A 57,671-nucleotide genomic window follows, 5' to 3' on the forward strand; every position below is an offset into this window, starting at 1 on the left:
ATTGAAGTCTATAAATCAAGACATTAAAAACACTGTTTTTTCTTATATTCCCAATACTGCTGAAACATCATTTTTTGGAATGATGGAAGCTGCTGAGGATGTTTTAAACAAACAAAAAACAGATGCTATTTTAGCTGGAGCAGGAAAACTTTCAAAAGAAAAAGTAACCGAGATTTTATCAGCAAGGCCTCGTTTTGAAAAAATAGCCATTAAAGACGCCAAGTTAAGAACCTTTATTACAGATGATAGTAGTAGAGATGATCTAGTTGCTCATGTTTATGATGTTACTTATGGCGTAGTTAAACCTTCAGACAACTTAGTAATTATAGATGATAGTATCGTTAGAGGAACTACTTTAAAAAAGAGTATTATTAAGATACTGGATAGACTAGCACCGAAGAAGATCGTTATTGTATCCTCTGCTCCACAAATACGGTACCCTGATTGTTATGGTATTGACATGGCTAAAATTGGTGATTTTATTGCCTTTAAAGCAGCTTTAGAGCTTCTTAAAGAAACGAATCAATATCATATAGTTTATGATGTTTATCAGAAATGTATTGATCAAAAAAACAATGATGATAATGCTATTATAAATTACGTGAAAGAAATTTATGCTCCCTTCACAGATGAACAAATATCAGGTAAAATTGCCGAAATGTTAAAAACTCCAGAAATCAAATCAGAAGTAGAGGTTATATATCAATCAGTCAATGGATTGCATAAAGCCTGTCCAGATAATTTAGGAGACTGGTACTTTACAGGAGATTATCCAACAAACGGTGGCCATAGAGTCGTGAACCAGGCATTTATTAATTTTTACGAAGGAAATGACAAAAGAGCTTATTAGTTCGTGCTCCTTTATAAACTGTAATCCTTAAATTTTGGATTACTAAAAAATATTAAAGCAACATCTTTAAAAAAGATGTTGCTTTTTAATTAGCAATTTTTGTTATTTAATAATACTGAATCGCAAAAAATACTAACTCTTGTTTTATACAAACTATTCATTACTAGGTTATACTTTTTTAAGTTTTTACTATTAACTTATTTTAAGTTAATGAAAAAAATAACGCTTAATTGGTTTTAGACACTCTAAAACTACCATACCATTTCAAATGGAATTGACTCAGGCTACTTGTCAAAAAGCACAATAAAAACAAGAGTAATGACTTATATTATTTAAATAAATTGCAAAAAAATAGTGAACCTTTCGCCATTGATAGTATTAATTACAATATTATCAGAATAACTAAATATTCTTTTAAAAAAATAGCATAATATTTTTCCAGTAAATTAAGTAATTTCGCCCGTTCAAACCGAAAAAACTAATAAATGAAAAAAGTTTCTCCTGAATATTTTGAGCTTGTTACTGATATACTCACTAATTCCTTTCAGAAAAATAAATCCATAATAAACGTTACAAGAAATGGAAAAAACAAATTAAAAAGAATCAGAAACCTAATGAAATTCTTTTTAATCAATGCTTATTATAACGGCGATGTTTTTTTATCAGATAATAATAAAGCTTGTTTATTAATGCTAACCAACAAAAAGGAGAAAAAAAAGACTTTAAAAATCAATCTACTTTTTCTTTTTTGGAAATTAAACTTATTTTTTAATATACTCGGAATAAAGAATGTAAGAAATGTATTACAACGCGAAAAAGCTATAAACAAAAATCATCCCAATGAGGATTTTTTACATCTGTATTACGTAGGAGTTTACAACGATTATCAAGGGAATGGAATTGGTTCAAAAATTATTAAAGAAGCAATAAATTATTATCATAACTACAATATTGTTTACTTAGAAACTTCCGATGAAAGAAACTTAAACTTATACAAAAAATTAGGGTTTGATATCGTTAATGTTCACAAAGAACTTGAAATAACTCTTTATATATTGAAAAAGAAAATATAATGTTTGGAACCAACTTACATCCTTTGACATTTAGTCTTATTATCGCACAAATAATTGCACTTTTATTATCCCTCTTTTTTATTATTTCAAAAAAAAGTAAACTCGGATTCAAATACACCATATTATCAATTTTGTGTCTATTTTATAATATTTCCAATGGACTTATACCTAATAGAAGTTTTATTACAGATATTCGATCACAATATTATATAACTTTTGCAATCGGAATTTTGGCTTCCTGCTACTCTTTCTATTACATACATTATGCACATAATATTAAAATATTTAGTAAGGGTATGGTAAGAGGAATTATAACAGGATTCTGTGGTTGGTATATCGTTAGCTTTGTATGTTTATACTCCATCACAAATGATCTATCAATCTGCAGAATTATATTCTTTGTATATCCCATTGGAATATCATTCTACTGGTTCTATAAGTTTAGAATCTGGATGGTTAATTCAAGTTATAAAACTTGGAGTACTTATTTAAAAATGAAATCATATTCGGGGTTGATTGCTATTATAAGTTTGTTTACATTTCCCATTGTATTGATTGTTTTTGAAAACAACCAACCTCTGGAAAGAGGTATCTATAATATTGGGTATATTTCTTTAAGTTCATTCTTTTTTTATCAGACCTTATGGATAAAACGATACGGAAATAGAAAAGTAGATTTTAAGTTTTTGGATGAGCTAAATTTTAATCTTACCAAGAGGCAAAAAGAGATTATAATTGAGATCTATAAAAATCCTGAAAAATCATACACTGATCTCTCTGAAAAATTAAATATCTCTCGTAGTACATTTACAACTCATACTACTGCAATATATAAATCTTTAGGTGTTTCAAATAAATCGAAGAAAGGGTTAATAACTTTTTTAGATCTAAAAAGAGCTAATTTTTAAATACTCGGGATACCTAAACATATCTATCGGCATACCGATTTATTATTTTAACAAACTAATTTTCAGTAAGTTTTATTTTCGGCGTGCTTATTCAGTTAAGTAGGCATTCTATTAAATGAGTCAGTATGTAGATTATTACATACATTTGATACCGAAAACCAAAAGCTTTATGAAATGTAATATCAATATTTTAAAAACGCATTATCAAGTTCAATGGGGTTTTATAAGAACGATTAACAACTAAAAACGTATAAATCATTTGGTATGACTCATCACAGTCATTGATTATCGTAGGGGAAAATTGCTAGAAAAAATACGCCTCTTTATCTTAAAAACAATAAGTACATATTGCATGATTTACTATATTGTTTATACGCTGCTCTAATTAAAATATAAAGCTTTTTGGTAAAGAGGTGTTTTTTAAAAACATTCTTAATTAAAAATTAAAAAACGTATAATGTAATTTCCCTATTAATTTAGTGTCAACAATCGAAGACGTCCAATTATTATCTTTTAATCCATTCGATTACATTTGTATACATATAGTAATGTCTTTTAAAAGAATTTTATGTCTGTTAAAAAGATTATCATTTGCAATCTAATACCTTATATTATTCGGTGTTGATTGTAAGAAAACATAAATAATAAGATGAATTCTAAAATAGTAATCGCCCACAGAGGTGCCTCTGGCTATTTACCAGAACATACAATGGAAGCCAAAGCAATGGCTTACGCCATGCTTCCTGACTATATTGAACAAGATTTGGTTTTAAGTAAAGATGATGTTCCTATTGTTATTCACGATATTTATCTTGATGATGTAACTAATGTAGCCCGAATATTCCCAAATAGAAAAAGAGAAGACGGTCGTTATTATGTGATTGATTTTACTTTTAATGAATTGTTACAGCTACAAGTAAGCGAACGATTCAATCCTACCACAGGAGCACAACTTTACCCAAATCGTTTTCCTAAAAATAAAGCCTCTTTTAAACTACATTCATTGCAACAGGAAATTGAATTAATTCAAGGCCTGAATTATAGTACAGGCAATTTTGTTGGAATTTATCCTGAAATTAAAAATCCTAATTTTCATTATAAAAACGGGAAAGATATCACTAAAATTACGCTTGATATTCTTTCTTCGTATGATTACAAAACAGAAGAAGACAAATGCATTCTACAATGCTTTGATGCCAAAGAATTAGAACGAACTCGGATGGTATTAAAATCCAAACTTTTACTTGTTCAATTGATCGAATCTACTGAAAAAATAAAGCGGTTAGACTATTTTTCTTCTTATGCAAACGGTATTGGTCCATGGTACAAACAAATTCTAGACAAAAAAGAAAATGGAAAATGGATATTCACAGACCTAATCAACAAAGCCCACAATCTTAATTTATTCGTTCACCCATATACCTTTAGACACGATCAACTTGAAGACTTCACATCTTTTGAAGAGATGATGCATGTATTATTTTTTGAGGCCAATATTGATGGAGGATTTACTGATTTTCCTGACAAAATGATTACCTTCTTGAGAAAAGAAAAATCGTAATAACTATCTTTGACTTTTATCTTTAATGAAAAGAAAGTATTTTAAAACGTGAAATATGCGTTGAAAATTTCGATTAGATTTCAACGCAATTTTTTATCAATTTATGATCATGAAAATCCAACTACTAGCATTTGGTGCAGCAAGCGAGATCGTTAATCCCATTTCTGAATTAGTATTTGACAAAGAAATTTCAGTAGCTCAATTCAGGAAATACTTAGTTTCTGAATTTCCAGAAATGAATAAACTCAGTTCATTTGCTATTGCTATAAATGAAGCATATGCAGATGACAAAAAGCAGCTACAAAACAATGATATTGTTGCTATAATACCTCCTGTAAGCGGTGGATAATCGACTTCTTTGTGAAGGGAAATTTCTTTTAAGAATTATCTTTTAAATATTTACCAACAAAAAAAGTTCCAAAAGGTAAAATTGATAAAAAGCAGACCATTAAAAAGTCCTTACCCTTCCAATTTAATTCATATTTCAACATAATAGCCAAGAGGATATAAACAACAAACAATAACCCGTGAGGCATTCCTAGGATTTTAACATATTCAGGATTGTTTTGCAAATACTTAATTGGAACCGCTATAAAAAGTAACAGAATATAAGAAAGTCCTTCCAAAAGACTTATGATTTTAAAAAAATTGATCATTTGAATTATAAATTTACTTGCAAAGCTATTGAAAAGTTCCTTCCTGGCGCAGAAATTCCTGAAGCAAATTCTTTATAATGCTCATCGAAAAGGTTCATAATATTTCCTTGCAGTGTAAAACTATCTGAGACTATATACCTACCAAATACTCCTACTGTCATCCAACTCGGGCTTCCATAATACTTAGCAACCTCATCTTTAGCATCTGGGTTTATTACTGGGGTTTCTTCATGATTATCTATTCCTTCACTGATATTATAATCTTTAATATGCTTTTTAGCATTGAATATAAGGTTTGCCCCTGCTTCGAAACTATTATCAGTATAATTTAACTCAAAGTTACCAAATAATGGAGGAATCGATGACATTGGCTCTTTCAAATCATAACTCTCTCCTTTTGTATAAGTTACAGAACCAGATGTTTTTAAATTTTTATATAATTTACCCTCGTAACTAATAGTAAAACCCGTTATATATGCACTTCCTTTATTCACATTGGCAACAGCGTTTCCTATTTCCCCGTCAAATTCAATTTCTGAACCTGTCTTGGCTTCGCTATTTATAGTTAAATCAAATGGAGTTCTATAAATATAATTATTCAACAAAGTATAATATACATTTGCTCCTACTCTAAATTTACGATCGTTAAAATACTTCTGAATACCAATTTCAGCATTATAAGCGTACTCTGGTTTTAAATCAATATTTGGAACAGTAACATTCCCATTCTTTTCCCTTACCTTTCCTACATCATCAATATTTGGAGACCTGAAACCTGAAGATAAAAGAGCATTTAATTGCCATGTTCTATTAGGTTTATATACATAACCAATCGTTGCTGTTAAGGCCTTGTTATTCAGGACTATATCATTATTAGGTAATTGAATAAATTGCTCATCAAGCCACTTTGCCGTTAAGTTTGTGTTGGTTAAACGCACCCCTGTATTTAGTGTTGATTTACTATTTAAATCTTGTCTATAACCTAAATACAAAGCTGAACTAAAATACGAACTTCCTCCATCGGCATATCTTGATTGAACGGCAAAATCGCCATTGAACCCTTGAATCACTCCATCAACTATATTCAACACTTTTCCGTAAGAATTAGAATAAACATCATTATACACCATCTCAAAACCGTACTCCAAATTACGTTTCTTTGCTAATAGCGCTTTAAAGTCACCATTTACACTAAATACCCTTACATTTTCTTCTCGAAAAGACTTATCTAGACTTCCGAATTTTCTTTGAATTCTGCTTTCTTCAATATTTTGATAAGCCAAGGTGACTACTCCTTTTTCTAGCCATTTTTTCTTAGGATTAATTTCTAACTGCGGAGAAATTAATAATCTTTTTTGAGGACCATAATACCATTCTGCAAATTTTAAACTCTCTCCTTTCAAAACAGTTAATCTATCAAAACGTGGAATATTTGAAGATGTCGAATATTGAATATTTACCTTTAAATCTGTTCGCTTAGATAATGGTACAAAGAACTTTTGAAGAACATCCGTTTGATTAAATCCCGTATTTCTTTGTACATTTTGATTGTCGTTTACCGTTGGAGCCTCTTCATAGTTCCCATTCAAGTTGTCAGAATACGATGGAACTTTACCCCAATCATCAAAACCATGTGATCTAGTTGTTCCCATTCTTAAATCATCAAAATTACTATGAGAAACACTTGTAAATGATGCCCATTTTTTGAATCTTAATTCCGCTGATATTGTATTTGTTGTTTCAGTATTTACCGAACTATATCTTGAAAACAATCCTCCTTTTACTACAGCATTATTTTTTGATAGTTTTGGTGTTTTTGTAACATAATGAATAACTCCTCCTAAAGCATCTGAGCCATAAATGACTGAAGAAGGACCAAAAACCACTTCTGTTCTATCAAGTATATTTGGAGATACAGTTATAGAATTTTGTAGATGTCCTTTTCTGTAAATAGCATTATTCAAGCGAACACCATCTACCACTAATAATACTCTATTACTTTCCATACCTCTTAGTACAGGACTTCCACCACCAGACTGAGACTTTTGCACTTTAATTCCAGGTATACTTGCCAATAAATCTGCCGAAGTTTGAGGAGAAACTTTCGCTATGTCTTTACTAGTAATTAATGCTATTTGTTCTGCAATTCTATTTCTTTTCTCTTTGCTTCTAAATACAGAAAGTACAACTTCATCTAATTGTTCCGAGTGCTTAGATAAATAGACATTATTATAATTTGCTAGAATTATCTCCTTTCTAACTTGATGTTCGGCATAAGTTACGTGCGAAAAAAGTAATAACTCTCTTTTAGAAAATTCTGTAATATCAATAATACCATTTTCATCACTTATTCCCGATTTTGATTTTTCTTTATTGAATACCACAACTGATTCTATTGGCTTTCCTGTTTCTGCATCAAAAACTGTTATTTTTTGAGAAAAAACTAAACAAGCAAAGAATAAAAATATGATAAATACTAATTCTTTCATTATCTAATTAGTTAAACACTGTTTCTAAAATACTTAGCGACTTTGGTTTTCTAAAACCATCCAAATGTAATTCAAAATATCTTATCATTGTCCTGAGTACAATTTGTCTTTCATTTTTATTTAACGAGAGCTCATTTAATTTATCAAAATTTATGCCTAAAACTCTTTTGAAAAGAACTAATTCAAGATCATATATCCCTGAGCGCTGATATTTTTTATCGGTAAAACTTCCTTCTAATAAATCAAAACCTATTTTATCAATGTTACTCATATCTGGATAAAAACCTAAATACTTTGATATATTAATCAAAAAAACGATATGAAAATTGGCTACCTTATCATTAGTATCCAACCAACGCATTGCTGTTTCTATATAAATATATAGCGGCATATTTTTTTCTTCTTCTTTTATAATATTTGAGAGAATATCCGATAAAAATAGAATTATAGTTTGTTTAATAACGGAGACATGCAAGCTGTTATATGGATATATAACTTGCGCCTCTTTTATAGTATTCAAGACATTTTTATGATTGTGGCTTGCTTCGATTTGTAATTGAGTTAAGGGTTGAAAATAGGCTATTTTAAGCCTTCCTTTTTTCGATTTTAAAACGCCTTTTACAATGTATGTTTTCATCCCTTCCTCCAGAGTAAAACATTTTACAATTAGACTTGTATCTCTATACTTAATGGCCCCGAATACAATTGCTTTAGTTTTTACGATTGGCATTAGTTTATAATAGCTATTTTAGTGGTTGTTGATTCTGTATTATCTTTATTAGAAAGCAATATGATATATACTCCTGAGGCTACCTTCTGACCAGCCAAGTTACGCTTATTCCATCTAACTCTTCCTCCTCCAAATTCTTGTCCTTCTAAAACATTTGTTTCAAAAACTAGATTTCCAGATGCGTCTACTATTTTTATATTAGTACCTCTTGGCAGATTTTTTCCTTTTCTACCCGTAATAGTCACAGTAGCATCCTTCATTAATGACGGGTTAGGGTATGCATAAGCCTCTTCCAAATGCGTTCCATAAGGAACAACTTCACTTTTATAAACTACCATTCCTTTATCTGTTGAAAAATATACTTTACCCGTTACATCGTCCACCTTTATTTTTATAATTCTATTGGAAGGCAACGGAGAGTTATCTTTATTAAAAGAAGCTAATGTATTTTCACCGCTTGGATCTGTATATAAAACTCCACCTGTTTCTGTACCAAACCATTTATTATCTCCTCCATCTATCTCGATTGTATTAATCGTTTGGTCACCTAATAATTTTTTAGGAATACCATCGTCTAAAATAACAACTGGTTCAGAATTATAAATACTTTCATCAAAAATACCAGATGCATTATTAAATACTGTAAGTCCAATAGAGGTACCAATCCATATTCGGTCACTTCTATCTATTCGAAATGTTCTAACATTATTGCTAGGTAAATTACCTTTATTAACTTCAGCTATTAACGCTTTTTTTGAAAGATTATTTTCATTAAAAACGAGAAGTCCATTTGCCCTTGTACCAATCCATATATTATTAAATTGATCAACATCAATTTCATTTAGTCCTATTTTATTTGCATCCACCTCCAAATCAATATCATAACCAAGCCATTCTCCATTAAATGACAACTTTTTTAGTCTATTTGATACTCCTACATTAGTCATCCATAGATTCCCTTGACTATCAAAAACTGATCCACTTACGCGAATTGTTACTCTGTTCAATTCATTCTTTACTATATCCTCAAGAGAACTATTTAACTGATTATAAAAAGTATTAACTCGCCCCTCTTTGACATTCAATAACCCACCTGTCAACGGGGAGTTAATTTCACTTCCGCTAATATCACCAAAAGAAGAAATAAAAATAGAACTTTCTTCATTTTTGTTAATATTGACCGACACTAAGTCTGGAAAAGCGATGTTAGAATTATTAGGGTAATTTGTCCAGGTCTGCCCATTAAAATGAGAAAAACCTTTTCTGCTTCCAGAAGGTGTATACGTTAAATCGTAGCCTCCATAAACAAGCCATAAATTATTATTATGAACATCCATTGAAAAAATATCATTATACATCGGTCCTTGCGGATGGATTTCTTGAAAAGTATTTCCTTTTAACGTTTTTAAAACACCATGATTTTTAGTTCCCAAAAAAACATTCCCTCCCCATTCAAAAGCTTCATTTATTTGAAAATTAAACTGATCACTAGCTTTTATTTGTTTTGACACCTCCATCAGATTGTTGTAAACGACCGCAGTATTGTCAAATGAAACTGTCATACTTTTATCAAAACTTCTTACAGCTAAAATTTCCTCTGTGAAAGTTTCCAAAAGGTTAATGGCTAAGTCTTGAACTCTAAATAGCTCCTTTTCTCTTGAAAAATAAACAAAATTATTAAAAACTGTTATGCTGCTACAGTTGCCACTAAATACCCTAGACCAATTATTAAAATCTATTAAATTAGAATTATTTATGTTCGCCAAATAGATACCATCCTCTGTAGCCGCATAGATTTTATTATGATTAATAACAATCTGGTGTATATTCAAATCAGATGAACCTGCTCTGATAAAATATGTATCTCCAAATTCTAACTTTACTAAGTCATATTCTATAATAGCAAATGATGTTGCTAAGTAAAGTTTGCTTTTATATTCAAAAATATCATTAATTCTTTTCTCTCCAATCTGATTAAAATTAACAATCTGTGGCAATACTGTTATACTTCCATCTTTATCAACAACTTCAAGTAATCCATTCTCATAGCCAATTACCAACTGATTCTGAGAACGACTATAATGCAATGCTGAAGTAATAACTCCAGACAATCCATGAATTGAAGATATTTTATTAATTTCTTTAGAAGCTTCGTCGTATACAAATATTGCGTTATCAGTCAAAGCATATATACTTGTATCCGCTTTGACAATTTTCTTTACATTAGAATAAGAAAATAAGTCTTCCCAGCTATCGGAAAAGTCTGTTTGAGAAAAGAACATGTTACTATAAAAAAATAGAAAAAACAATAGTATGCTCCTCACTTGATAATTTAATTTTAGTATTTACTTCAATATAAAAATTTATATTAAAAATTCTTTAATTTATGTGATTCAATTATTATGATTTATTTGTTATAATTTAAAAATACTATTGTTGGTACTAAAAGTATTAAATTTGCAAAAATTAAACTTTAATGACCTTTGAAATTGAACGTAAATTTTTAGTCTCTTCAAAAGATTTTGAAAATCAATCATTTAAAAAAACACATATAAAACAAGGTTTTTTGAATTCTAACAAAGAGCGCGTTGTTCGAGTTAGATTAAAAAATAATATTGGATTATTAACTATAAAAGGCCCCTCAAATATAGAAGGTACAACTCGTTTTGAATGGGAAAAAAAAATAAATTATTCCGATGCTGAAAATTTGTTAGATTTATGTGAAGAAGGTATAATTGAAAAAATAAGATATCTTGTACAAGTTGAATCACACATATACGAAGTAGACGTCTTTTTAGGAAATAATAAAGGGTTGATTGTTGCTGAAATTGAACTTAATTCAGAAAACGAGCCCTTCATAAAACCTAACTGGTTAGCAGAAGAAGTAACAGGTGATGAAAAATATTATAACTCAAATTTAAGTAAGTTGCCATTTAACAAATGGTAATTTTGGTTTTGAAGTAACCTCCTAATACATATTTTACAAATTAACCATAACAAAAGAAAAGATCAAATTCTCTTTTGATCTTTCCCCAAATAAAACTGTGAATTCCCCCTAAAAATCACAATCCCTTAATTTTGATGCCCCTAAATTACAAAAGATCATAGCTTGTTTTTTAGTATTTTTATGTTTGGAAGAAGAATTTAAACAAACAACTCAAATCGAACAATATCTGGTAATTAATAACTTAACAACTGTTTTTTTAAATAAGACTAAGACTTTCTTTCTAATTGTAGTATTTCCAGAAGCTGGTTTTTCTTTCGCCTACTAACACTCACAACGGTACCATCGCTTAAAGTTAATTCACTTAAACCTCGATTGTATTCTACAATATGATTGAGGTTGATAACATAAGAATTATGAACTCTATAAAATTCTGGAAATATAAATTTTTTTTGAATTTCTTTCAACGTTTTTGAAGCTACAATTTTTCGTTTTCTTGAAAGAAAAATTGTCGTATAACTTTTATCAGATTTCAAATAAATAACATCGCTTCTATTCAGAAAATAAACCTTCCCATCTGCTGATATATTTATTTTATCTACTGACTGATAAGTTAAGTTAGTATTCTCAGTTCTTCCTGTTAAAGGTAAATCAGTTAACCTAACAGGATTCCAATCACCATAACCAACTACTAATGAAATAATTAAATGAAATTCTTTTTTTGGCAAGCTATCTATAAAATTAAGTTCTTTTTGAGCAATTTTTCGACTTTTTAAAAAAACCACATCAGGATTAACTTTTTTTATCTCATTTAATGCATTTGAAAAATTAGTACATTTTATAATATCAAAATTTTCATTTGGGTTCCATCTCCTTAAACTTTCCTTAAATGTCTCTACGGCATCATTAGTATCATCAATCAAAACAATCTTTATCATACATTCACTCATCTATATTATACTTAGTTAAGACTACTTTAATGCAGGGGGGAGCAAATAAGATTCGTTTACAATACAGCACAAACAGTATTGTACCGAACAATACATTATTCGAGGTTGGCTTTTACTTTATTTTAAAAAACGTTTTCATAAGTAGAATCGATAAATATACTATTTTTATTTAATATTTAAAAATGAGACACTTAAATAAAGAAAAAGAAGTAAATATTATTTTGATTTTAATAAAAAACACTAAATGACTTTTAATGTATCACTCATATATTTTTCATCAGTATTTAGTTCATGAAAAATAAGATCATATACTTGGTCTCTGAGAATTTTTCTATCCTTAATTTCTTTATCTTCTGTTTCTATAAAATAAGCTTGCTTAATTCTTATAACGCCAGGTCCTCCCTTAAAAATATTCCAAGAAAAATATCTTTTGCAATCAAAATAAATTTGCGGAACAATAGGAGTTTTAAACTCAATTGCCAAACTAAAAGCTCCATTTTTAAAAGGGGACAATACTATTTTTTCTTCAGGTACAAGTCCTTCAGGAAATATACCAATACTCATTCCATCCGTTAGTTTTTGCTTTGCTCTTTGGTATACTTGTTTCCTACTTTTATCAGACTCTCGATCAACCATAATAACAACTTTGCGATAGAAAAACCCAAAAACGGGAATTTTTACAAGCTCTTTTTTTCCTACAAAAACTATTGGGTTTTTACTCAAAATAATCATAATCCAAGGATCTATTAAAGAAGTATGGTTTGCAATAAATAAATAACTCTTATTTCTTTTAATGTACTCTTCTCGCTCTATATGCAAACGAAACCCCATGCCGTATACTAATACAAAAGACCATCCTCTGATGACCTTCCAAAAAGCGGGATAATATTTTTCTCTAGTTGTTAATACCAGAAGTACAGGTGTCATTAGTAATATCGTACTGAACATTAGAATATAAAACCATGCTCTCCAAATTAACAAAAATGGTACTTTTAAATAGTGTATCATAATTGCGAATGTAGTAATTTCTTTTGTTTGATAAATTTAAAGCTTACTTTTGCTCATCTTCTTTTAATGCAAAAGAATAGAGAACCTCAGAAATATAGTAGCAAAGAATTTTGTTAGTTTTTTAATCTAAAATTTGTTTGCTTATTTTCTTAGATTAATAAGATTGAATAATTTTACATAAAAATCCATGGCGAGAATTTTAACAGGAGTTCAAAGTACAGGAACACCACACTTAGGAAATTTATTGGGAGCTATTTTACCAGCAATTCAAATGGCAAACGACTCTAACAATGAATCTTTTATTTTTATTGCAGATATGCACTCTTTAACACAAATTAAAGAAGGAGAGCAACTGCGTGAGAATACCTATAGCGTTGCTGCAACTTGGCTTGCCTGTGGTATTGACATTAATAAAACGGTATTTTATCGTCAAAGTGACATTCCTGAGGTTACTGAATTATCTTGGTACTTGAGCTGTTATTTCCCATACCAACGATTAACCTTAGCGCACAGTTTTAAGGATAAAGCGGATCGTTTAGCCGATGTAAATACTGGTTTATTTACCTACCCTATGTTAATGGCTGCTGATATTTTAATATACGATGCAGAGGTTGTTCCCGTAGGTAAAGATCAATTACAGCATCTGGAAATCTCTCGTGATGTAGCCAACAGAATTAACAATATTATTGGAGAAACTTTGGTTCCACCTGAAGCTAAAATCAACGAAGAAACAAAGTTAATTCCTGGTATTGATGGTGAAAAAATGAGTAAGTCTAGAAACAACGTTATCAACATTTTCTTACCGGATAAAAAATTAAGAAAACAAATCATGGGAATTCAAACGGATAGTACTCCTTTAGAAGAACCTAAAAATCCAGATACAGATAATGTTTTTGCCTTGTATAAGTTATTAGCGAATGAAAAACAGATCGCAGAAATGAGAGCCAATTACGAAGGTGGCAATTATGGTTACGGACATGCAAAACAGGCTCTTTACGAATTAATAATTGATGATTTTGCTGATATTAGAGCGAAGTATAATTATTACATGGAAAATCGTCATGAAATTGATAAAGCCTTAAGTATCGGGGCAGACAAAGCCAGGGAAGTTGCTCAAGAAGTTTTACAAAGAATTCGTAAAAAAATTGGATACTAATTAAAAAGGCAAGAATTTAGTTCTTGCCTTTTTAATTTTATATTTTTAGTATATCATGGAGCAGGATTAGGCATCAAGCGATGTACTGATTCAATTTCGTTTAAAATATCTTTTGATAATTCAATATGTATTGAATTAATATTTTCTTTTAATTGACTCATTTTCGTTGCGCCAATTATATTACTTGTTACAAACGGTAATTGATTAACATAAGACAAGGATAATTCTACTAATGTTAAATCGTTTTTTTGAGCGATTTCTTGATATTTTTCAACAGCCCTTAATGATTGAGAAGAAGAGTATCTATTATAATTTGGAAACAATGTTACCCTAGCATTCTGAGGTTTATTACCTCCTAAATATTTACCAGATAAAACTCCAAAAGCAAGAGGAGAATAGGCCAATAATCCTATATTCTCTCGCAATGACACCTCTGACATTCCATACTCATAAGCACGGTGTATCAATGAGTATGAGTTTTGTATCGTTACTGGTCTTGGTAAATTGTGCTGTTCTGAAGCTTGTAAATACTTCATAGTTCCCCATGGAGTTTCATTAGACAAGCCAATATGCTTTATAATTCCTTGTTTTACATAATCATTTAATGTTTCTAATATCTCTAAATGATTTTCTGCCTCTTTTGCAGATGTCTTATAGGGATAATCACGTACTCCAAAGCAATTCACTCCTCTTTCTGGCCAATGTAATTGATACAAATCGATATAGTCTGTCTGTAAACGTTTTAAACTACCTTCAACCGCTTCTTTAATTGCTTTTTTACTAAAACCATCCTTACGTATGTGAGCTGTATAATCTCCTGATCCAGCTATCTTTGTAGCTAAAACTACTTTATCCCGATTATTTGTTTTATTAAACCAAGTCCCAATAATCCTCTCCGTATCACCATATGTTTTAGCATTAGCTGGTACGGGATATAGTTCAGCTACATCAAAAAAATTAACACCTTGATCCAAAGCGTAACTCATTTGTTCATGCCCCTCGGTTTCGGTATTCTGATTTCCCCAGGTCATTGTTCCAAGACAAATTTTAGAGACTTTTATATCTGTATTCGGTAAGGTTATGTACTTCATTTCTATTTTTATTTTAAGATTGCATTGATTCCTGGAAGCACTTTTCCTTCTAAACTTTCCAACATTGCTCCCCCTCCTGTTGACACATAACTTACTTTATCTGCAAAACCAAATTGCTTTACTGCAGCTACAGAATCGCCTCCGCCTACTAGTGAAAAAGCGCCATTTTGAGTAGATTCAGCAATCGCATTGCCTAACTCAGTAGTTCCTTTAGAAAAATTATCCATTTCAAATACACCTAACGGCCCATTCCATAAAATAGTTTTTGAATTAGTTAAAACTTTCGCAAAATTTTCCGATGTTTTTGGCCCAACATCTAGCCCCATCCACCCTTCTGGAATCTCATTTGTATTCACTGTTTGTGTATTTGCATCATTTGAAAAAGCATCTGCAATTACTGCATCAACTGGTAAATGAATTTGAGTATTGTTTTTCTTCGCTTTTTCTAAAATATCAAGTGCCAAATCTAACTTATCATCTTCAACTAATGAGTTTCCAATTTTTCCTCCTAAAGCTTTCACAAAAGTAAAGGTCATTCCTCCACCAATAATAATATGATCTACCTTTTCAATAATATTTTCAACAATTCCAATTTTAGACGATACTTTTGCTCCACCTAAAATAGCAGTTACTGGTTTTTCTGAGTTATTTAAAACCTTATCAATACTCTCAATCTCTTGCGCTAATAAATTTCCAAAACATTTGTTCCCTTCGAAGTATTGTGCGATAACTGCCGTTGAGGCATGCGCTCTATGAGCTGTACCAAAAGCATCGTTTACATATATATCACCCCATCCAGAAAGTTGCTCAGCAAAACCTGTGTCTCCTGCTTTTTCCTCTTCATAAAAACGTAAATTTTCAAGAAGTAACACTTCACCAGCCACTATATTACTAACAGCTTCATTAACTTGACTACCAATACAATCATTTACAAAACGAGTCTTAACACCTAAAACTTCACTTACTTTATGAACAATATGTCTCAGAGAAAACTGATCCTCAACTCCATTTGGACGTCCCAAATGTGACATCAAAACACAACTTCCTCCGTCTTCTAAAATTTTAGTAATCGTTGGCTTTGCTGCTTGAATTCTTGTTATATCTGTTACCTCAAAAGCATCATTTAATGGAACATTAAAATCAACACGAATAAGTGCTTTTTTATTTTTAAAATTAAAATTGTCAAGTGTTTTCATATTGTAGTGATTATATTTATTTGAAAGCTTCCTAATTAAGATCAGAATTAGCGTAAAAAACACCTATTTGGCTTTCATTCTTTTCATTTTCCAACAAATGTAATTATTTATAATCATATAAAAATCTAATTAATATGAACTATCAAATTATTTTAAAACAAACCATATTTTGCATTTAACCCACTCTAAATTTAACATTTGTACTTAAATCACTAAACAACTTTCTTTTTTCTATTTTAGATAATAATAAACAAAATAATCATTTATTTTTATGAACTAATTATGAATAAAACATACATCAAAATATCCTCACATTCTTTGAATTTTCAAGACTGTTATGATTTTGTTACTGATCCTAAATGCGGTGGTATTGCTATTTTTATTGGAACCGTTAGAAATACGACCAATAATAAAAAGGTAAAAAAGCTTGATTTTTCAACCTATGAGCCTATGGCTTTAAAAGAAATGCAGAAAATTGCTAATAGTACTATTGAGAAATTTGGCGTTACTAAAATTGCTATCCATCATGCTAAAGGTATATTAAAAATAAGTGAGATACCTGTAATTATTACCGTTTCATCTCCTCACAGAAAGGCTGCCTTTGAGGCCTGCCAGTATGCTATTGACAATCTGAAAGAAACGGTTCCTATTTGGAAAAAAGAACACTTCTCTGATGGAGAGGTTTGGGTAAATGCACACCCTTAAAAGCAAATTGAAATGGTTAATTATAAAGTTACTGAAAGCACCAAAGAATTGTCTGAAATTTTAATGCTTCAGTCTACAAACCTAAAGGATAACTTAACTGACGAAACTAAAAAAGAACAAGGTTTTGTGACTGCTCATCATGATATGGATATTTTAAAAACTATGCATGATGTTCATCCGCATATCATTACCGTATCAGATAGAATTGTTGCTGGATATGCCTTATCAATGTCAAGAAAATTCTGAGACAATATTCCTGTACTTGTCCCAATGTTTTCGAAAATTGATGCTTCAGAAATAGGAAAATCTAATTACCTGATCATGGGTATGTTTGTATTTCCAAAAATTTTCGTGGTCAAGGAATTTTTAGGGGCTTATATACTCATATGGCTAAAGTGTTTTATGAAACTTTCAATTATATTATAGCGGAGATTAATACTAAAAATACTCGTTCAATCAATGCACATATGATTATTGGTTTTTCCGAATTAACTCGTTACAATTTTGAAAATGAAACATGGATTATAGTTTTTAAAAAAATTTAGAAAAACACCTTTATATCAACTCAAAACTATTCAACAAAGAAACTATAAATTAATACTTTAAATCAATCGGTTCAATAAAATCTATTTCAGAATTAAATATTTCTTTAATATACTCTTTTATTTCCACCATAAACTCTTCTAATCGTTCTTCGGTTACAGTACTATCTGGTTTTCTTGAATTCGTAGAAAAATTCATTTTCAAAAAGCCTTTTTTAAGATTCTTAAATGAATAAATACCTGCTTCTAAAACCTTAGAAAAATCATATTGATTATTTTGTGTGTATAAATATGCATATAACATTACTTGAATTGCTTTATGAAACCTCAACTCTCTAATACCATCAAAATCAGACACTTTTAGATTCGTGCTTTCTACCCTTCCTGTCTTATAATCAATAATTCTTGTAACTCCGTTAAGCTCATCAATTCGATCAACTTGACCATGAATTTTTACAGGAAAATCAAGTCCATTAATATTGATCTCAGTTGCCAATGTTTGTTCTGTTGCTATAATCTTTAGTTTATTTTCTTTGTTCTTCAATAATTCCTTTTCTTGCTTCAAGAAATTAATTACAAATCGATTTGCAACTTCAAAAATTAAACGATTTTTACCTGTACTGATATCTCCACTTTTAAAATGCTTAGAAAAATAAAAGATGATTCGTTGTTTGGTTTTTTGCTGCATTACTGTTATGTCACTAAAGGAAAGATACCTCCCTTCAAATGGTTTATATAACTCTTCTAATGTATCATGAACTACTGTTCCCATCGTATTAGCTGCTACAGTTTCTTCTACATCATCAAACTCTTTTATTTTAAGTATCTTTTGTTTGTAAAAAGCAAAAGGGTTGTATAAATAGTTTGTTAATGCTGAAGGAGATATTCCCTTTTTTGCTAACTCTTTTAATTCTTCTAAAACATCTTGTGTTTTAGAAATGTTTTTTTGCCCAGAAACTACCGTAACGATCTTTGGACTGATAATTTCTTCCTTAATATCATTTCGTATCATTTCTAATTGTTTGACAAACCTGCTTTTTTCCCCACTTCCAAAAACATCATGTTCTGTATTATATAAAATATAAATATTTTTTGCACGTTGCAACAACCTAAAAAAGTGATATGAAAATAACGCGTCTTTTTCTTTGTAAGTTGGAAGACCAAATTGTTTTTTTACATCAAAAGGTATAAATGATGTTTGTTGGTGATTTCCGGGTAATACTCCCTCATTAACTGAAGTCACAATAACATTCTCAAAATCAAGCACTCTTGTTTCTAACACCCCCATCAATTGTAGTCCCTGAAGAGGCTCTCCTTGAAATGATAAACTCTCCGATTGAATTAATTGTTTAAAAAACTGCTGTAACGTTTTTAAATCTTGAATATAGTTAAATGTTTCATGTAAATTTTGCAACTGCGTAAATGCTGTATAAAAACGAAATAGATATTCTTTTTCTAAGTCCGTAGCTTTATCCTTTAATGCAAGTAATAACATAATTATTCTCGACAGAAAACCATCGATTGTTTTATATGGTTTAAAGAGTGTCAAAATTATTTCTTTAACTGTGGCGGGTAATACCTTAAAAAATAGAGTGATTTTTTCGAAACTTATAAATGTACTATTACTAATCACAATCTCTTCTAAAAAAACGTCCGAAATATTTCTATCATTTTGATAAAGTAATTGGTAAAGTGATGGATGTTTTAATACGGCTATTACATCTTTATAATAGAACGATTTACTTTCTTTCTTTTGGAATTTCTCTTGATTTAAAAAAAGCCGAAATACCCCTTCCAATAAACTAGTAGTAGGAATATCTTTTAAAGGGTATCCCATCGTTATATTTACAGCATCTACATTTGAGGGCAATGAATTCAAAGTAATAGGTAACAAAGATTCATCAGCCATTACAAAAGCTGTATCATTATAATTTGAAAACTTTGATAATATTTCACCTGCATATTTTACTTGAGTGATATTTTTTGATGCTCCTATTATATTTATATTTTTAGTTCTTGAGAAATAATTTGTAATCGTTCCAATAGAACTGGTTTGATAAAACTTCCAATTTGCTTTGTATTTCCTAATGAAGCTCCCTGCTTGATGATTATTTTCAAAAAAAGCCTTATCAATATCCCAAAATACTTCCGTGTTTTTTGCTGCTAACATTTTTTGAATTAATAGTTCTTCCGCTGCATTCAGAGCATTGAATCCAATAAAAAAATATTTCTTATTTTTTATATTCTGGATATAAGCATCTATTTTGGCTACCGCTTCTCTATATATGACACCCTGATAACCAAAACCACTGGATACTAAAAACTTATAAAACAATTCGTACAAATAATACAATTTTTCCATGAAAGAAAAATGATCTTTCATAAGACTTGTTTCATCAATTGAATCTGAAATAGACCATTTATTTAAACGATGAATATCACGTAAATACAAGAAGATTTCACGAGGATTAATTAGATGTTGGTCAATTTCATTAAAATCTTGTAAAACAGTATATGCCCATGAAGAAAATGTATCAAAAGAATCTGCTTCCTTCTCTTCTTTTTTGTAAATCGTATAAAAGTGAAATAGTAGTTGAACAGAGTCTGCCTTTTTTAATCCTGAAATTTCTTCAATAAAATCTCCAATATTGATAATACTGGGTAAAAAACCTGTAGTTATTTTATTTTTTAAAGCTCTTTTCACAAAGATACCCGCTCTTTGTGAAGGCAAAATAAATACCACATTTTCAAATGTTTTCGTTGTTTTTAATATTTCATCTAAGGTATCGTTGATAAAAGATTGCATAGTTCTATATTCTCAAACCAAAGTACAATTTTCATTTTGGATGACTCTAAATTTATACCTCTTAAAATTATAAAAAAACACTTGATATAGGTTAAAGGGTATTGGCTAGGTAAAAAAGGATTACTACCTTTGTTTTACACGAGAGCTTACACTGTTTTTTTTAGCAATTATATTATTTTATGACAACAACACTAAAAGTAGCATTGATGCAGATTGATCTATTTTGGGAAGATGCACAATCAAATCTTAAAGCTATTGAAGAAAAAATACATGCTTTGCCCCTTGATGTAGATTTAGTTATTTTACCTGAGATGTTTACTACTGGTTTTACTATGAATCCTTCAGATAATGCTGAAAGTATGAGTGGAAAAACAATTACTTGGATGCGTGAAATAGCAAAAGAAAAAAATTTAGCAATTACCGGAAGTATTATCATCAAGGAAATAACAAATAATCTTAAAACAACTGAATATTTTAATAGATTGTTATTTTGTTATCCCAATGGTGATATCGAATATTACAATAAGAAACACACATTCACCTTAGCTGGTGAAAATGAAGTATATAGTGCTGGAAAAAAACGACTCATAATCAATTTTAAAGGCTGGAAACTGTGCCCTTTAATTTGTTATGATTTACGTTTTCCTGTATGGTCAAGAAATACCAGTAACTACGATTTGTTATTTTATGTGGCAAACTGGCCTGATTCAAGAATAAGTGCTTGGAATTCACTACTGAAATCAAGGGCTATTGAGAATATGAGCTATACAATTGGTGTAAATCGGGTTGGAAAAGATCTAAACAATCAAAATTACACAGGTTATTCAGCATGTTTCGATACTCTTGGCAATTGTATGACAAAGGATTTCAGTAATAAAGAGGCTGTTTTAATAACTACATTAAACAAAGAAACTCAAGATATACAAAGAGAACGATATAATTTTCTAGCTGATAGAGACGGGTTTGATCTACCAGGAATAAATAATATTCTATAAGTTCGCAAATAATTAAGAAAACAACTAACTAGCTATTTTGTTTAATCTACTTTATTTAACAGAGTGCTCGTTTGTCTTTAAATTCTTCGTTGTTATCTGCAGTGTAAAAACCAAATATACATCTTCTTAAATGTGTTTTGATGAACTATCTAATTTAACAAGCTTTTTTTTGATTCGTTTATCCAACCTGCTTCATTTTGATTCGAAACGAAATGAATTTTTAAGTCCGCTTGATTTTCCTCCTTAACAAAACAAACCTTTTTTTCTGCTTGATCTATGTTTTTAGTAAAAAACCAAATACCGTCATTATTTTTTGCTTTATCAGCACTTCTAACCTCATGTACGTTTAAATCGGCTTGATTAGGATCGTCTACAACAAACAGTTTAACATCTGGTTGATTTTGTTCACTTACATTAAATAAACGTTGTGCATTGACGCTTGCAAAAACAAAAAAAGTTAAAAAGAAGAATAATTTTTTCATGGGGGTTATTTTAAATACTTATTTCTAAGTTAATAAAAAAAAATTATTTACATCTTTATTTCTAAAGATATTAATTTAAATTTTAGACTGTTTTTTCTCCCCTACCAACCAATTGTTTGGTTTTTATAATAAATGTAAAAAGCATTAGTTTCTTTAAAACTTTCAAACCACTTTACTAACTAAACTCTAAAAATTCATTGTAATACCAGCTGCTTCAGTACCCGTTTGGATATTCTTGCCTCTTGACTTAACGAGATTATTTTTACTAAAGTCTGCAAGTTCTGATCTCATGTTCTTTAACTTAATATTAAGTGTTCTATTTTCTGCCTTTAATTTGTTGTTTTTACCCGTCATAATGATGCTAAATAAAAAACCAACAACAATACTAAAACAAGCTATAATAATTTCTATTTCTGATGTAAAAAAATCCATATTATTTCATTTTTTGTTCTTATTAAAACATTGTTTCCCTATTACACTTCGAACATAAAGATTAAACCATGATTTTTAATACGGTTTTCCGTAATAAAAGACTTTATTTTAAGATAATTGCCCTGATATTCAAACTAAATTAGCTTTTTAGGGTTGAAAAGTAGCTCTATAGAACTTTCTTTCAAACATATTTAAAAGCTTTCTTTATTGAAATATTATATTTTTAATACGCAAAAATTCTATTCTTTACTTTATCAGACATCAGACATCAGACATTACGTTTATAAGATAATTTTAACCGAAGAAGCCTTTCTTTAAATAAATAAGTGAATTAAAGTGATTATTATTTTAATTTCCTGTGTTCAGAAATCATTTTCCTAAACATTCCATAATGAATTTAAATGTCTGAAATCCAAAATTTAATGTGTTATAATTTATCTTTTATTAGGCAACCACCAACAAACTTAAACAACTAAAAAACAAAACTTTAACTAAAAATCAAAATGATTTAGGCTATCTTGAAATAAAAAAATATATTTGTGTGTACCCGATTTTTTCATTGAAAATATAGCGATATACTTAAGCATGAATTCAAAAAACTCTCATTATCTGTTTTTTACACTATTAGGACTACCTTTTCTTGTTTATCCTTTTCTTTTTATTGAAGACATAGTGGCAATAGAACCACAACAGTGTGGACATCAGAGTCACTTTCATAATGTTATTTCTGGAGTCTGCTTATTTAGTAGTGTACTGTATCCTATTTCATATTTGATATCTATCGCACTCTATATTTTTAAAAAAATAAAAAATACATTTTATATTCCTTTTGCACATCTTTTATTTATTTTAATATCTTTTTTTTATTGGGTTTGTTAAAAGTCATTATACAAAAGAAGTTTTTTTTAATATAAAAATCAATTATTACGGAAGTCCGTAAAAATTAACTCGCATCTCTTATTACGTTTGCCATGCATCCTTTGGGGCGGGCTAATGAAAAACCATTTAATTAATCATAATTAGTGTAGATTATAAATTATTTGAATTAATTGACAGTTAAATATACACTAGAATTACAAACAACTAAGTAATTAAAAAAGGCAACCTATATAGGTTGCCTTTTTATATTGATAACATCCATTTAAATTCAAATTTTGTATCAGGAACTATAATTCTCTCTGTTATCTTGTACATACGATTTGGTAGCTTCATTAAAAACTCCCGGGCCTTCTCTGCATCTGGTGTTAAATTGGTTATCTTATCGATCTCCCAAAAACTATTTAATTTATTTAGTATATCTACATAATCAAAACCTGTATAAACTCCTATTCTTTGAGCTACAGTTGAAAAATCATCAAACAAACTCCCTTTTTGTCCAAAAGATTCTCGCAGATGCATTGCAGGCATAACAATTTTATGTTTCATCATAAACTGAAAAGCTAACATCATTTCGCTTGGATCAAACTTAAATATCTCCTTAACAAACTCACAATATGCCAAATGGTGACGCATCTCATCTCCTGCAATTATTCTAGACATTCTTGCCAAAGCTTTATGCCCTTTTTTCTTTGCTATTTTAGCAACATTTAAATGTGAAATATAAGTAGCTAACTCTTGAAAAGAAGTGTAAACAAAATTCTTGTAGGGATCCCTAGCGGTACCGATATCAAAACCATCTGATATTAAATGTTGTGTTGTGATTTCTACCTCGCGCATGTTAACCCTTCCTGAAAGATATAAATATTTATTAAGTACGTCTCCATGACGATTTTCTTCCGCTGTCCAAGCTCGTACCCATTTTGCCCATCCGTTATCTGGATGCTGGGTAACCCCGTCTAAGTCTAGCAACCAAGATTCATAGGTTGGCAGTGCTTCTTCTGTAATTGTATCACCAACTAACACCACCCAAAAATCATCTTCTAAATCTTTTGATATCTCTTGAATTTCTTTCACCTCCTCTATAAAATCTTCTTTTTGAGGGTTTGGCAAAAAATCTGTAGGTTGCCATATTTCCTCTACCGGAACCAAAAATTTTTCAACAAACCTGTCTATTTTCTTTTCCAGAGTTTGCATTACTTCTTTTCTTATGTTTTGTATTGACATAAATTTATAGGATTTTTATCTTCTAATTGTTTGTTTATCAAAGATAAAACAAAACAAGATATTCTTCCCATTTAAAAAGAACTACTTTTTCCTATATAATAAACAAACTCTATCAATACTGAATTACTCGACAGAAGATTTTATTTTTGATTCTATAGTTTCAAACAACTCATTAAAAGGAAGACTGTTAATCTTTATAGCTTCATGAGCTGTAATAGTTATTGGTTTCCCTATTCCAAATGGATACTTCCCATATTTAAACACCCGCCAAGAATTGTTTATACTAATTGGAACTACGTAGGCTTCTGGGTTGTACTTTACCAATGTTTTTAAACCGTTAGGAGCAAATTTTTTAGGCTTTCCTGTTCTGCTTCTTGTTCCTTCAGGAAAAATAACAGCAGACCACTTATTTTTATCTATTCTTTTTGCAAATTTTGCCAGTTCAACTATGGCTTTTTTTCCATCTTTTCGGTCAATTAAGGCAGCGCCTCCATGCCGTAAATTAAAAGAAACACTAGGAATTCCTTTACCTAGTTCTTTTTTTGAAACAAACTTTGGTAAATGTTTTCTAAAAAACCAAATAATTGGAGGTATATCAAATAAACTTTGATGATTAGCTACAAATAATATTGTACTGTTTTGGGGTAATTTATAAGGATTAATCAACCTTACCGGAACTCCAAGAACCAAAAGTGATTTAACTAAAAAAAAATTCATTACATCAACAACCTTTTGGTGTCCCTTTGATCCAAATATTTTTAAACCAATCCACTGAATTGGATGGAATATGATCAATAATAAAATAAACACAAAGGCAAATATCGGCGATAAGAAATGACTAATTATTTTCACTTTTTGTTTGATATTATAAAAACTAAAACAATGTAAATAAGTTATTTAAAACAACAAATACGATTGCTTAAGTATTTTGTTAAACACACAAAAATAAAAAATCCTGCCAAAGCAGGACTATTTTTTTCAGTTTAAAACCAATTATTCCATGGTATTCTTGATAAAATAAGTACTAATGCTATACCATAAAATATAGCTAGTGTTTTAAATTTATCTTCGCTTTTGGTTTTTTTCTTGTGTTTAGACCACCCCACAGTTATTAAAATAATTGCGGTGATCATGGTAATAGGGTGTTCAATAGCCAATAACCTAGTTGCAGACTCTTTCATAACCTCTCCTGTATTTGATTTGAGAGCCTTATACCATGGAGACATAAAGTACCAACCCAATCCAATCAATAATTGAATATGACTTGTAATTAATGTAAATAAGCCTAAACGAAATTCTTTATGTGTAAATTCTCTTTTCTGAATTAAACCTATTACAACATTAACTACTGTATAAAGCAAAATGCCTAATACAATATATGCCCAATAGGAATGAATGGTTTTCATCATACTTTGTTAGTTTTAGTAACCACAAATTTACTGAATTTTACTTATTTAAAATACCTTTATCTTAAAGCATAAAACACAAAAAAAGCACCTCAATTGAAGTGCTTTTTTTGTGTTTGTGTTTTATAAATCTAAAAACTTAATTTAATTGAGGCATTCCATGTTCTACCATACCCAAATCTAGCTCTATTACTAGTATTTAAACCTTTCCAATTCTCTGACGGGTTAACTGAAGCAGGAGTATTTCCATTTACAGACTCAAGGTATACTTCATCAAATAAATTATTAACATTTAATCTAAAACTAATTCCTTTTAAGTAGGTGTTTTCTTTTAACTTTGGGCTAATTGATATTCCTAAATCCGCAATATTATACGTAGGTAATTTTAAAGACTCTTGAGTTAAAGAACCAACAGAATATAGATCTTTATAGAAATTCCAATTAGCATCAACAGATAAAATTGATAAAAGTTTATAGTCTACAGTAACTCCTGCAGTTGTTTGAGCAGCGCCTCCTACTTTGAACCCATCTAATTGGACCGATGTAGAAGAACCTATTTCATCTCCATCTGAATCAAACGTTCTTTGTCGTCCATTCCCATTAAATTGCCAATCTCCAACAGAAACGAATCCGTTTACCTTTAGCCCTTTCAAAGGTCTTGTAAACACCTCCAACTCTACTCCCATGTGAATCTGTTCAACTCCTTGTGTTTGATATGATTCATAAGCAGGGGTATCAAAAATCTCTCCATTATTTGATAACAATGTTCTATTTCCCCAAGTCGTATGATAAGCATTTAAATTTGCGGAAACAAACTCACTTCCAAACTGATAACCAAGTTCAAATCCAGTTATTTTTTGATTTTCCACTGCAGGTATAATTAAATCATTCGAGTTTCTTATATTATCAAAAAGATCATCATGAAATGGCTGTCTTGAATAATATCCTACATTACCAAATACCTTATGATTTTCAGTGATTTCATATGCTGTACCAGCCTTTAAATTATAACCAAAGTTAGATACTTTTTCTGAATCAGTCGATTCTGTAAAATTATAATGATCTGTTTTAACATGATCCTGATTTGATAAAGAACCTTGAAAAAATGCAGATAATTTATCACTCGAATACTCCAATTGTGTAAATAAACCATAATATGTTATATTTTCCTCGTAATCATAATCTAATCTTTGGTCATGATCAGTATTAGGATTAAATAACATTCCCCACGGATTTATTCCCCCATATGTATTAGATATTGTATAGTTTCCAGAAAAAGTACTAGACTCATCTATTGAAGAAATTCCAACAAACTCATTTACACCTCTAAAATGGAGTCCATTATAGGTCCTAATATCAGCACCGATATTAAAATTAAAATTCTCGGACAATTCGTTCGAATAATTTGAAACTAAACCATACCAATTATGATTGTTATATGAGCCTCTTGCAAAACCTGTTCCGTTCGATATTCTTTCAGAAACAAAAGCTCCCCTTCCAAGAGATCCGTACAAAACAGATGAAAGTGACGAACTTTCATTTATATTCCAGTCCCAAGATAAATTGGCTACGGGCTTATGGTAAATATTTCTTCCTCCTGGATAACGCTTACCCTCTGGACCATTTATAAGGTTTGGACTATTTACCCCTTCCTCGTTCCAACTATTATACCTTATTCCATTATCTAAAAATTCTTGAATTGTTCCTCTTCCCGCAGCTGCATGCCATTGTGGTGCCCCTGTTAAAAGGAAATTGAATGTATTATTAATATTTGGTTGGTAACCTACAGAAAAGAAATATGTTTGCCCTTGACCACCTGTATAATTTACATAGCCATCACCTTGCCAATGCCCCAACAAAGAAGAAAAAGACCATCCCTTTTCACTTACTCCTGTTGAATAATAGATTGTACTTTTAATATAGTTATTATTCGCTACAGTTTGTTTAATATATCCGCCTGATTTATTGTCAATAGTTTTTGTAACTATGTTAACGGTACCTCCAACAGAAGAAATAGCTAATTTTGAAGAACCTAACCCCCTTTGTACTTGTATCGCATTCGCTACATCCATTACACCAGACCAATTAGACCAATACATTTTCCCATCTTCCATTCCGTTTATAGGCTGCCCATTTAATAAAAAGGCTGTATTAGTCTGATCAAAACCTCTCAAAAACATTTGACCATCACCGAAACCACCAGCTTTTATATTTTGAACAGATGGTGTGGATTTTAAAATTTCAGGTAAATCCCAGTTTGCTGCTTTATCCTGAATCTCAGCTGATTTAATTGTTGATACTGCAATTGGTGTTTTTCTTCCCTCAGCTAAATCGATAACCCCTCTTCCTACGACTACAACCTCTGTCAATAGATTTGATGAAATTAGCTGAATTGTTCCCAAGTCGCTAGAGGTATACGAAACTTCTTTTGATTCATATCCTACAAAAGAAACCAGTACAACTCCCGAACTCGATTCTACATTTAAAATAAATTTACCGTCAAAGTCAGTTGCAGCACCACTTGTTGTTCCTTTTACAACAATATTGGCACCCGGCAATGGATCTCCCATTTCATCCACTACTTTTCCCGTAATTTTAGTTTGTCCTAAAATGGTAGCTGTTACAAAAAACAAAGCTCCCAGTAAAATGTTTTTAATATTTTTCATTATCTAATTTAATTATTAAATAGCCTTTGCAAAATTCTAATATTTACTTATTCCTAACATTAATTTAATGTTAAATTTTTTAACATTTGTTTATTATTTACGTTCTTAATTAATTAACATTTTTTTTGCTAATTCCTTACCTAGTTCTACACCATATTGATCAAAAGAATAAATATTCCATAAAACACCTTGAGTAAAGACCTTATGTTCATACATGGAAATTAACATCCCTAAATTTTTAGGCGTCAACTTTTTGATAATCAGTGATGTTGAAGGTTTATTCCCTGAAAAAACTTTGTATGGAAGCAGTCGGGCCATAGCGTCGATATGTCCAGCCATTTTTAAATCTAAATGTGCTTCTTCAATTGTTTTTCCAAAAGCCAATGCTTCTATTTGCCCATAAAAATTTGCCATTAATTTTTTATGATGCTCTTCATCTCCATGCAATGGTTTTTCAAAACCAATGAAATCAGAAGGGATAATTTTAGTTCCTTGATGCAATAACTGCATAAAGGAATGTTGCATATTCGTCCCTACACTTCCCCAAACAATTGTACCTGTTTGGTAATCTACTTTTTCTCCATTCCTATCTACTTCCTTTCCATTACTTTCCATGAAAGCTTGCTGCAAGTACTCAGGTAGATATTTCAAATAATGTGTATAGCTAAAAATTGCCTCAGATTCGCAATTCAAAAAATTATTATACCAAATACTGAGTAATGATAATACAACCGGAATGTTTTCTTCAAATGGTGCTGTTCTGTAGTGAATGTCCATTTTCTCAGCTCCATCCAATAACTCTTTAAACTTATCAAAACCTAGGGCAAGACTAACCGTTATACCTACTGCTGACCACAAAGAAAAACGACCACCAACCCAATCCCAAATAGGAAAAATATTTTTTTTATCAATTCCAAAATTTATAACTGCTTTTGTATTTGTAGATACTGCTACAAAATGCTTCGCTATATCAAAAACTGTTGCTGAATTTAAAAACCAGTCTCTTATTGTATTTGCATTCGTTATTGTTTCTTGGGTTGTAAATGTCTTAGAAACGATAACAAAAATTGTTGTTTCTGGATTTATATTTTTTAATACCTCGTAAACATGGTCTCCATCGATATTTGAAATAAAATGTGTTTTTAACTTGTTTTTATAGTATTTCAAGGATTCTATAACCATTCTTGGACCAAAATCTGACCCTCCAATACCTATGTTAACAATATCTGTTATTTGTTTATCTGAATATCCTCTCCATTTTCCTGAAATTACCTTTCCGGAAAAAGTCTTAATTTTCCTTAGAGTTGTTTTAATTTGGGGCTTAATATCTTTACCATCAACCAGAATCGGATCTTCTGAGTTACTTCGAAGTGCGGTATGAAGAACAGATCTTTTCTCCGTAACATTAATCATATCACCTGAAAAATATTTCTCTATTGCTTCTTTTAAATCTACAGCATCCGCCAAAGACAATAAATTACCTATTGTTTCTTGAGAAATTAAGTTTTTTGAAAAATCTACTTTAAAGTCATCAAACTGAATTGTCAATTGTTTTTGTCTCTGATTATTCTCTTGAAAAAGCTTTCTCAAGTTAAATTGTTGTGTGTCTTTGTAATGATTTTCTAGTGTTCGCCAAGCTTCAGTTTTAGTCGGATTAATGCTGTTCAACGCCATGTTTTAATTAGTTGCTAGATTTTCTTTGTCCAAAAATATAGAATCTGTTTTTTTAAAAAAATAAATACTATCTAATTGTTTTTTAAATGGCTTTATAAATTCGAAATATCTAGGCTTAATACTGTCTGCCAATGGTTTCGCTGCTGGAAGTTTTTCTCTAAATGGATCCACTTGTGCTCCATTTTTCCAAAAACGATAGCAAACATGAGGTCCACTAGTGTTTCCTGTCATTCCAACCCATCCAATAATATCTCCTTGCTTCACATAATCTCCCACACGTACTTTCCTTCTTTTCATGTGTAAATATTGTGTTGTGTATGTACTATTATGCTTTACCTTTACATAATTTCCATTTCCTCCTCGCCTCCTAGACTCTACTATCGTTCCACTTGCTGTAGTCATAATTGGTGTTCCATAAGGGGCCGCAAAATCAGTTCCTCTGTGCGCACGTACCCTGTTACCATAAAGCTTAATTCTTCTCCGTAAATTAAATCTTGATGAAATTCTATATTGAAATTTTATAGGCGATTTTAGAAAAGTACTCCTCAACATATTTCCTTTTTCATCATAATATTCTGCATCACTCTTAATTGTATCTGCAATGAATTTATAAGCATATAAATGTTCTCCTTTATGATTAAAAAGAGCTGCTTTTACGTCGCCATACCCAACAAAAGTAGTATCATTAATAAACTTTTCTTCGTAAATAAGTTTAAAACTATCTCCCTTTTGAAGACGATAAAAATCCAAAGTCCATGCATAAATATCTGCTACGGTATTGGTAAATGTTGGCCGCAAACCAAGACTATCTATAGTAACAGAAAGGCTAGAGTTTATTTCACCTGCAACTTCTTTTTCTACAATTTTTATTTTCTTTTTATGCTTAAAAGCTGAAATAACAGAATCTTTAAAATCAATAATCGTTGATTGTACTTTATTATGCTTATATATAAACACTTGTGCTTTCTGAAGAGAATCTTTTGAGGTGAGTATGGTATATGGTTTTCCTGACCTAACTCTTCTAACATCAAATGTATCTTTAATAGTTGTGGCAATTTTATTTATTTTAGGGTACATTACATGGTGCCTATCCAAAATTACAGCAAAACTTTCACCATTTTCAATGGTATCATGAACTACATTAAATTGATCTAAATTATAACCCAAAAACATTATTGGCTTCGGTTTCTTTATTTCTTTTATTTCAATAGTTTTTTTTTCAGCCTGTTTTTTACACGATAAAAAAAAGCCTATGATAACTAGTAGTATGTATATTAATTGTTTCAAAAAGAGATAAGTTTAATGAGTGTCTTCACAAAAATACAAATATTTACATTTGATTTTTATTTTTTAACAACTCACAAACAACTTATTACTTTGTGAAAACAATTTCAAAAGGATTTGCGAGACCCTTATATGCTTCAAGCTCGGCTCTTAAAGAACCAACAGCAAGAGAAGCCTTCATTTTTATAGGAATCTTATTATCGTCTGCAGTGATCCAAACAGTAACACTTTCCTTTGCTTCGAATACTCTACCTGCCTGAACTATAGGCTGGAATTTCTGAGTTTTTACTTTTCCGAACTTTGTTTTTAAGATCTCATAACCTAAAAACCTTAACTTAAAAGGGTAACTCCTATCATCAAAGAACATAGATACATTAATCTCATCTCCTTTTTTCATGTTTTTTGTATTATGATTTCTTAAAAAATAGAAGGTTGAGATCATATCCTGAGGACTCTTTACTGAAATAACACTATCTTTTTTATTAATAAAGTCTTCAACATAAGCCGTGTTATCCTGATAATTAAACGTAATATTTTTTCTCTTTTTATACCCTCCTTCATCAATATCTCTTATAAATAGGTAGGGTTTAATACTTTCGGGGGTAAAATAACTCTCATACCTATCTTTAACTTTAAAAAACCAACTAATCATCCCTGAAGTACGTCCTTTACCTATTGCGTGAATAACTTCTTTTCCTTTTAACGTTTCATTTTTAAGCTCCAAGGTTGCAGTCCCTGCTCTTAAGAAACCACTATAGCTCATTTTATATTGCAACCATTCTCCTCCTTTAAAAGCTTTAGGAGCCCCCTGTGCATTGATATTCAAGGTAAGCGATATTAGAGCTAAATAGGTTATATTTTTTATCATCTATTTTTTTATTTAAATAAAACATTTAATCTTATGACAATCAAACTTATGAATTTTGATGGACAAATTCCATTTCAAAAAATAAAAAGCCACTGATTTTAAATCAATGGCTATAGTTTATTAAAAAGTTCCCCAACTTTTAAGCTCCTCTTGACTCCATAAGTAAGGAAAAAAAATGCGTCTTTGATATTTTGGGTGTAAATACTTTCTCCAATTACTACCACCAGTAGCTTCTAAAGCTGTTTCATCTCCTCCTAAATACTTTCCTGCAGCATTATAATGCGCCATTACCCATTTAACATTAACGGTATAGTCATAATGTCTCATAGCATTAATTAGTCCTTTATCTTTTTGTGTTTCTTTCGGTAACTGTTTAAACTTTTCAGATAGATTACACCCTCTATAATCTTTCATGAAATCAATAAACTCTCCCATATATTTTTTTTCAAAAAGCTTTAACAAGGTTGTTTTTTGTCCTGTACTATAATTTTTTCCTGCAGCCTGCCAATATAGGTGATCATATGCTTTCTGAAAAGACAAGTTTTCATTAAACTGATCTCTAAATCTTGAGTCTATTAAATTTATTAATTCTGTTGAAGCAAATTCAACTTTTCTATACTGGGCACTTTGAAAACCACTCGCAGGAGTTAATGTATTCCTAAATTTTAAATATTGCTCAACATCCATTCCTTCTGCCATTACTAAAAATGAGCTACAAAGCATATCAAAATAACGACTAATTCTTGTTAAGTGTTTTGAAAATTTTTCTGCAGCAATTTCAATCGACTTCGCCACTTGATCTATTTCCCATAAAATCATTTTAAACAACAATTCATTTACCTGATGATACATTATAAATACCATTTCATCTGGTTCTGTTGTTCTGGGTATTTGCAGCCCTAAAAGGGCGTCCGTTTGTATATAATCCCAATATGTTATTGGTTTACTCCAAAGAAGCCCTTCTAGCATTGCTTCTGTTGAAACTCCAAGCTCACTATATTTGTTTTCTATAGCTCTTAATATTTCCTCTTTCTTCATGTTTCAAAATTATGTTAATTACTGTTGATTCATTTCCTATTAAATAACAATTGAATACTCCTAAGATTGATTTCTTTAGAAGAAAATTGGTTAGTATTCTTTTTTCAGCAAAGGTAATCATATCAAAGCGAGTTAACTTCAATTAAGAAAAAGGAGATTTTATATTGATGTATCGATCCATAAAAAAACAAAAAGCCAAGAAAATAAAAAGATGTAATTCTTGGCTTTTTTATAATAAAAAGTTTTTTATAGGGTTCCTCTTAGTTGCTGTTCTCTCTCGATAGATTCAAATAATGCCTTGAAATTTCCAGCTCCGAATCCACGAGCTCCCATTCTTTGAATTATTTCAAAAAACAAAGTGGGTCTATCTTCAACAGGCTTTGTAAATATTTGTAATAAATACCCTTCTTCATCAGCATCTACCAAAATAGACAACTCTTGTAATTTTGCAATATCTTCTTTCATAATTTCCATATGAACCCCTAATCTTTCTGGAATCATATCGTAATACGATTGAGGTGGTGGCGGTAAAAACTCAACTCCATTTGCTTTTAATTGTGCTACTGTTTTAATAATATCGTCCGTTGCTACCGCAATATGTTGTACTCCTTCCCCCTCGTAAAAGTCTAAATACTCCTCTATTTGTGATCTTTTGGGAGCCTTAGCGGGTTCATTTATAGGGAATTTAACTCTTCCATTTCCATTACTCATTACCTTACTCATTAAGGCAGAATACTCTGTATGTATTTGCTTGTCATCAAATGACAAGAAATTTTCAAACCCCATTACATCTTCATACCATTTAACCCATTTATTCATTTGTCCCCAACCAACGTTGCCGACCATATGATCTATATACTTTAAACCTGCGCTTGGAGGGTTGTAATCTGGATTCCATTCTTTAAACCCTGGCAAAAAAGTTCCTTTATAATTTTTCCTTTCAACAAACATATGAACTGTTTCACCATACGTATATATACCCGCTCGTACAACCTCTCCATTATCATCTTTCTCAACAGTAGGCTCCATGTATGATTTTGCTCCTCTTTTGGTTGTTTCCTCCCAAGCTGAACGAGCATCTTCCACCCAAAGAGCCACCACTTTTACGCCATCGCCATGTTTTACAATATGATCATTTACTGGCGACTTACTATTTAATGGCGTCGTAAGTACTAGTCTTATTTTATCTTGTTTTAACACATAACTCACAGAATCCTTTGAACCTGTTTCTAAACCACGATAGGCATGCGATTGAAAACCAAAAGCAGTTTTATAAAAATGAGCAGATTGTTTTGCATTACCAACATAAAATTCAACGTAATCTGTTCCTAAAAGAGGTAAAAAATCTTGAGCTCCGTCAAATATTTTCTCTAAGCCATAGTTTACCGATTTTATTTTTTTTGACATGTGTTTTTATTTTTTAAGGAAATCGAGATTTATTTTGTTCTTTACAAAATCGTTTTTCTGTGAAAATCTCACTGATATTTCCTTGGATTTTTATTAATTTTTATTGTGTTATTTTAGGTTATGATCGAGATAAACCTAATATTTTTGAGTAAACTAGCATTGTAATTTACAAAAAATAATTCACTAATTAACAGAAATATAACTATCAAAATTTAGGAATAACTAGCCTAAAGCACCTTAATTTTTGTCTCTTATATTTAAATAAGAGAAATCATTATCGCTAAGTTATATTTTTTGTACTGTAAATTATTTTAACTTTTCTGCAAGTACCATCTTTTACTCTAGCCAAGATTTATGATAGTCGTCATCAGCTATTTTCATTGCCTCTTCCGTTACCATTAATGGTTTAAATGTATCTACCATTACCGCCAACTCCTCTGTTTCTGTTTCACCTATACTTCTTTCAGTTGCACCTGGATGAGGGCCATGTGGAATTCCTGCTGGATGTAATGAAATATGGCCAGGAGCAATATCGTTTCTACTCATAAAATCTCCATCTACATAATAAAGAACCTCATCTGAATCAATATTGCTGTGATTATAAGGTGCTGGAATTGAATCTGGATGGTAATCATATAACCTAGGTACAAAACTACATATTACAAAACCTGCACTTTCAAAAGTTTGATGAATTGGAGGGGGTAAATGTATTCTACCTGTAATTGGTTCGAAGTCATGAATTGAAAAGGCATAAGGATAATTAAATCCATCATAACCAACCACATCAAATGGATGAGATGCATATACCATTTCGATAATTTCATCCTTCTTTTTAATTTTCATTAAAAAGTCTCCTTTTTCATCATGAGTTTCTAACTCTTCAGGTCTTCGAATATCTCGCTCACAATATGGAGAATGTTCTAAAAGTTGACCAAACCAATTCCTATATCTTTTAGGAGTATAAACTGGGCTATAAGATTCTATTATAAATAATCGGTTATCTTCGTCATCAAAGTCTAATTTATATATTACCCCTCTAGGAATTACTAAATAGTCTCCATACTTAAATTTTATGTTACCCAATATTGTTCGAAGTTTACCAGAACCCTTATGGATAAATATAACCTCGTCAGCATCCGTATTTTTATAAAAATAATTTTTTGTTGATTTTCTAGGTGCTGATAAAATTATATTACATTCATTGTTAGTTAGAACAACTTTTCTACTCTCAAGATAATCGTCATATTGAGGTACTTGAAAACCTCGAAAACGAAATGATTGGATGTTATTGGGTTTAGCTATTTTAGGCTTAACACTATATTGCTTTTCGATTTTTTTGACCATTGTTGGTCTGTAGTTATGATACATATTCGTTGACATTCCGTCAAATCCTATAGTACCGAAAAGCTGTTCGTAATATAAATCACCATTCTCTTTTCTAAATTGAGTGTGGCGTTTGGGTGGAATTTTTCCTAATTTGTGATAAAAAGGCATAATTATTCGATTTAAAGATTATTTTTTTTCATTATTAGTTCTTTAAATCGAGGTTACTCTGGATTTCTTTTGATAAAAAATTTTAGAAGTAATAATAAGCCTTCGTTTACATTACAAACCATCATAATTTTATGTCGTTTTACAAATATACATATTTATTCAGAGTTCTTAAGTATCATTTTAATGGTAAAATGGTGTACTCCGAATAAAACCACGCCAAATAAAAGAAAGCTAACAAGAAAAATCAAAAAGTAGTTATTATTTAAATTAATTCTAAATAAATTTTGACAAACAAAAACCGATTCTTATTTTTGCTATTTTTATTAAATCTAAATAAATGAAAAGGGCTTTTATTTTGTTATGTTTTCTTACTACATCTAATTTTGCTCAAAGACAAATATCGGGAGTAATTCAAGACATTTATAACAGACCTATTTCTGGAGTTAATATCAAAATTAAAAACTCAAATATAGGAACCAATACTGATTTAAACGGTTATTTTGAGCTATTTTTTGACTCTAAATACACAACCTTGGTGGTAAGGTCTTTAGGTTACAAAACGAAAGATGTTCTTTTAAGAAAACATAAAAACCATTTCAACATTACGCTAGAAGAAAACCATATTTCGTTGAATGAAGTTCAAATCAAAACGAAATCAAACATAGAAAAAATCAAAGAAAAAGCATTTGAAGTATCACTCCTTGAAACTAAACAATTAAAAAATTCAAATACGAATATCAACACTGCTTTAAAAGGCATTTCTGGAATTAATATAAGACAATCAGGAGGTGTCGGTTCTTCTTTTTCATTATCCATGAATGGGCTTTCTGGTAAACAGATTAAATTTTTTATCGATGGAATTCCTATGGACAATTTAGGCTCTTCTTTAAGTTTAAATAATTTTCCTTCAAACCTAATTAATCATATAGAAATCTATAAAGGTGTAATACCCATTGAACTTGGTGCTGATGCCCTTGGCGGAGCCATCAATATAGTATCTAATCATCAACTTAATGATTATTTAGATTTTTCATATAGCACAGGATCTTTCAATACCCATGTATTATCTTTTTTAGGTCAACATTACAATAAAAATAATGGGTTTACCGCTAAAATTACTTCTTTTATAAACTATTCTGACAACAACTTTACCATAGATAACATTGACACTTATGATAACTTAGGTAATATTAATGGTACAATTGATAATGTTGAACGTTTTCATGATGCTTATGCTTCCAATATGATAAAAATAAACCTAGGCTATCAAAACAGGTACTTTGCCAAAAAATTGATATTGGGTGGTGTTTTTTCTTCTAATAGAAATGAAATTCAACACGCATTAGACCCACAAAAACCTTATGGAGGTGCTCTAACAAAAGAAATATTAAATAAAGTTTCACTAAACTATGAAAACGACCAAATTTTTAAAAAAAAACTTTATCTTAAAATATACGCTACTGCTTTTAAAAAATACGCAAAATTAATCGATACCGTTTCTAAAAAATTCTACTGGTATAAAGCGCCTGAAAATAGTAATACAGCTACTGGAGAAATTGGCCCAAAATCTTTATTTAGAATCGAAGACGAGTCACATATATTCAACTCTTTAATAAAATACCATTTTACACGGAAACAGAATATTGTTATGAATTATACTAAAAATTACTTATTGAGAAAAGGTAAAGACCCAATAGCTACTTCTAGAGTGCCTTTTACAGATCCGCATAAACTAAGTAAACACGTCCTTGGTCTATCCTTTAATTCTATTTTTTTCGATCGTTCTATAAAAACCACTTTTTTTGCGAAGTATTTTAATATGGAAACCTATGGAATTATCAATGCTATTTACAAGAATGAATCTGACCCAACCAAATATACCCCTGAAAATAATTTTTATAATAAAATAGGGGGTGGCTTTGCAGCAAGATTTCAACCAGTACAAGAATTAACCGTAAAAACCTCTTTTGAAAAAGCATATCGTTTGCCCGAAGGGTATGAAATATTTGGAAACGGTAATTTATTGCTTACAAATCTAAAACTGATTCCAGAGGAAAGTCATAATTACAATTTAGGTCTTTCATATCGTACTACAAAAACTAAAGGTTTTAAATTTAATTTTGCTGCTAATGGATTTTATCGTGATGCAAAAAACATGATTATTCTGCAAGCACAAGCCTTATTTTCAAAATATTTAAATAAAGCTAATTCAAAAATCATTGGCTTTGAGCTAGAGTCTGAATATAGTTATAAAAACTGGAAGCTATCGGCTAATATTACCAAGCAAGAAATTACTGAAAAAGATCAAAACAATATAAAAATTAGAATACCTAACATACCGTTATTGTATGGAAACATTCGTTTAAACTATAATATTAATTCTCTTTTTAATGATCACAGTTCACTAAACTTGAATTGGAATAGTAGATATGTGGATGGTTACCCCCTACAGTCTTACAAACTAGGTAATGAGAGAGATAGAAAGTTAATCCCTAGTCAATTTTCACAAGATTTTGAAGCCAGCTATTCTTTTCAAAAAAGAAAATATAACGTTTCATTACTAATCAGTAATTTTACCAATGAACGCTTATATGACAATTTTAGAATTCAACAACCAGGACGTGCTTACTACGTGAAGCTTCGTTATGCAATACCATAAATTAAATCATATAATCATGTATAAACTCAATCAATATATAAAAAGCTTCTTATTAGCTTTCTCAGTAGGACTAATTAGTTGTAATAGTGAAGAAGCAAATCGCCCCTCAATAGCATCCACCACAAAATATCTTGTAGCTTTAGAAGCCAATCCGATCGGTCTGGAAGCACCTGTAGATTACCTTGTAGAACTATCCTCTATTCAAGATTTATCAAGCGGAATTATTGATGCAGAAAACAAAGGAATACCACAAATTGGATGGCGTTTTTTTTATCAATCTAGTAACGTATTATATACAGCTGGATATTCTGATGATGTTACTTGCGTAAGCTACGCAATTAATGAAAACAAAGTACTAGCAGAAAAAGCAAAGTTTACTTTTAACAAAACCTTAGATACTTATGCAAATACAGAAGATAATAAACTAATTGCCGTACAACTATCCTATAGTGGATTCGAAAAAAAAAGATTTCACATAGTCAATAATGAAACAGGAAAAATAGAAAGAATTGTTGAGCATGAAGTTGATATCGACAGAGGTGACGGAAAACCAAGTAACACTGAATCAATTCCATGGATTACAGGCATGGTACAACTAAAAAACAAACTATTTATTTCCTACCACAAGTGGACTGCCGATGGCAGTTATAAAACTCCAGATACAGACCGAGCTTATGTGGCAATATTTTCTTATCCAGAGTTTACATTAGAAAAAATAATAACTGACAACCGGACAAGCCCTATAGGTACCAACGGGCATACTACAGGTATTATTAAAACAGAAAATAACGATATTTACTCTTTTTCCTCTTCTGCTTTAAGCGCTGGGTTTACAGCTGCAAGTAAACCTTCTGGTATTTTAAAAATAAAAAATAATACTACAGAATTTGATGCTGATTATTTTTTTGATGTAGAAAATGCTCCCAATGGCGGTAAAATATTTTGGATGGACTATCTTGGAAACGGTAAAGCTATTGCTAGAATCATAATCGACGATTCCGTTAAAGATGATCACTGGGAGGCGTATACCAGACTAGATGTTGTTAAATTAGTGATTATCGATCTCGATGCAAAAACAGTTACCAATGTAAAAGGGGTTCCAAATCCGCATGGACAAAGATATACCTCTCCGATTTTTAAAGAAAATAATAAAGCGTTTATAAGTGTTTCAAATGACCAAGAAACGAGAGTTTATATTGTAGATCCCAGTACCGCTTCAGCTACCAAAGGAGCTAAAGTAAATGGAAAAAGTTTAAAAGGTATTTTCAAACTTACTCAATAATTCCCAATTCCTTTAATCCCCGATTTTGCGATTCTTAATCTATAAAGATTGGAATCCAACTTCATTTTATTTCCCTTGCCCTGAATTGATTTCAGGGCTTTTTTTGAGAATTAATATTAAACGCTTAGGTATTTAATGTTTTTTATCAGGCAACAACTAAAAATGAAAATATCTCATTAAAAGACGGTTATTATTTAAAATTAATCTAAACAACTTTTGTTTTTATGTAATGATGCAGTATTTTTGCAAAATAAAATTTTTTATTAAATCTAAATAAAAACAATGAAAGGATTATTAAATGCCATCACAATTTTTTTTATGATGGCAAGCGCTGTAGCTCAGCGGGGGGCAATAAAGGGCACAGTTGTAGACAACAACAACGAACCTCTTCCAAATGTTAACATATCAATTACAGGTATGAATCTTGGAACACAAACAGATATTGATGGTCATTTTGAAATCAAAAACATTCCTAATGGACCACAAGATATTAAACTATCATTTATAGGTTTTAAAACGAAAGTAGTTAATATTAAAATACCTGCTGATGAATTAATGATCACATTATATGAAGGAAACGAATTACTTCAAGAGGTGGAGGTTACAAGTAGAAAGAACAAATTTTCTCGTAAACAAACTGCCTATGTTTCAAAACTTCCCTTAAAAGATCTAGAAAATTCACAAGTTTATACTACTGTTACTTCTGAATTATTAGATTCTCAGGTAATAACTAATTTAGATGATGCTTTAAAAAACGCTACTGGATTAAGTAAATTATGGGAAGCCACTGGTAGAGCACCTGGTGAAGGAACAGGATACTTTACATCGAGGGGGTTTGCTATGCAACCAAAACTTGTTGATGGTATGCCGGGATTCACGTTAAGTGCGGTAGATCCATCTTATATTGAAAGAATAGAGGTAATTAAAGGTCCTTCTGCTACATTATTTGGTAGCACTGAAACCTCTATTGGGGGGCTTATTAACATCGTTACTAAAAAACCATTTAAAGGATTTGGAGGAAGTATCTCTTATACAGGCGGGTCTTTTGGAACACATAGAGTTTCTGCCGATATTAACACTCCACTAGGAGGAAAAAACGGACCTTATTTTAGGTTAAACACTTCATATTTAACACAAGATAGTTTTCAAGATGCTGGTTTTAGAAAAACATTTTTTGTAGCCCCATCTATTTCTTATTCAATAAATGATAAATTAAATATTTCTTTGGGTCTTGAATATGCTAGAACAAAACAAACAAACCCTTCCATGTTATTCTTACGAAGAGGGGTACCATTAATCGCAACGAATATTGAAGAATTAAATATAAATCCAAAAAAATCATTTACATCAAATGATATACACTTGACGAGTCCTACGTTTAACACAAGGACTATTATTGATTATAAAATTTCAGATAAATGGACTTCTCAATCAATTTTTGCAAGTAGCTACTCAGAGGCAAACGGTTACTACCAATATCAAATTGATGGTGGTGCATTAGGTCTATTGGCTTTGCAACCATTATTAGAAAACCCTCAATTAGCTCCTATTCTAACACCTACCGTAGGACCTATGCTACAGGAAGCACAAGGCTTATTACAAAGTGAGGCTTTCACAAGATTTTTCGATAAACGCAATGCCAACGCTTCAAATTATAACTTCCAACAAAACTTTATTGGAGACTTTAAAATCGGAAACCTAAGAAACAGGCTAGTTTTTGGTTTAGATTATGTAAACAGGTCACAACACTTTAAAAATCAATCTGGAAACCCTATCATAACAACTACATCAAACTTTCCAGCGCTATTCACTACATTAGGAGCAATAGGACAACAACAAGTTGCGCAACAAATAACAAATCAGTTTACAGCGTTTCCATATTTTGACGCTTTTATCGATGCACAGGGTAATGTTTTAAATACTAGTTTCACACCTGAAGCACAGTATTCTCCATCTCAAATTAGTTTGGACCAAATATTCACTCAGACACCAGTCAATGATGTAAAAACAAACTCAGAAACCTATGCTTTATATGTTTCTGATGTACTAAATGTTACCGATAATTTAACCTTAAATTTAGGTTTACGTTTAGATCATTTTGAACAAGATGGAAACGAAGCAATCATGTATGACAATTATACTAAGACAACCTTTTCACCTAAAGCAGGTATCATATACCAAGTACTTCCCAAAAAATTATCTCTTTTCTCCAATTATCAGACTGGATTTACCAATGTAGATCCTGTAATATACACAGATGGAAGTACGGATAACTTCAAACCTGTTAAAGCAAATCAATTTGAGGGAGGGGTTAAAACCAACTTATTTAATGGAAAACTGAACTTTGGAGCTAGTTATTACCATATTATAGCAAAAAATATAAGAACGACAGATCCACAGGCTATTGTAAGTTTAAGTCAAATAGATCTAAAAGAAATCGTAAGCAAAGGAATAGAACTTGAAATGAACGCAAACCCTTTTAATGGGCTTAACCTAAGAGCTTCTTATTCGTATAATGATACCCAAATAACAGACCCTACCAGTGAATTTGGCGAAAGATATGTTACTGAGTTATTAAACAGAAGACCGGAGGAGGCCGGTCCTCAAACAATTTACAATTTCTGGGCCGACTATAAGTTCCAAGAAGGAAGTTTCTTAGAGAATCTTGGCTTAGGTGCTGGTTTCAATGGAGCATCAGAACATCATACTATCAACAATACTATTAGCGGTCAATTTACACTTCCAAGTTATACTATATTTAATGCTGGAGCATATTATGATACTGATAAATTTAGAATTGGACTTAAAGTAAATAATTTTACTGATAAAGTTTATTATAATGGATGGGGAACAGTAAATGCACAAGCTACTCGTGCGTTTTTAGGAACTCTTTCCTATAAATTTTAACAAAAATAAACTCCGAGCAATATGCTCGGAGTTTATTATATAAATCAAGAAAATGATTAGCCTTTTTATTACATTTACTACCGTAAGTTGCTACTTAATTTATAGTACTTCAGAGAAAACACCACTAGCCCAAACAAATCATCTTCTAAACTGGATACAAAAAAATAAAAATTCATCGAGAATGGTAGGTTTTACCTTTCTAATAATAGCTTTTTTTTTCGCTTGTTTAATATTTGGGGTAACATCAGGTATTTTAACTTGGCTATTTTTAACAATAACTTTATTCAGTCTGATGATTTTGCTTATACCAATAAGAAAAGTAAATGTTTTAGGCGTAGTATTTATTTTAATCATTAGTTTCATTTTTGAAAATATATTTTAATTATGCCTGCTAACCCAAAATATCTTACACAATCACCTTGGCAAAAAGTTGCTAAATTATCTGCTGGAATTATAGGAGGATACACAATTACCGCTCTCTTACATATGTTTATTGCCATACAAATACCTTTGCATAATGAAATAATTGTAACTTCTACCTTTTCATTATTTCTTATTTGGTGTATACTGTTAATTATTCCTTATTTATTTAATAATGGTTGGACAGTTTGGATTATATACGGAGTTACAATAGTAATTTTATACTTGTTGTACTTTTTCGCTAATAAAAACAACCCTTTTTTATAATGTATAATGGGTAGGAGAAATTATAATGTCTTTTTTAACACGCATACAGTAAGTGGAATTATAATTAGTATTGCGCTATATGTAATGTTTTTTGCGGGAGCCTTTTCTCTTTTTAAAGAGGAAATTCAATTTTGGGAAGAAGGAAAACCATTAAGCTATACTGAAAGACAAAATATCAACTTCAATAAATTACTTGGTAATTTAAATGATGACTATGAATTAAAAGGTAGGGATATTCAAATGCATCTTGGAAAATATACAGACCAAATATATGTTTATTTATCTCCAAGTAAGGATACTACTTCATCTAAAAAAGGAAAAATAGCTCATTATTTCTATACCGATATAAAGTCTGGTAGCACTCAAACTTACAATCAACAATATAGCCTTGGCGAATTCTTATATCGCTTACATTTTTTTTATCAAATTCCAACTATTGGTCTATATCTAGCTGGACTCGTTTCTTTCTTTTTTTTATTTGCCATTATTACAGGAGTAATAGTTCATTGGAAAAAAATAATACCTGACTTTTTTAATTTTAACCCTAAAACCATTCTAAAAAAAGTATGGGCTGATGCGCATACGGCTCTCGGAGTTATAGGACTTCCTTTTCAGTTTATTTTTGCCCTAACCGGAGCCTATTTTGCTTTAGGAATACTTGTTTTGATTCCTGCCAAAATATTATACAACGGGAACCAAGAAAAACTTTTGGAAAATCTTCAACCCGCTATGAAAAACCATGCTTGGGTTTCATCTCTTGAAGAAAACATTCCAAACTTTAATGCTTTTATTAAAAAAGCAAATAGTCAGTGGGATAACTTTAATTTAAATAAAGTTTATATAAAAAACTATGAAGGCTCCAATATGAAGTACATAGTGACTGGAGAATTAGATAGTAAAAAACGATTTATTGGAACAGGTCTTGTTAGCTACCATGTCAAAAATAAACAATTAGAAATTGAGAAAAATCCATATAATCCAGAATATATAGTAGATATTCAAAGAGCCATGGAAAAACTGCATTTTGGAGATTTTGGTGGCTTATCAATTAAAATTATCTATTTCATCTTAGCGTTGATTACTTGCTTTGTTATTATTACAGGAGTTTTAATCTGGGTGGAGGCAAGAAATAAAAAAAGTATAAATTTAAGACAACGTCTATATACTGCTAAGATAGGTCATATATATATCGCTGTATGCTTATCTCTTTTACCTGTAACAGCCCTTGCCTTTTTATTTGTGAAAGTAACAAGTGGTTATTTATCAAATAAACAAAACGCTATCTATTATTTCTATTTTTTAACATGGTTGCTATTTATTCTTTTTTATAGATTTAAACGAGATAATTATTTCACTAATAAATCAACCTTACTTTTAGGAGGGGTATTGGGAATTCTTGTCCCAATTAGTAATGGTGTTGTTTCTGGTAACTGGATTTGGATTTCTTTTCTTAGCAAACAATATGATATCTTACTAGTTGATCTTATCTGGATCATCATCTCTTCGCTGAGCTTGTTAAGCTATTCAAAAATTAGACCGAATATAAAAACAAAAAGTAGTTATCACAAAACACCAATAGATTATAAAAACTTAAAAACATTAATAGAAGAGGACATTGATAAAAACAATACAGATCTTCAAAAAAAAACTATAAATAACACTAAAAATCATATTCCAATGAGAATTAAAATTTCACTTTTATGGATATTCATAGCTATTGGATTCATATTTCATCATATATATGGATTAGCAACTATTTATTTCAAAGAATCTCTACTAATGGAAGGGGCTACAGGCGAAACTCCCTTTTGGGCACATCAATGGAGAATTTTAATGGAAGGTCTTGCACTAACCTTTGGACTACTGAGTCTTGAAATTTCAAAGAAATGGTTTGTTTGGGCCTCTCTTATTTGGTCAGTCATACTGGGCATATTCAATGTATATCACGTAATTACCGCAATTATATACGAAGCTTCCAATATTTCAGAAATACTAATACTTGTATTACTTGTTGTTGCTAATACCTTTTTAGTAAAAGCGATAAATAATTGGAGAAACTCGTAAATTAAATACTATCCAAAATCAAAAAAATGAATCCCAGTGAAGAAAAAAAGCTTATTGAACTAGAAGAACAACTAAGTTGTCCTGATGGCAAGATAGGAAAAGAAGTAGCTGATATGATGCATAAAACGAACATCAGCATGACCAAGTCTTCTATTGATTTATTAAATATTCGTGATAAAGAATTAATTTTAGAGATAGGTCATGGGAACTGTGGTCATATTAATTACCTACTGTCAAAGGCTTCATCTTTATCTTTTATCGGTTTAGAAATATCGAAAACTATGAAAATTGAAGCTGAAAATCAAAAAATCACATCAGATCACACTCGTGTTTCGTTTGATTTATATGATGGAAAATCTTTACCACTTGCCGATTTAAGTGTAGACAAAATACTTACTGTAAACACTCTGTATTTCTGGGAAAAACCACAAAAATTGCTATATGAAATAGCAAGAGTTTTAAAAAAAAACGGTACTTTGATTATTACCTTTGCTAATAAAGAATTTATGGAAACACTCCCTTTTGTGAGAAAAAAGTTCAAGTTATACAATATTGATGACATTCTTTTCTTAATTAAGAATTCAACTCTTGAAATAGCCTCTACAGTGAAAAAAATAGAAAAAATTAAAAGTAAAACAGGTAATTTAGTTAATCGACAATTTACAATAGCAATACTTAAACATAAGTCATGAATAAAACAATTGGATTAATATACGGATCAGACACTGGGATGACTGAAGAAATAACACATAATATAGTAGATGAGTGGAAATCTTCAGATATTAAAGTAATTGAAGTTAGTAATGTGAAAGCCTCTGACTTTGAAAAATTTGAATTTTTAATTTTAGGCTTGTCTACTTGGTATGATGGAGACCTTCAAAGTGATTGGGAAAGTTTTTTTGACGAATTTCAAACTATTGATTTTACAGGGAAAACAATTGCTTTGTTTGGGTTAGGTGATCAATATGGTTATGGAGAATTCTTTATTGACGGTGTTGGAATGTTAGCTAAAGTAATTCTAAAAAATGGCGGTAAAATTATAGGAAAATGGCCTATAGAGGGTTATGATTTTACAGAATCGAAAGCAAAAATAGAAGATGAAGATTTATTTTACGGACTTGCTATTGACGAGGATAACCAACCTGAATTAACACAAGAAAGAGTTAAAAATTGGCTAAATCAACTTGAATCTGAATCAATTTAAGGTTTTATAATATATTTTTACATCGTATTATTATACACATACCTTAGCGTTTTGTTAAATTAACTCTCTGGTGCTAACTCTACCTGTAATCCATCCAAGTCAGTGGTCATTTGAATTTGGCATCCAAGCCTACTATTTTCTCTCACATCAAAAGCTTCTGCCAACATTGCGTCTTCATCATCTGATATTTCAGGTAATGGGTGGTCTGAATTTACATAACATTGACAAGATGCACACATAGCCATTCCTCCGCAAATACCTATGGTACCCTCTGGGGCTAATTCGTACGACCTAACAACTTCCATTAAATTCATTGCCATATCAGTAGGAGCTATAACTTCATGTATAACCCCTTCTCTATCCGTGATTTTAATTTTAATGTCTTGACTATCCATGAAAATAATTATTAGTGTTCTTTTTTAAAAGTGTTTTTCAAACAAACACACCTACAAAAATAGGTAAAATAGCAACGAAATTTTATTCACGATACAATGAGATTTAATAATGGTTAAAAGTATTTTGAAATGTTTTTCAAGGAAAAAGTTCTATTAAAAATAAGATAAAAACACTACTTTACAAGTCCATCTAAAATCTTTTTATTAAAGATGAATCTGAGTTGCTTCTTCGTATTCTTGTAATTTTTTTCTTAGCACTTTTGCTCTTTTATCATCACCGTCGTGACTCCAGCCTGGTGATTTAAAAATATAGTTTAACTTATCACTCAACCTTTTTGATCTTTTGACGTCTTTCCAAATAGCTATGTATTCATGAGTAGCTACTTTTAGTGGGTTAAATGTTTTTATATTTTCTGTTAACCCATATCTTGGTTTATCAAGCCCCTTTAGTTCTTTGGAAAAAGTCCCAAATAAACGATCCCATATTATCAGGACCCCTGCATGGTTACAATCTAAATATCGAATATTAGAAGCATGATGTACTCGGTGATGAGAAGGAGTATTGAAAACAAATTCAATAACTCTTGGAAACTTATCAATTAATTCTGTATGAACAAAAAACTGATATACAAGACTTACGCCCATCATTGTAAAAATCATTAAAGGGTCAACTCCTAAAAGAGGTATCCACATCCAAAAAAAGAATTTATGAATACGTTCTCCTACTCCTTGTCTTAATGCAGTTCCAAAATTCATATATACTGAAGAATGGTGAGAAACATGACCTGCCCAAAACAACCTTATCTCATGATTTAATCGATGAAACCAATAATAAGAAAAATCATCTGCAAAAAATAATAAAAACCACACCCACCATTGACGTTCAATAACATCTCTTAATGGGCTTATTTGATGTAAATAGAAAAATATAATAAAAGCACAAATTTTTGGAATAAACTCTACTATAGATGAAAAAATCATCATCATAAGCGATACTCCAGTATCCTTAATATTATATTTTTCCTTTGCAAATTGATATTCTACAAATAAACATAACAAAAAAAGAGGCAATGCAAAGTATAATAATTTATCTTGAGAAAGCTCTATCACATAATCAATAATATCCAAACTCTTCTTGTTTTTATTAGTTACTTACTATTTTAATAAAACCATATTATATTTATTAAAAACCTCAATATACCCTAATTTATTGCTTTTACAACGGCTTTTGGCGCCTCTTTTTTAGTACCGTCAAAACCTTGAACTCCTCCAACAGTAGTATATTTCATGACATACTTTTTGTTTGGGTAAATTCGTTGATAAGCACTTTGGCACATTAAAGTTGCCTCGTGAAATCCACACAAAATCAATTTTAATTTACCAGGATATGTATTCACGTCACCTATTGCATATATTCCTGGGATATTTGTTTGATAATCTAATGCATTATTTACTTTAATCGCGTTTTTTTCTATTTCTAACCCCCAATTCGCAATAGGTCCTAATTTTGGAGCTAAGCCAAAAAGTGCTATGAAGTGATCCGCTTTCAAGTTAAACGGTTCTTCCCCTTTTTTCTCTATAATAACCCCCTGTAAACTGTCTTTTCCTAAAATACCTTTTACCTCTGAAGGTGTAATCAAGTTAATTTTTCCTTCATTTTTCAACTCCTGAACTTTATCTACAGAATCCAAAGCTCCTCTAAATTCATTTCTTCGGTGAATTAAAGTAACTGACTTCGCTATATCTGTCAAAAAAATAGACCAGTCTAGTGCTGAATCGCCTCCACCCGCTATCACCACATCTTTACCTCGATACAATTCTGGCTCTTTGATCATATACTCTACCCCATTATCTTCAAAATCTGCAATATTTGGAATTGGAGGCTTTCTAGGTTCAAAACTCCCTAAGCCACCAGCAATCGCAACTACTGGAGCATGATGTTTTGTTCCTTTATTTGTGGTAACAATAAATGTACCGTCTTCTTGTTTTTTTATAGTATCGGCTCTTTCTCCAAGAGTAAAACCAGGCTCAAACTGTTTAATTTGTTCCATTAATTTATCAGTCAAGTCTCCAGCCAAAATCTCTGGATAAGCTGGTATATCGTAGATTGGCTTTTTGGGATAAATTTCAGAGCACTGACCTCCTGGTTGTGGAAGAGCATCAATAAGATGACAACGTAATTTGAGCAATCCTGCTTCAAAGACCGTAAAAAGTCCTGTAGGACCTGCTCCAATTATTAATATATCTGTTTTAATCATTTGCTATCCTAAAATATTCTTTTTTACATCGAGATTTACACTTTAATAAATATAAAACATAACTATTGGGAAATAAATTTAATTATTTCAAAGAGGCAACAAATAAATATTCGTCGCTAATATTCCGTAAAAAAACTTTTTTCTAAATAGTCAATTCTACAAAAAATCAAGAAGAATTATGCTATATTAATGACTTCTTTTATTTCTGGAGCATGCTTTTTTATTGTTGCTTCTACACCATTCTTTAAAGTCATTTGATTTACCGAACATCCACTACATGCTCCTTCCAACTGAACCTTTACAGTATCTTCCTCAATAGACAAAAGTTTAATATTTCCACCGTCGCTTAATAAAAAAGGACGAATTTCTTCTAGTGCTTTTTCTACATTATTTTTAGTTTCTGCTGATGCCATAAACATCCCATTTAACCTCCTCATACAAGAAGCAATTCAAACTGGGTATTTGAATTTTTGTTAAACAAATTTTAATAGTATTTATAAAAATACGCTTTATTTAGTACTACAACCACTCATTGTTGTTATTCTTACAACTTCTGTTGGTGGTAGATTTGCATTTCTCTTTAATAATTGTGATACCATTTCTTTTGTTACACTTTCAAAAGCTTCAGATAATGATGTATTTTTCTGTAAAGCTACTGGATGACCAACATCACCGGCCTCTCTTATACTTTGAACAAGTGGTATCTCACCCAAAAAACTTGTACCTATATCTTCTGACAAGTTCTTAGCGCCTTCTCGTCCAAAAATATAATATTTGTTATTAGGAAGTTCTTCAGGTGTGAAATAGGCCATATTTTCAACAATTCCAAGTACTGGAACATTTATACTTTCTTGCTGAAACATTGCGACTCCTTTTTTCGCGTCTGCTAATGCAATATTTTGTGGCGTGCTAACTACAACTGCTCCGTTAATAGGAACAGCTTGAACAATTGATAAATGTACATCACCAGTCCCAGGTGGCAAATCAATTAGTAGAAAGTCTAATTCTCCCCAATCTGCATCAAATATTAACTGATTTAATGCCTTGGAGGCCATTGGTCCACGCCATATAACGGCCTGATTTGGACTTGTAAAAAACCCTAAGGATAAAAGTTTAACTCCATAATTCTCTACAGGCTTCATTTTTGATCGTCCCTTTACATTAGTTGCCAAAGGCTTTTCTTGCTCTACATTGAACATTAAATGCTGAGATGGCCCATAAACATCTGCATCTAGTACTCCAACCTTGAAGCCCATTTTTGCTAAAGAAACTGCTAAATTTGAAGTAATAGTAGACTTTCCAACACCTCCTTTTCCAGAGGCTACAGCAATGATATTTTTAATATTTGGAATTTCTTTACCTCGTATCTGATTTGGGTTCTCTTTTGGAGCAACCTCTACTTTTACGTTAACCTTAACTTCAAGCTTTTGGTTAACATGCTCGTGAATAGCTTTTATAATTTCAACCTCTACTTTTTTCTTTGCTTGTAATGTAGGATTACTAATAACTACATCTACAACAACCTCTTCCCCAAAAACAACAACATTATTTATATTGTTATTTTCAACTAAGTTTTTTCCTTCTCCTGGTGCCGTTATTTTTTCTAACGCTGTATATATGTCTTGTTTCTTAAAACTCATTTATGCTTTTCACTTTGCGTAATTTGCACTATGCTTATTACTGTTCTATTAAACCAATAACAAAGATACGGCATAACACTTAGATTTTAAAGTGTTTGAATTATCAAAATTTATAGATTAATAAAAAGATCTTATTAAAGATCCATTAAAATTGAATCATCTAAGTTTTCTGAGGGATCCCAAAATACTTCTTCGAAATTTTGCACCTGATTATCAACTACTAAAATACCTTCGTTTTCTAATAATTGCTGCATTAAATTTATTCCTTGAAAATGATGTTTTCCTGTTAAAACTCCTTTACGATTTACAACTCTATGTGCTGGAATTTCATCTGTATGAGAATGCGAATTATTCATTGCCCACCCAACCATTCGTGCAGACCTAGTGGCCCCTAGGTATTTGGCAATAGCTCCATAGCTTGTAACCTTTCCGAAAGGAATTAAGAGAGCAACACGATATACCTTATCAAAAAAACTATCCGATTTTCCCATATTTTAAAGATATTACAAAAAGATAAAATAAATATAAATTTATAAAGATATCTTTAAAAGCATATTTCTAATATTTCACTCTAAATTTAATATAAGTTATAGGCTTTCCTTGATCTAGATATTGTTTTTCATAAAAAGTTTGAGTGTTTATAACCTCTTCAGGGGAATAATGATTCTTATAAACATCATGATTTGAATGTAATATTTCATGGCCTTCTCCATGTAATAATCCTAAAGTATAGCCATGCATAAACTCACTATCTGTTTTTAAATTGATCGTTCCTTCTTCAGTTACAATTTGATGATATTTCTTTAAAAAGGTAGTATTTGTAAGACGGTGTTTAGTCCTTTTATATTTGATTTGAGGGTCTGGGAAAGTAATCCAAATTTCTGAAACTTCATTTTTCCCAAAAATAAAATCAATTAATTCTATTTGTGTTCTAATAAAAGCAACATTTTTCATCTCCTCTTCTATAGCCGTCTTAGCTCCTCTCCAGAAACGAGCTCCTTTTATGTCAATTCCTATATAATTTTTACTTGGATTTTTCTTAGCAAGAGCAATTGTATATTCTCCTTTACCACACCCTAGCTCTAAAACAATAGGATTGTCATTTTTAAAGAAAGAATTCCATTTTCCTTTTAATTCAAAACCAGTAACAACCTCTTCTCTACTTGGTTGCAAAACATTTTGAAATGTTTCGTTTTCTTTAAAACGTTTTAGCTTATTTTTACTTCCCAATTGATTTAAGAATTAGGCTCTATCTTCGGTTCCTTCACGCTTAAATTTTAGTGCTTGCCCCATCCAGTAACTCAATAACAAAATAAGAATCCCTAAAAAAAACCAGTTTATAGCGTTAGAAACCCACCATCCAGCGCCTCCTTTTGCTAAGGTAAGACGAATCCATTCAAATGGCGTGAACAACATTCCAAATACATCCTCAATTAATTTAAAAATATTTAATCCTAACATAACTTGCTTATCTTTACAATTGCAAAAATATAAAAACAATCAATGCTAGCCAATTTTTTCAGTAAATCTAAACCTGTTAATTTTGTGATACTTTTTTTACTATTCATAGTTTACTTTGGTATCAGTTTATTTTTGAAAGATATTTCGTTATTAAATGCAAGTAAAGAAGCTATTATTTTCATAATTACTTTCTCTGTTTATAACTTTATTCTTTTAAAAAATGAGCTTGCAAAAGATAATAGCTTTGCTTTTTTATTTTATGTTATTCTCATTGGGTTTCTCATTAAATACATCCAAATTAATTCTGTTTTTTATAACAATTTACTCTGCCTATTTCTTTTTAGAAAAGTCTACAGCTTACAATCTTCCAAAAAAGTATATCAAAAACTATTTGATGGTGGTCTTTGGTCAGGGATCTTATTTATTATTGAGCCACATACTTTAACATTTATACTACTCTTGTATATTGCTATTTATTTATACAACCAACTTACCTATCGTACTCTGATTATTCCAATTCTTGGCTTTATAACCCCAGTATTTATATTTTATACATATAATTTAGTATTGAATCAAACAGAACATTTTTTTAGTTTGTTTTCATGGGAGATTTCTCTAGATTTTAGCCCTTACAATTCGGGTAATTTTTTGTTTTCCAGTGTTATCATTGGAATATTTACATTGATTTCCATACTTATAAAATCACCTCAAACATTTGCCATTCTCGATAAGTCTAGACAAAATTGGATTCTTATTTTGACACATCTTTTTTTATCCTTGTTAGTCTTTATTCAAAATTCAGAAAGAACAGGAATTGAATTTTTATACTTACTTTTTCCTATTTCTGTTATACTTGCTAATGGTATTGAATTAATAAAAAAGAAATTGCTTGCCGATGTTTTTATTTTACTATTCCTAGCAGCTTCAGCTATCCAAATTTTAACTTGAATTATTTCTTTTTACCATACGCTAAATCTCCGGCATCTCCTAAACCAGGAATTATGTATCCCTTATTGTTTAATTTTTGATCAATTACAGCAATCCACAAATCGGTATTTTCAGGGAAATTTTTCTCTACATATGCAACCCCCTCAGATGATCCTATTACTGATAAAATATGAATTTTCTTAGGAGTCCCATACTTTAGAATTCCCTTTAGTACAGCTACTAGGGATTTGCCCGTTGCTAACATCGGATCAATAAGAATTAGGGTTTTTCCTTCGATAGAAGGTGAAGCAAAATATTCTACAACGATATCAAATTCTCCATCGTTTGACTGATGCTTCCGATAAGCAGATATAAATGCATTCTCTGCATTATCAAAATAATTTAAAACTCCCTGATGTAAGGGTAAACCAGCTCTCAAAATTGAGCATAATACAATATCATTAGTGGGAACATTAATTTCCTTTTCTCCTAATGGAGTCGTAGTCGTAATTTTTGTAAACTCTAAATTTTTACTCAACTCATATCCTAAAATCTCTCCTATTCGTTCAATATTTCTTCGAAAACGCATGGCATCTTTTTGAATGGAAATATCTCTAATTTCGCTTAAGAATTTATTTAGAATAGAATTTTCTATAGATTTATTATATATGTTCATTATTGTTTCTTTTTGCGTAAGTAGGCTAAATTAATAAGCTTCTTGTAAAATATCATATCTTCGTTAAAATTATTTAACAAATTTTTTTAAAAATTTTATCAAAGGTTCTCTGTCCTCAATATGACTCATATGCCCATTAGGAAACTCAATGAGAAGGGTTTGAGTTCTTTCAGCTTCGTTAAGAATACTACCATAACTTAAAACAGGATCTTTTTTCCCTGCAATGATTGCTCTTTTTTCAACCTGAATTAAGGCTTCTTCATTATTTCTCCTCAACATCATCCCTGAGCTTGCAGCAATATAACCTCTTAATGATGTATTCTGAGCTTGCTGTAAAGCATCTTTAATTTCTTCCGAAAAAACCTCTTTTGAATCTTTTGCAAACAAGTTAGAAAATGACAGTTTAATTAATTTACCTAATTGTTTTTTGGCTACCTCATTTGCTCCTTTACGTATATTCTTTCTTTCAATTGAATCGGCTTGCGAAGTAGAATTCAGTAAACAAATACCTTTAACATTCTTAGGGTATAAATTTACAAACGCTAATGCTACATAACCTCCCATTGAATGCCCTATAAAATACGACCTTCTAATTTTGTTTTTCTTCAAAACTGATTGTACTGCCTGAGCCATTTCTTCCATCAAATGAATATAGCCTATATTTCCTGTTTTACCGTGCCCTAATAGATCTACAGCAATAACTCTATTTCTCTTTGACAACTCTTCTGAAATCTTATTCCACATAGTTTGGTTTTCTAAAAACCCATGTAACAGAACAATGACCTGACCCTTTCCTTTATCAGTATAAAAAACGTGTGTCTCCTTATATTTTGCAATCATTTTAACCTATTTTCGGCAAAAATAAATTTGTTAAATTATGAACAAAATTAAAGAAACATTTATAATTGGATTCGCTTTATTTTCAATGTTTTTCGGAGCCGGAAATCTCATACTCCCTCCTTCATTGGGAAAAAATGCCGGAGACACATGGTTTTTAGTTACTATCGGATTTTTTCTAACTGCAATAATTATTCCTTTTTTAGGTATTCTTGCTCATGCAAAACTCCAAGGAAGCATGTATGATTTTGGAAAAAAAGTTTCTCCTATTTTTAGCTACTTTTATTGTGTTATCGTTTATCTCATAGCTGTTGTTCTACCTGCACCCAGAACAGCTTCTGTAACTCATGAGATGGCCGTTGCTCCTTACTTCGAAATTGACTCAATTATTACTAGCTTAACTTACTTTTCATTAGTCTTTATTTTTGCGCTAAACAGATCAAAAGTATTAGAGCTTTTAGGTAAATTTTTAACTCCTTTAATCATTCTTATTTTATTAACTATTATTTTCATTGGAATATTAAACCCTCCAGAATATATGTTAGATAGCAAACTAGCAACTCCTTTCGTTAACGGTATATTAGAAGGTTATCAAACATTTGATGCTATTGGAGCTATTATTGTTGGTGGAGTTTTAGTTATTTCAATCAACTTTAAAAAGAAAGCCTCTTTCAAATCAAAACAATTAATTATAATTAAAGCTGGGTTTATTGCTGGTGTAGGTTTATTGATAATTTATGCTGGGCTTATTTTTAATGGTGCCTTATTTAACAGTACCTTTAAAGAAGAAGCCACGAGATCAGAAATACTATCTTCATTGAGTATGCAAACTTTAGGTAATATAGGAACCTCCCTTCTAGGAATCTTAGTTGCTTTGGCTTGTTTTACTACCGCTGTAGGAATTATTACAGGTACTGCTGACTATTTCAAAAGTTTATTTAAAAATTCTTCCAAAGCTTATTTTATAACAGCTCTAATTGGATCTATTTTGGGTGTAGTCATGGGCCAGCTTGATGTTCAAAAAATTATTGTTTTTGCAACACCTACATTACGTTTAATTTATCCAATAACAATTATGTTAATTATTTTAAATGTACTGCCTACAAAAAATATAAGCTCAATGAACTTTAAAATTGTAACGATAATAACTTTTATTTTTAGCCTACCTGACTTTTTACAGTTTTTTAATAAAAATATACTTACCTCGATAACTAATATTATTCCTTTTGCAAACAATCATTTGGGTTGGGTTCTTCCTGCTTTTATCTCACTCGCTTTAGTCAGTATTTATGAATACCTACAGCATAAAAAACGTCTCACTTAATAGGGAGACGTTTTTATGATACAATGCTTAAAAAATTAGCATGATTTTGTAGCACTGATAAAAACATTTATTAATTTTAATAATTAAATATTTTTCAGATTAACAATTTTCTAATTAAATCGATATCCTACGTTAATTCCAACCCTTGGTACAACTGCATAGGATTCAGAAGTAAATAAATTCCTACCTAATCCTGCATAGGCTCCAACAATAAAACCTCCGTTAGAGATATATTTTGATCCTACAGCAATTCCTAAAGCGCCATCAGTATACTCTCTAAGAAAGCCATTATTCAACTCTTTTTTACCTGAGTTGATTGCTAAAAATACCTCTCCAAAGTGATTCCAATTTCTACTACTCGTAAAGTAATGACGAAAATAAGGAGTAAACACCTCATTTTCATTATATCTAAAATCTGCGTTTTGCTTTTCAAAATTGAAAAGCGCAGAAATTCCAACAGACGATTGATCACTAATATAGTGTTCATAAGAAAGCTCTAATGTTTTGAATATGATTGCATCTGCTAAATCTACCTTTATTTCTTGCTGAGCATTTACAAATGATCCTGCAAACAACAAAAAAGCTACAATTATTTTTTTCATTTATTAGTTTTTGAATTTTATGTTTCGTTTTGTTTAACTTTATTTATTTGTAATTAAGCAATTATTATACCACAAAAATACTTAAAAAATAGCTTTCAATTGCACTGCTCCCGAATGTATTGTGTTTGTCTCTTGACTTTTTCTACCAAAATAGTTCAGTGATAAATTTAACATTGATGTTAACTTTTGATTCCAAAATAAACTCCAAGTATAATTATTTCCAACTTGTAATCC

53 protein-coding genes (2 of these 53 cut by a window edge) are annotated in these 57,671 nt (G+C 30.6%); 20 read left to right on the forward strand and 33 right to left on the reverse strand.

Annotation, left to right across the window (positions count from 1 at the left end; all coding sequences use genetic code 11):
- The 6 genes from ACSIGE_RS08535 to ACSIGE_RS08560 form a co-directional block, all read left to right on the forward strand.
- On the forward strand, window positions 1-850 hold the end of the coding sequence (locus ACSIGE_RS08535; RefSeq protein WP_440879452.1) for an amidophosphoribosyltransferase. Its footprint begins 1,049 nt before the window's first position; the window shows 850 of its 1,899 coding nt (coding positions 1,050-1,899); its start codon lies off the left edge, out of view; the stop codon is at window positions 848-850.
- A 485-nt stretch (window positions 851-1,335) separates the two neighbouring features.
- The gene (locus ACSIGE_RS08540) at window positions 1,336-1,923 is read left to right on the forward strand and encodes a GNAT family N-acetyltransferase (RefSeq protein ID WP_440879453.1); all 588 of its coding nucleotides are present in this window, start codon (window positions 1,336-1,338) and stop codon (window positions 1,921-1,923) included.
- 324 nt (window positions 1,924-2,247) lie between these two features.
- The gene (locus ACSIGE_RS08545) at window positions 2,248-2,415 is read left to right on the forward strand and encodes a hypothetical protein (protein ID WP_440879454.1); all 168 of its coding nucleotides are present in this window, start codon (window positions 2,248-2,250) and stop codon (window positions 2,413-2,415) included.
- 2 nt (window positions 2,416-2,417) lie between these two features.
- The gene (locus ACSIGE_RS08550; protein WP_440879455.1) at window positions 2,418-2,831 is read left to right on the forward strand and encodes a helix-turn-helix transcriptional regulator; all 414 of its coding nucleotides are present in this window, start codon (window positions 2,418-2,420) and stop codon (window positions 2,829-2,831) included.
- A 649-nt stretch (window positions 2,832-3,480) separates the two neighbouring features.
- Window positions 3,481-4,392, forward strand: a complete 912-nt coding sequence (glpQ, locus tag ACSIGE_RS08555; protein WP_440879456.1) for a glycerophosphodiester phosphodiesterase — start codon at window positions 3,481-3,483, stop codon at window positions 4,390-4,392.
- A gap of 109 nt (window positions 4,393-4,501) precedes the next feature.
- Window positions 4,502-4,741: a MoaD/ThiS family protein gene (locus tag ACSIGE_RS08560; RefSeq protein WP_440879457.1), complete on the forward strand. Its 240-nt coding sequence runs from the start codon at window positions 4,502-4,504 to the stop codon at window positions 4,739-4,741.
- Window positions 4,742-4,769: 28 nt separating this feature from the next.
- On the opposite strand, the gene ACSIGE_RS08565 is transcribed toward ACSIGE_RS08560, so the two are convergent.
- Genes ACSIGE_RS08565 through porZ form a run of 4 tightly spaced genes read right to left on the reverse strand, consistent with a single transcriptional unit; the run spans window position 4,770 to window position 10,591 of the window.
- Window positions 4,770-5,048 carry a DUF3817 domain-containing protein gene (locus ACSIGE_RS08565; protein WP_440879458.1) on the reverse strand — a complete coding sequence of 93 codons (279 nt, stop codon included), beginning with the start codon at window positions 5,046-5,048 and terminating at the stop codon, window positions 4,770-4,772.
- A 5-nt stretch (window positions 5,049-5,053) separates the two neighbouring features.
- On the reverse strand, window positions 5,054-7,537 hold the full coding sequence (locus ACSIGE_RS08570; RefSeq protein ID WP_440879459.1) for a TonB-dependent receptor domain-containing protein: 2,484 nt from the start codon (window positions 7,535-7,537) through the stop codon (window positions 5,054-5,056).
- 7 nt (window positions 7,538-7,544) lie between these two features.
- Window positions 7,545-8,267 carry a DNA repair protein RecO gene (gene recO, locus ACSIGE_RS08575; RefSeq protein ID WP_440879460.1) on the reverse strand — a complete coding sequence of 241 codons (723 nt, stop codon included), beginning with the start codon at window positions 8,265-8,267 and terminating at the stop codon, window positions 7,545-7,547.
- Window positions 8,267-10,591 (reverse strand): type IX secretion system anionic LPS delivery protein PorZ, encoded by a 2,325-nt coding sequence (gene porZ / locus ACSIGE_RS08580; protein ID WP_440879461.1) that lies wholly within the window; start codon window positions 10,589-10,591, stop codon window positions 8,267-8,269. Before porZ ends, recO begins: the two co-directional genes overlap by 1 nt.
- A gap of 152 nt (window positions 10,592-10,743) precedes the next feature.
- Between porZ and ACSIGE_RS08585 the strand changes: the two genes are divergently transcribed.
- Window positions 10,744-11,214 (forward strand): CYTH domain-containing protein, encoded by a 471-nt coding sequence (locus ACSIGE_RS08585; protein ID WP_440879462.1) that lies wholly within the window; start codon window positions 10,744-10,746, stop codon window positions 11,212-11,214.
- A gap of 266 nt (window positions 11,215-11,480) precedes the next feature.
- Here ACSIGE_RS08585 and ACSIGE_RS08590 read toward each other — a convergent pair whose 3' ends face one another.
- Window positions 11,481-12,161: a LytR/AlgR family response regulator transcription factor gene (locus ACSIGE_RS08590; protein WP_440879463.1), complete on the reverse strand. Its 681-nt coding sequence runs from the start codon at window positions 12,159-12,161 to the stop codon at window positions 11,481-11,483.
- Between the two features lie 240 nt (window positions 12,162-12,401).
- Window positions 12,402-13,169: a lysophospholipid acyltransferase family protein gene (locus ACSIGE_RS08595; RefSeq protein ID WP_440879464.1), complete on the reverse strand. Its 768-nt coding sequence runs from the start codon at window positions 13,167-13,169 to the stop codon at window positions 12,402-12,404.
- A gap of 187 nt (window positions 13,170-13,356) precedes the next feature.
- On the opposite strand from ACSIGE_RS08595, the gene trpS reads away from it, so the two are divergent.
- Complete coding sequence (gene trpS, locus ACSIGE_RS08600; RefSeq protein WP_440879465.1) at window positions 13,357-14,325, forward strand: tryptophan--tRNA ligase; 969 nt, start codon at window positions 13,357-13,359, stop codon at window positions 14,323-14,325.
- A 53-nt stretch (window positions 14,326-14,378) separates the two neighbouring features.
- Here the strand turns inward: trpS and ACSIGE_RS08605 are convergent, their stop codons facing one another.
- A complete protein-coding gene (locus ACSIGE_RS08605; protein WP_440879466.1) occupies window positions 14,379-15,416 on the reverse strand; it encodes an aldo/keto reductase in 1,038 nt (345 codons plus the stop codon).
- Between the two features lie 8 nt (window positions 15,417-15,424).
- The gene (locus ACSIGE_RS08610) at window positions 15,425-16,612 is read right to left on the reverse strand and encodes a phosphoglycerate kinase (RefSeq protein WP_440879467.1); all 1,188 of its coding nucleotides are present in this window, start codon (window positions 16,610-16,612) and stop codon (window positions 15,425-15,427) included.
- A gap of 282 nt (window positions 16,613-16,894) precedes the next feature.
- On the opposite strand from ACSIGE_RS08610, the gene ACSIGE_RS08615 reads away from it, so the two are divergent.
- Complete coding sequence (locus ACSIGE_RS08615; RefSeq protein ID WP_440879468.1) at window positions 16,895-17,317, forward strand: molybdenum cofactor biosynthesis protein MoaE; 423 nt, start codon at window positions 16,895-16,897, stop codon at window positions 17,315-17,317.
- Between the two features lie 12 nt (window positions 17,318-17,329).
- Window positions 17,330-17,563 carry a hypothetical protein gene (locus ACSIGE_RS08620; protein WP_440879469.1) on the forward strand — a complete coding sequence of 78 codons (234 nt, stop codon included), beginning with the start codon at window positions 17,330-17,332 and terminating at the stop codon, window positions 17,561-17,563.
- Window positions 17,564-17,911: 348 nt separating this feature from the next.
- Here ACSIGE_RS08620 and ACSIGE_RS08625 read toward each other — a convergent pair whose 3' ends face one another.
- Window positions 17,912-20,665, reverse strand: a complete 2,754-nt coding sequence (locus tag ACSIGE_RS08625; RefSeq protein ID WP_440879470.1) for a PD-(D/E)XK nuclease family protein — start codon at window positions 20,663-20,665, stop codon at window positions 17,912-17,914.
- 179 nt (window positions 20,666-20,844) lie between these two features.
- Here ACSIGE_RS08625 and ACSIGE_RS08630 point away from each other — a divergent pair, with 179 nt between their 5' ends.
- The gene (locus tag ACSIGE_RS08630) at window positions 20,845-21,660 is read left to right on the forward strand and encodes a nitrilase family protein (protein WP_440879471.1); all 816 of its coding nucleotides are present in this window, start codon (window positions 20,845-20,847) and stop codon (window positions 21,658-21,660) included.
- A gap of 149 nt (window positions 21,661-21,809) precedes the next feature.
- Here the strand turns inward: ACSIGE_RS08630 and ACSIGE_RS08635 are convergent, their stop codons facing one another.
- The 12 genes from ACSIGE_RS08635 to ACSIGE_RS08690 all read right to left on the reverse strand — a co-directional run bounded on the left by ACSIGE_RS08635 (window position 21,810) and on the right by ACSIGE_RS08690 (window position 36,514).
- Entirely contained in the window at window positions 21,810-22,142 is a 333-nt protein-coding gene (locus ACSIGE_RS08635) for a DUF6150 family protein (protein WP_440879472.1), read from the reverse strand.
- 186 nt (window positions 22,143-22,328) lie between these two features.
- Window positions 22,329-22,574 carry a hypothetical protein gene (locus ACSIGE_RS08640; protein WP_440879473.1) on the reverse strand — a complete coding sequence of 82 codons (246 nt, stop codon included), beginning with the start codon at window positions 22,572-22,574 and terminating at the stop codon, window positions 22,329-22,331.
- Between the two features lie 1,122 nt (window positions 22,575-23,696).
- Window positions 23,697-24,677 carry an acyl-ACP desaturase gene (locus tag ACSIGE_RS08645; RefSeq protein WP_440879474.1) on the reverse strand — a complete coding sequence of 327 codons (981 nt, stop codon included), beginning with the start codon at window positions 24,675-24,677 and terminating at the stop codon, window positions 23,697-23,699.
- Between the two features lie 123 nt (window positions 24,678-24,800).
- Window positions 24,801-25,529, reverse strand: coding sequence for a lysophospholipid acyltransferase family protein (locus ACSIGE_RS08650; RefSeq protein ID WP_440879475.1), 729 nt, complete (start codon window positions 25,527-25,529; stop codon window positions 24,801-24,803).
- Window positions 25,530-25,660: 131 nt separating this feature from the next.
- A complete protein-coding gene (locus ACSIGE_RS08655) occupies window positions 25,661-26,083 on the reverse strand; it encodes a hypothetical protein (protein WP_440882196.1) in 423 nt (140 codons plus the stop codon).
- Window positions 26,084-26,214: 131 nt separating this feature from the next.
- A complete protein-coding gene (locus ACSIGE_RS08660) occupies window positions 26,215-28,749 on the reverse strand; it encodes a TonB-dependent receptor domain-containing protein (RefSeq protein WP_440879476.1) in 2,535 nt (844 codons plus the stop codon).
- 105 nt (window positions 28,750-28,854) lie between these two features.
- Window positions 28,855-30,423 carry a glucose-6-phosphate isomerase gene (gene pgi / locus ACSIGE_RS08665; protein WP_440879477.1) on the reverse strand — a complete coding sequence of 523 codons (1,569 nt, stop codon included), beginning with the start codon at window positions 30,421-30,423 and terminating at the stop codon, window positions 28,855-28,857.
- A gap of 3 nt (window positions 30,424-30,426) precedes the next feature.
- Window positions 30,427-31,710, reverse strand: a complete 1,284-nt coding sequence (locus ACSIGE_RS08670; protein WP_440879478.1) for a peptidoglycan DD-metalloendopeptidase family protein — start codon at window positions 31,708-31,710, stop codon at window positions 30,427-30,429.
- An 85-nt stretch (window positions 31,711-31,795) separates the two neighbouring features.
- Window positions 31,796-32,575 carry a DUF3108 domain-containing protein gene (locus tag ACSIGE_RS08675; protein WP_440879479.1) on the reverse strand — a complete coding sequence of 260 codons (780 nt, stop codon included), beginning with the start codon at window positions 32,573-32,575 and terminating at the stop codon, window positions 31,796-31,798.
- A 120-nt stretch (window positions 32,576-32,695) separates the two neighbouring features.
- Entirely contained in the window at window positions 32,696-33,613 is a 918-nt protein-coding gene (locus ACSIGE_RS08680) for a tryptophan 2,3-dioxygenase family protein (RefSeq protein ID WP_440879480.1), read from the reverse strand.
- 246 nt (window positions 33,614-33,859) lie between these two features.
- Window positions 33,860-35,020, reverse strand: a complete 1,161-nt coding sequence (gene hppD / locus ACSIGE_RS08685) for a 4-hydroxyphenylpyruvate dioxygenase (RefSeq protein WP_440879481.1) — start codon at window positions 35,018-35,020, stop codon at window positions 33,860-33,862.
- Window positions 35,021-35,356: 336 nt separating this feature from the next.
- Complete coding sequence (locus ACSIGE_RS08690) at window positions 35,357-36,514, reverse strand: homogentisate 1,2-dioxygenase (protein ID WP_440879482.1); 1,158 nt, start codon at window positions 36,512-36,514, stop codon at window positions 35,357-35,359.
- 337 nt (window positions 36,515-36,851) lie between these two features.
- On the opposite strand from ACSIGE_RS08690, the gene ACSIGE_RS08695 reads away from it, so the two are divergent.
- From ACSIGE_RS08695 to ACSIGE_RS08725, 7 genes are all read left to right on the forward strand, one after another.
- The gene (locus ACSIGE_RS08695; RefSeq protein ID WP_440879483.1) at window positions 36,852-39,173 is read left to right on the forward strand and encodes a TonB-dependent receptor; all 2,322 of its coding nucleotides are present in this window, start codon (window positions 36,852-36,854) and stop codon (window positions 39,171-39,173) included.
- Window positions 39,174-39,189: 16 nt separating this feature from the next.
- Window positions 39,190-40,455, forward strand: a complete 1,266-nt coding sequence (locus ACSIGE_RS08700) for a DUF4374 domain-containing protein (protein WP_440879484.1) — start codon at window positions 39,190-39,192, stop codon at window positions 40,453-40,455.
- Between the two features lie 282 nt (window positions 40,456-40,737).
- Window positions 40,738-43,362 (forward strand): TonB-dependent receptor domain-containing protein, encoded by a 2,625-nt coding sequence (locus ACSIGE_RS08705; protein WP_440879485.1) that lies wholly within the window; start codon window positions 40,738-40,740, stop codon window positions 43,360-43,362.
- Window positions 43,363-43,746: 384 nt separating this feature from the next.
- Window positions 43,747-44,049, forward strand: coding sequence for a hypothetical protein (locus tag ACSIGE_RS08710; RefSeq protein ID WP_440879486.1), 303 nt, complete (start codon window positions 43,747-43,749; stop codon window positions 44,047-44,049).
- A gap of 6 nt (window positions 44,050-44,055) precedes the next feature.
- Window positions 44,056-46,113 carry a PepSY-associated TM helix domain-containing protein gene (locus ACSIGE_RS08715; protein ID WP_440879487.1) on the forward strand — a complete coding sequence of 686 codons (2,058 nt, stop codon included), beginning with the start codon at window positions 44,056-44,058 and terminating at the stop codon, window positions 46,111-46,113.
- Between the two features lie 26 nt (window positions 46,114-46,139).
- Window positions 46,140-46,805, forward strand: a complete 666-nt coding sequence (locus tag ACSIGE_RS08720) for a class I SAM-dependent methyltransferase (protein WP_440879488.1) — start codon at window positions 46,140-46,142, stop codon at window positions 46,803-46,805.
- The gene (locus ACSIGE_RS08725) at window positions 46,802-47,317 is read left to right on the forward strand and encodes a flavodoxin (protein ID WP_440879489.1); all 516 of its coding nucleotides are present in this window, start codon (window positions 46,802-46,804) and stop codon (window positions 47,315-47,317) included. Before ACSIGE_RS08720 ends, ACSIGE_RS08725 begins: the two co-directional genes overlap by 4 nt.
- Before the next feature lie 59 nt (window positions 47,318-47,376).
- Here the strand turns inward: ACSIGE_RS08725 and ACSIGE_RS08730 are convergent, their stop codons facing one another.
- The 8 genes from ACSIGE_RS08730 to ACSIGE_RS08765 all read right to left on the reverse strand — a co-directional run bounded on the left by ACSIGE_RS08730 (window position 47,377) and on the right by ACSIGE_RS08765 (window position 53,071).
- On the reverse strand, window positions 47,377-47,712 hold the full coding sequence (locus tag ACSIGE_RS08730; RefSeq protein WP_440879490.1) for a 2Fe-2S iron-sulfur cluster-binding protein: 336 nt from the start codon (window positions 47,710-47,712) through the stop codon (window positions 47,377-47,379).
- Window positions 47,713-47,916: 204 nt separating this feature from the next.
- On the reverse strand, window positions 47,917-48,840 hold the full coding sequence (locus ACSIGE_RS08735) for a sterol desaturase family protein (protein WP_440879491.1): 924 nt from the start codon (window positions 48,838-48,840) through the stop codon (window positions 47,917-47,919).
- A 74-nt stretch (window positions 48,841-48,914) separates the two neighbouring features.
- Window positions 48,915-49,970 (reverse strand): NAD(P)/FAD-dependent oxidoreductase, encoded by a 1,056-nt coding sequence (locus tag ACSIGE_RS08740; protein WP_440879492.1) that lies wholly within the window; start codon window positions 49,968-49,970, stop codon window positions 48,915-48,917.
- A gap of 176 nt (window positions 49,971-50,146) precedes the next feature.
- Window positions 50,147-50,383, reverse strand: coding sequence for a NifU family protein (locus ACSIGE_RS08745; RefSeq protein ID WP_440879493.1), 237 nt, complete (start codon window positions 50,381-50,383; stop codon window positions 50,147-50,149).
- 96 nt (window positions 50,384-50,479) lie between these two features.
- A complete protein-coding gene (locus ACSIGE_RS08750; protein WP_440879494.1) occupies window positions 50,480-51,610 on the reverse strand; it encodes an Mrp/NBP35 family ATP-binding protein in 1,131 nt (376 codons plus the stop codon).
- A 134-nt stretch (window positions 51,611-51,744) separates the two neighbouring features.
- Window positions 51,745-52,101 carry an MGMT family protein gene (locus tag ACSIGE_RS08755; RefSeq protein ID WP_440879495.1) on the reverse strand — a complete coding sequence of 119 codons (357 nt, stop codon included), beginning with the start codon at window positions 52,099-52,101 and terminating at the stop codon, window positions 51,745-51,747.
- Window positions 52,102-52,168: 67 nt separating this feature from the next.
- On the reverse strand, window positions 52,169-52,840 hold the full coding sequence (gene trmB / locus ACSIGE_RS08760; RefSeq protein WP_440879496.1) for a tRNA (guanosine(46)-N7)-methyltransferase TrmB: 672 nt from the start codon (window positions 52,838-52,840) through the stop codon (window positions 52,169-52,171).
- Window positions 52,841-52,852: 12 nt separating this feature from the next.
- Complete coding sequence (locus ACSIGE_RS08765) at window positions 52,853-53,071, reverse strand: DUF6341 family protein (protein ID WP_440879497.1); 219 nt, start codon at window positions 53,069-53,071, stop codon at window positions 52,853-52,855.
- A gap of 132 nt (window positions 53,072-53,203) precedes the next feature.
- Here ACSIGE_RS08765 and ACSIGE_RS08770 point away from each other — a divergent pair, with 132 nt between their 5' ends.
- Window positions 53,204-54,019: a hypothetical protein gene (locus ACSIGE_RS08770; protein ID WP_440879498.1), complete on the forward strand. Its 816-nt coding sequence runs from the start codon at window positions 53,204-53,206 to the stop codon at window positions 54,017-54,019.
- Between the two features lies 1 nt (window position 54,020).
- On the opposite strand, the gene upp is transcribed toward ACSIGE_RS08770, so the two are convergent.
- Window positions 54,021-54,674, reverse strand: coding sequence for a uracil phosphoribosyltransferase (gene upp, locus ACSIGE_RS08775; protein WP_440879499.1), 654 nt, complete (start codon window positions 54,672-54,674; stop codon window positions 54,021-54,023).
- A 69-nt stretch (window positions 54,675-54,743) separates the two neighbouring features.
- Window positions 54,744-55,514, reverse strand: coding sequence for an alpha/beta fold hydrolase (locus ACSIGE_RS08780; RefSeq protein WP_440879500.1), 771 nt, complete (start codon window positions 55,512-55,514; stop codon window positions 54,744-54,746).
- 37 nt (window positions 55,515-55,551) lie between these two features.
- Here ACSIGE_RS08780 and brnQ point away from each other — a divergent pair, with 37 nt between their 5' ends.
- Complete coding sequence (gene brnQ, locus ACSIGE_RS08785) at window positions 55,552-56,835, forward strand: branched-chain amino acid transport system II carrier protein (protein WP_440879501.1); 1,284 nt, start codon at window positions 55,552-55,554, stop codon at window positions 56,833-56,835.
- Window positions 56,836-56,945: 110 nt separating this feature from the next.
- Here brnQ and ACSIGE_RS08790 read toward each other — a convergent pair whose 3' ends face one another.
- Complete coding sequence (locus tag ACSIGE_RS08790) at window positions 56,946-57,437, reverse strand: hypothetical protein (protein ID WP_440879502.1); 492 nt, start codon at window positions 57,435-57,437, stop codon at window positions 56,946-56,948.
- A gap of 81 nt (window positions 57,438-57,518) precedes the next feature.
- Window positions 57,519-57,671 carry the final stretch of a hypothetical protein gene (locus ACSIGE_RS08795; RefSeq protein ID WP_440879503.1) on the reverse strand. It continues 3,225 nt past the right edge of the window, so the window shows 153 of its 3,378 coding nt (coding positions 3,226-3,378); the start codon falls outside the window, past its right edge — the gene reads right to left on this strand; the stop codon is at window positions 57,519-57,521.

This window comes from Tenacibaculum profundi, assembly GCF_052050075.1.
Lineage (GTDB): Bacteria > Bacteroidota > Bacteroidia > Flavobacteriales > Flavobacteriaceae > Polaribacter.

What these genes read in the sequence shown, in the direction of transcription:
- ACSIGE_RS08745 (WP_440879493.1), bottom strand. Translation starts at nt 50,383, where the DNA reads ATGGCATCAGCAGAAACTAAAAATAATGTAGAAAAAGCACTAGAAGAA.
- ACSIGE_RS08765 (WP_440879497.1), bottom strand. Translation starts at nt 53,071, where the DNA reads ATGTTAGGATTAAATATTTTTAAATTAATTGAGGATGTATTTGGAATG.
- ACSIGE_RS08620 (WP_440879469.1), top strand. Translation starts at nt 17,330, where the DNA reads ATGGTTAATTATAAAGTTACTGAAAGCACCAAAGAATTGTCTGAAATT.
- pgi (WP_440879477.1), bottom strand. Translation starts at nt 30,423, where the DNA reads ATGGCGTTGAACAGCATTAATCCGACTAAAACTGAAGCTTGGCGAACA.
- ACSIGE_RS08640 (WP_440879473.1), bottom strand. Translation starts at nt 22,574, where the DNA reads ATGGATTTTTTTACATCAGAAATAGAAATTATTATAGCTTGTTTTAGT.
- ACSIGE_RS08750 (WP_440879494.1), bottom strand. Translation starts at nt 51,610, where the DNA reads ATGAGTTTTAAGAAACAAGACATATATACAGCGTTAGAAAAAATAACG.
- ACSIGE_RS08615 (WP_440879468.1), top strand. Translation starts at nt 16,895, where the DNA reads ATGAATAAAACATACATCAAAATATCCTCACATTCTTTGAATTTTCAA.
- ACSIGE_RS08755 (WP_440879495.1), bottom strand. Translation starts at nt 52,101, where the DNA reads ATGGGAAAATCGGATAGTTTTTTTGATAAGGTATATCGTGTTGCTCTC.
- ACSIGE_RS08540 (WP_440879453.1), top strand. Translation starts at nt 1,336, where the DNA reads ATGAAAAAAGTTTCTCCTGAATATTTTGAGCTTGTTACTGATATACTC.
- glpQ (WP_440879456.1), top strand. Translation starts at nt 3,481, where the DNA reads ATGAATTCTAAAATAGTAATCGCCCACAGAGGTGCCTCTGGCTATTTA.
- ACSIGE_RS08720 (WP_440879488.1), top strand. Translation starts at nt 46,140, where the DNA reads ATGAATCCCAGTGAAGAAAAAAAGCTTATTGAACTAGAAGAACAACTA.
- ACSIGE_RS08645 (WP_440879474.1), bottom strand. Translation starts at nt 24,677, where the DNA reads ATGTCAATACAAAACATAAGAAAAGAAGTAATGCAAACTCTGGAAAAG.
- ACSIGE_RS08680 (WP_440879480.1), bottom strand. Translation starts at nt 33,613, where the DNA reads ATGAAGAAAGAGGAAATATTAAGAGCTATAGAAAACAAATATAGTGAG.
- ACSIGE_RS08595 (WP_440879464.1), bottom strand. Translation starts at nt 13,169, where the DNA reads ATGATACACTATTTAAAAGTACCATTTTTGTTAATTTGGAGAGCATGG.
- upp (WP_440879499.1), bottom strand. Translation starts at nt 54,674, where the DNA reads ATGAACATATATAATAAATCTATAGAAAATTCTATTCTAAATAAATTC.
- ACSIGE_RS08695 (WP_440879483.1), top strand. Translation starts at nt 36,852, where the DNA reads ATGAAAAGGGCTTTTATTTTGTTATGTTTTCTTACTACATCTAATTTT.
- ACSIGE_RS08700 (WP_440879484.1), top strand. Translation starts at nt 39,190, where the DNA reads ATGTATAAACTCAATCAATATATAAAAAGCTTCTTATTAGCTTTCTCA.
- ACSIGE_RS08705 (WP_440879485.1), top strand. Translation starts at nt 40,738, where the DNA reads ATGAAAGGATTATTAAATGCCATCACAATTTTTTTTATGATGGCAAGC.
- ACSIGE_RS08675 (WP_440879479.1), bottom strand. Translation starts at nt 32,575, where the DNA reads ATGATAAAAAATATAACCTATTTAGCTCTAATATCGCTTACCTTGAAT.
- trpS (WP_440879465.1), top strand. Translation starts at nt 13,357, where the DNA reads ATGGCGAGAATTTTAACAGGAGTTCAAAGTACAGGAACACCACACTTA.
- ACSIGE_RS08585 (WP_440879462.1), top strand. Translation starts at nt 10,744, where the DNA reads ATGACCTTTGAAATTGAACGTAAATTTTTAGTCTCTTCAAAAGATTTT.
- ACSIGE_RS08630 (WP_440879471.1), top strand. Translation starts at nt 20,845, where the DNA reads ATGACAACAACACTAAAAGTAGCATTGATGCAGATTGATCTATTTTGG.
- recO (WP_440879460.1), bottom strand. Translation starts at nt 8,267, where the DNA reads ATGCCAATCGTAAAAACTAAAGCAATTGTATTCGGGGCCATTAAGTAT.
- ACSIGE_RS08550 (WP_440879455.1), top strand. Translation starts at nt 2,418, where the DNA reads ATGAAATCATATTCGGGGTTGATTGCTATTATAAGTTTGTTTACATTT.
- hppD (WP_440879481.1), bottom strand. Translation starts at nt 35,020, where the DNA reads ATGTCAAAAAAAATAAAATCGGTAAACTATGGCTTAGAGAAAATATTT.
- ACSIGE_RS08710 (WP_440879486.1), top strand. Translation starts at nt 43,747, where the DNA reads ATGCCTGCTAACCCAAAATATCTTACACAATCACCTTGGCAAAAAGTT.
- ACSIGE_RS08780 (WP_440879500.1), bottom strand. Translation starts at nt 55,514, where the DNA reads ATGATTGCAAAATATAAGGAGACACACGTTTTTTATACTGATAAAGGA.
- ACSIGE_RS08625 (WP_440879470.1), bottom strand. Translation starts at nt 20,665, where the DNA reads ATGCAATCTTTTATCAACGATACCTTAGATGAAATATTAAAAACAACG.
- ACSIGE_RS08560 (WP_440879457.1), top strand. Translation starts at nt 4,502, where the DNA reads ATGAAAATCCAACTACTAGCATTTGGTGCAGCAAGCGAGATCGTTAAT.
- ACSIGE_RS08660 (WP_440879476.1), bottom strand. Translation starts at nt 28,749, where the DNA reads ATGAAAAATATTAAAAACATTTTACTGGGAGCTTTGTTTTTTGTAACA.
- ACSIGE_RS08740 (WP_440879492.1), bottom strand. Translation starts at nt 49,970, where the DNA reads ATGATTAAAACAGATATATTAATAATTGGAGCAGGTCCTACAGGACTT.
- brnQ (WP_440879501.1), top strand. Translation starts at nt 55,552, where the DNA reads ATGAACAAAATTAAAGAAACATTTATAATTGGATTCGCTTTATTTTCA.
- ACSIGE_RS08655 (WP_440882196.1), bottom strand. Translation starts at nt 26,083, where the DNA reads ATGAAAACCATTCATTCCTATTGGGCATATATTGTATTAGGCATTTTG.
- ACSIGE_RS08610 (WP_440879467.1), bottom strand. Translation starts at nt 16,612, where the DNA reads ATGAAAACACTTGACAATTTTAATTTTAAAAATAAAAAAGCACTTATT.
- ACSIGE_RS08590 (WP_440879463.1), bottom strand. Translation starts at nt 12,161, where the DNA reads ATGAGTGAATGTATGATAAAGATTGTTTTGATTGATGATACTAATGAT.
- ACSIGE_RS08635 (WP_440879472.1), bottom strand. Translation starts at nt 22,142, where the DNA reads ATGAAAAAATTATTCTTCTTTTTAACTTTTTTTGTTTTTGCAAGCGTC.
- ACSIGE_RS08690 (WP_440879482.1), bottom strand. Translation starts at nt 36,514, where the DNA reads ATGCCTTTTTATCACAAATTAGGAAAAATTCCACCCAAACGCCACACT.
- ACSIGE_RS08790 (WP_440879502.1), bottom strand. Translation starts at nt 57,437, where the DNA reads ATGAAAAAAATAATTGTAGCTTTTTTGTTGTTTGCAGGATCATTTGTA.
- ACSIGE_RS08565 (WP_440879458.1), bottom strand. Translation starts at nt 5,048, where the DNA reads ATGATCAATTTTTTTAAAATCATAAGTCTTTTGGAAGGACTTTCTTAT.
- ACSIGE_RS08605 (WP_440879466.1), bottom strand. Translation starts at nt 15,416, where the DNA reads ATGAAGTACATAACCTTACCGAATACAGATATAAAAGTCTCTAAAATT.
- ACSIGE_RS08715 (WP_440879487.1), top strand. Translation starts at nt 44,056, where the DNA reads ATGGGTAGGAGAAATTATAATGTCTTTTTTAACACGCATACAGTAAGT.
- ACSIGE_RS08570 (WP_440879459.1), bottom strand. Translation starts at nt 7,537, where the DNA reads ATGAAAGAATTAGTATTTATCATATTTTTATTCTTTGCTTGTTTAGTT.
- ACSIGE_RS08725 (WP_440879489.1), top strand. Translation starts at nt 46,802, where the DNA reads ATGAATAAAACAATTGGATTAATATACGGATCAGACACTGGGATGACT.
- ACSIGE_RS08730 (WP_440879490.1), bottom strand. Translation starts at nt 47,712, where the DNA reads ATGGATAGTCAAGACATTAAAATTAAAATCACGGATAGAGAAGGGGTT.